At 71.9% G+C, this 55,785-nt stretch carries 57 protein-coding genes; 15 read left to right on the top strand and 42 right to left on the bottom strand.

What is annotated here, in order from left to right; translation table 11 throughout:
- Window positions 1-92: 92 nt before the first annotated feature.
- Window positions 93-1,889, bottom strand: coding sequence for a gamma-glutamyltransferase (ggt, locus tag AB0J55_RS19230; RefSeq protein ID WP_364249719.1), 1,797 nt, complete (start codon window positions 1,887-1,889; stop codon window positions 93-95).
- A 204-nt stretch (window positions 1,890-2,093) separates the two neighbouring features.
- On the opposite strand from ggt, the gene AB0J55_RS19225 reads away from it, so the two are divergent.
- Window positions 2,094-2,894 carry a lysozyme gene (locus tag AB0J55_RS19225; RefSeq protein ID WP_364249716.1) on the top strand — a complete coding sequence of 267 codons (801 nt, stop codon included), beginning with the start codon at window positions 2,094-2,096 and terminating at the stop codon, window positions 2,892-2,894.
- Window positions 2,895-2,939: 45 nt separating this feature from the next.
- Here AB0J55_RS19225 and AB0J55_RS19220 read toward each other — a convergent pair whose 3' ends face one another.
- Window positions 2,940-3,233: a hypothetical protein gene (locus tag AB0J55_RS19220; RefSeq protein WP_364249713.1), complete on the bottom strand. Its 294-nt coding sequence runs from the start codon at window positions 3,231-3,233 to the stop codon at window positions 2,940-2,942.
- Between the two features lie 128 nt (window positions 3,234-3,361).
- On the opposite strand from AB0J55_RS19220, the gene AB0J55_RS19215 reads away from it, so the two are divergent.
- Entirely contained in the window at window positions 3,362-4,837 is a 1,476-nt protein-coding gene (locus tag AB0J55_RS19215; RefSeq protein ID WP_364249710.1) for a helix-turn-helix transcriptional regulator, read from the top strand.
- Between the two features lie 94 nt (window positions 4,838-4,931).
- Entirely contained in the window at window positions 4,932-6,284 is a 1,353-nt protein-coding gene (locus AB0J55_RS19210) for a hypothetical protein (RefSeq protein ID WP_364249707.1), read from the top strand.
- A gap of 180 nt (window positions 6,285-6,464) precedes the next feature.
- Here AB0J55_RS19210 and AB0J55_RS19205 read toward each other — a convergent pair whose 3' ends face one another.
- From AB0J55_RS19205 to pyrR, 13 genes are all read right to left on the bottom strand, one after another.
- On the bottom strand, window positions 6,465-8,558 hold the full coding sequence (locus AB0J55_RS19205) for a primosomal protein N' (RefSeq protein WP_364249704.1): 2,094 nt from the start codon (window positions 8,556-8,558) through the stop codon (window positions 6,465-6,467).
- 160 nt (window positions 8,559-8,718) lie between these two features.
- On the bottom strand, window positions 8,719-9,921 hold the full coding sequence (gene metK, locus AB0J55_RS19200) for a methionine adenosyltransferase (RefSeq protein ID WP_364250767.1): 1,203 nt from the start codon (window positions 9,919-9,921) through the stop codon (window positions 8,719-8,721).
- A gap of 93 nt (window positions 9,922-10,014) precedes the next feature.
- Complete coding sequence (gene coaBC / locus AB0J55_RS19195; protein WP_364249701.1) at window positions 10,015-11,235, bottom strand: bifunctional phosphopantothenoylcysteine decarboxylase/phosphopantothenate--cysteine ligase CoaBC; 1,221 nt, start codon at window positions 11,233-11,235, stop codon at window positions 10,015-10,017.
- Entirely contained in the window at window positions 11,228-11,497 is a 270-nt protein-coding gene (gene rpoZ, locus AB0J55_RS19190; RefSeq protein WP_072480291.1) for a DNA-directed RNA polymerase subunit omega, read from the bottom strand. Before rpoZ ends, coaBC begins: the two co-directional genes overlap by 8 nt.
- Entirely contained in the window at window positions 11,494-12,147 is a 654-nt protein-coding gene (gene gmk / locus AB0J55_RS19185; RefSeq protein WP_364249698.1) for a guanylate kinase, read from the bottom strand. Before gmk ends, rpoZ begins: the two co-directional genes overlap by 4 nt.
- Window positions 12,144-12,461 carry an integration host factor, actinobacterial type gene (gene mihF, locus AB0J55_RS19180; protein ID WP_013224622.1) on the bottom strand — a complete coding sequence of 106 codons (318 nt, stop codon included), beginning with the start codon at window positions 12,459-12,461 and terminating at the stop codon, window positions 12,144-12,146. The genes gmk and mihF overlap by 4 nt, the downstream gene beginning before the upstream one ends.
- 107 nt (window positions 12,462-12,568) lie before the next feature.
- Window positions 12,569-13,417 carry an orotidine-5'-phosphate decarboxylase gene (pyrF, locus tag AB0J55_RS19175; RefSeq protein WP_364249695.1) on the bottom strand — a complete coding sequence of 283 codons (849 nt, stop codon included), beginning with the start codon at window positions 13,415-13,417 and terminating at the stop codon, window positions 12,569-12,571.
- Complete coding sequence (gene carB / locus AB0J55_RS19170) at window positions 13,414-16,728, bottom strand: carbamoyl-phosphate synthase large subunit (protein ID WP_364249692.1); 3,315 nt, start codon at window positions 16,726-16,728, stop codon at window positions 13,414-13,416. Before carB ends, pyrF begins: the two co-directional genes overlap by 4 nt.
- A complete protein-coding gene (gene carA / locus AB0J55_RS19165) occupies window positions 16,728-17,849 on the bottom strand; it encodes a glutamine-hydrolyzing carbamoyl-phosphate synthase small subunit (RefSeq protein ID WP_364249689.1) in 1,122 nt (373 codons plus the stop codon). The genes carB and carA overlap by 1 nt, the downstream gene beginning before the upstream one ends.
- Window positions 17,846-18,340 (bottom strand): transporter, encoded by a 495-nt coding sequence (locus AB0J55_RS19160; protein ID WP_364249686.1) that lies wholly within the window; start codon window positions 18,338-18,340, stop codon window positions 17,846-17,848. The genes carA and AB0J55_RS19160 overlap by 4 nt, the downstream gene beginning before the upstream one ends.
- Entirely contained in the window at window positions 18,340-19,626 is a 1,287-nt protein-coding gene (locus tag AB0J55_RS19155; protein ID WP_364249683.1) for a dihydroorotase, read from the bottom strand. The genes AB0J55_RS19160 and AB0J55_RS19155 overlap by 1 nt, the downstream gene beginning before the upstream one ends.
- Complete coding sequence (locus tag AB0J55_RS19150) at window positions 19,623-20,555, bottom strand: aspartate carbamoyltransferase catalytic subunit (RefSeq protein WP_364249680.1); 933 nt, start codon at window positions 20,553-20,555, stop codon at window positions 19,623-19,625. Before AB0J55_RS19150 ends, AB0J55_RS19155 begins: the two co-directional genes overlap by 4 nt.
- Window positions 20,552-21,151: a bifunctional pyr operon transcriptional regulator/uracil phosphoribosyltransferase PyrR gene (gene pyrR, locus AB0J55_RS19145; RefSeq protein WP_364249677.1), complete on the bottom strand. Its 600-nt coding sequence runs from the start codon at window positions 21,149-21,151 to the stop codon at window positions 20,552-20,554. The genes AB0J55_RS19150 and pyrR overlap by 4 nt, the downstream gene beginning before the upstream one ends.
- 248 nt (window positions 21,152-21,399) lie before the next feature.
- On the opposite strand from pyrR, the gene AB0J55_RS19140 reads away from it, so the two are divergent.
- Window positions 21,400-21,888, top strand: a complete 489-nt coding sequence (locus tag AB0J55_RS19140) for a helix-turn-helix domain-containing protein (RefSeq protein ID WP_003096372.1) — start codon at window positions 21,400-21,402, stop codon at window positions 21,886-21,888.
- 104 nt (window positions 21,889-21,992) lie between these two features.
- On the opposite strand, the gene nusB is transcribed toward AB0J55_RS19140, so the two are convergent.
- Genes nusB through AB0J55_RS19125 form a run of 3 tightly spaced genes read right to left on the bottom strand, consistent with a single transcriptional unit; the run spans window position 21,993 to window position 24,146 of the window.
- Window positions 21,993-22,448 carry a transcription antitermination factor NusB gene (gene nusB, locus AB0J55_RS19135; protein WP_364249674.1) on the bottom strand — a complete coding sequence of 152 codons (456 nt, stop codon included), beginning with the start codon at window positions 22,446-22,448 and terminating at the stop codon, window positions 21,993-21,995.
- Entirely contained in the window at window positions 22,448-23,011 is a 564-nt protein-coding gene (efp, locus tag AB0J55_RS19130; RefSeq protein WP_176176226.1) for an elongation factor P, read from the bottom strand. The genes nusB and efp overlap by 1 nt, the downstream gene beginning before the upstream one ends.
- 46 nt (window positions 23,012-23,057) lie before the next feature.
- Window positions 23,058-24,146, bottom strand: coding sequence for an aminopeptidase P family protein (locus AB0J55_RS19125; RefSeq protein WP_364249671.1), 1,089 nt, complete (start codon window positions 24,144-24,146; stop codon window positions 23,058-23,060).
- A gap of 63 nt (window positions 24,147-24,209) precedes the next feature.
- Between AB0J55_RS19125 and AB0J55_RS19120 the strand changes: the two genes are divergently transcribed.
- The gene (locus AB0J55_RS19120; protein WP_364249668.1) at window positions 24,210-24,629 is read left to right on the top strand and encodes a B-4DMT family transporter; all 420 of its coding nucleotides are present in this window, start codon (window positions 24,210-24,212) and stop codon (window positions 24,627-24,629) included.
- A gap of 178 nt (window positions 24,630-24,807) precedes the next feature.
- Here the strand turns inward: AB0J55_RS19120 and AB0J55_RS19115 are convergent, their stop codons facing one another.
- The 9 genes from AB0J55_RS19115 to AB0J55_RS19075 form a co-directional block, all read right to left on the bottom strand.
- A complete protein-coding gene (locus AB0J55_RS19115) occupies window positions 24,808-26,286 on the bottom strand; it encodes a beta-xylosidase (protein WP_364249665.1) in 1,479 nt (492 codons plus the stop codon).
- 214 nt (window positions 26,287-26,500) lie between these two features.
- Window positions 26,501-27,406, bottom strand: a complete 906-nt coding sequence (locus AB0J55_RS19110) for a GNAT family N-acetyltransferase (protein WP_364249662.1) — start codon at window positions 27,404-27,406, stop codon at window positions 26,501-26,503.
- The gene (gene aroQ, locus AB0J55_RS19105; RefSeq protein ID WP_364249659.1) at window positions 27,403-27,834 is read right to left on the bottom strand and encodes a type II 3-dehydroquinate dehydratase; all 432 of its coding nucleotides are present in this window, start codon (window positions 27,832-27,834) and stop codon (window positions 27,403-27,405) included. Before aroQ ends, AB0J55_RS19110 begins: the two co-directional genes overlap by 4 nt.
- The gene (gene aroB / locus AB0J55_RS19100; protein WP_364249656.1) at window positions 27,831-28,940 is read right to left on the bottom strand and encodes a 3-dehydroquinate synthase; all 1,110 of its coding nucleotides are present in this window, start codon (window positions 28,938-28,940) and stop codon (window positions 27,831-27,833) included. Before aroB ends, aroQ begins: the two co-directional genes overlap by 4 nt.
- Before the next feature lie 8 nt (window positions 28,941-28,948).
- A complete protein-coding gene (locus AB0J55_RS19095; RefSeq protein WP_364249653.1) occupies window positions 28,949-29,473 on the bottom strand; it encodes a shikimate kinase in 525 nt (174 codons plus the stop codon).
- Window positions 29,470-30,657: a chorismate synthase gene (aroC, locus tag AB0J55_RS19090; protein ID WP_364249650.1), complete on the bottom strand. Its 1,188-nt coding sequence runs from the start codon at window positions 30,655-30,657 to the stop codon at window positions 29,470-29,472. Before aroC ends, AB0J55_RS19095 begins: the two co-directional genes overlap by 4 nt.
- Before the next feature lie 728 nt (window positions 30,658-31,385).
- Window positions 31,386-32,027 carry a zf-HC2 domain-containing protein gene (locus AB0J55_RS19085; protein ID WP_364249647.1) on the bottom strand — a complete coding sequence of 214 codons (642 nt, stop codon included), beginning with the start codon at window positions 32,025-32,027 and terminating at the stop codon, window positions 31,386-31,388.
- Window positions 32,024-32,536, bottom strand: coding sequence for a sigma-70 family RNA polymerase sigma factor (locus tag AB0J55_RS19080; protein ID WP_364249644.1), 513 nt, complete (start codon window positions 32,534-32,536; stop codon window positions 32,024-32,026). The genes AB0J55_RS19085 and AB0J55_RS19080 overlap by 4 nt, the downstream gene beginning before the upstream one ends.
- Before the next feature lie 4 nt (window positions 32,537-32,540).
- Complete coding sequence (locus tag AB0J55_RS19075; RefSeq protein WP_364249641.1) at window positions 32,541-32,909, bottom strand: hypothetical protein; 369 nt, start codon at window positions 32,907-32,909, stop codon at window positions 32,541-32,543.
- 105 nt (window positions 32,910-33,014) lie between these two features.
- On the opposite strand from AB0J55_RS19075, the gene AB0J55_RS19070 reads away from it, so the two are divergent.
- A complete protein-coding gene (locus tag AB0J55_RS19070; protein ID WP_364249639.1) occupies window positions 33,015-33,452 on the top strand; it encodes a Rieske (2Fe-2S) protein in 438 nt (145 codons plus the stop codon).
- A gap of 70 nt (window positions 33,453-33,522) precedes the next feature.
- On the opposite strand, the gene AB0J55_RS19065 is transcribed toward AB0J55_RS19070, so the two are convergent.
- Window positions 33,523-33,978 carry a PTS glucose transporter subunit IIA gene (locus AB0J55_RS19065; RefSeq protein WP_364249636.1) on the bottom strand — a complete coding sequence of 152 codons (456 nt, stop codon included), beginning with the start codon at window positions 33,976-33,978 and terminating at the stop codon, window positions 33,523-33,525.
- On the bottom strand, window positions 33,975-34,292 hold the full coding sequence (locus AB0J55_RS19060; RefSeq protein WP_364249633.1) for a PTS glucose/sucrose transporter subunit IIB: 318 nt from the start codon (window positions 34,290-34,292) through the stop codon (window positions 33,975-33,977). Before AB0J55_RS19060 ends, AB0J55_RS19065 begins: the two co-directional genes overlap by 4 nt.
- Window positions 34,293-34,457: 165 nt before the next feature.
- Between AB0J55_RS19060 and AB0J55_RS19055 the strand changes: the two genes are divergently transcribed.
- From AB0J55_RS19055 to AB0J55_RS19040, 4 genes are all read left to right on the top strand, one after another.
- Window positions 34,458-35,246, top strand: a complete 789-nt coding sequence (locus tag AB0J55_RS19055; RefSeq protein WP_364249630.1) for a GntR family transcriptional regulator — start codon at window positions 34,458-34,460, stop codon at window positions 35,244-35,246.
- Window positions 35,243-36,478, top strand: coding sequence for a PTS transporter subunit EIIC (locus AB0J55_RS19050; protein ID WP_364249627.1), 1,236 nt, complete (start codon window positions 35,243-35,245; stop codon window positions 36,476-36,478). The genes AB0J55_RS19055 and AB0J55_RS19050 overlap by 4 nt, the downstream gene beginning before the upstream one ends.
- A 41-nt stretch (window positions 36,479-36,519) precedes the next feature.
- A complete protein-coding gene (locus tag AB0J55_RS19045) occupies window positions 36,520-36,786 on the top strand; it encodes an HPr family phosphocarrier protein (RefSeq protein ID WP_091308360.1) in 267 nt (88 codons plus the stop codon).
- Window positions 36,787-36,856: 70 nt separating this feature from the next.
- Window positions 36,857-37,672 carry a serine hydrolase domain-containing protein gene (locus AB0J55_RS19040; protein WP_364249624.1) on the top strand — a complete coding sequence of 272 codons (816 nt, stop codon included), beginning with the start codon at window positions 36,857-36,859 and terminating at the stop codon, window positions 37,670-37,672.
- 287 nt (window positions 37,673-37,959) lie between these two features.
- Here AB0J55_RS19040 and AB0J55_RS19035 read toward each other — a convergent pair whose 3' ends face one another.
- Window positions 37,960-38,892 carry a D-2-hydroxyacid dehydrogenase family protein gene (locus tag AB0J55_RS19035; RefSeq protein WP_364249621.1) on the bottom strand — a complete coding sequence of 311 codons (933 nt, stop codon included), beginning with the start codon at window positions 38,890-38,892 and terminating at the stop codon, window positions 37,960-37,962.
- Window positions 38,893-39,003: 111 nt separating this feature from the next.
- Here AB0J55_RS19035 and AB0J55_RS19030 point away from each other — a divergent pair, with 111 nt between their 5' ends.
- Both AB0J55_RS19030 and AB0J55_RS19025 read left to right on the top strand, forming a co-directional pair.
- Window positions 39,004-39,423, top strand: a complete 420-nt coding sequence (locus AB0J55_RS19030) for a hypothetical protein (protein WP_364249618.1) — start codon at window positions 39,004-39,006, stop codon at window positions 39,421-39,423.
- Between the two features lie 25 nt (window positions 39,424-39,448).
- Window positions 39,449-40,108 (top strand): TetR family transcriptional regulator, encoded by a 660-nt coding sequence (locus AB0J55_RS19025; protein ID WP_364249615.1) that lies wholly within the window; start codon window positions 39,449-39,451, stop codon window positions 40,106-40,108.
- 7 nt (window positions 40,109-40,115) lie between these two features.
- On the opposite strand, the gene AB0J55_RS19020 is transcribed toward AB0J55_RS19025, so the two are convergent.
- The 11 genes from AB0J55_RS19020 to AB0J55_RS18970 form a co-directional block, all read right to left on the bottom strand.
- On the bottom strand, window positions 40,116-40,328 hold the full coding sequence (locus AB0J55_RS19020) for a hypothetical protein (protein ID WP_364249612.1): 213 nt from the start codon (window positions 40,326-40,328) through the stop codon (window positions 40,116-40,118).
- A 109-nt stretch (window positions 40,329-40,437) separates the two neighbouring features.
- A complete protein-coding gene (locus AB0J55_RS19015; RefSeq protein ID WP_364249609.1) occupies window positions 40,438-41,682 on the bottom strand; it encodes a GrpB family protein in 1,245 nt (414 codons plus the stop codon).
- A gap of 58 nt (window positions 41,683-41,740) precedes the next feature.
- Window positions 41,741-42,571 (bottom strand): shikimate dehydrogenase, encoded by an 831-nt coding sequence (locus AB0J55_RS19010; RefSeq protein WP_364250764.1) that lies wholly within the window; start codon window positions 42,569-42,571, stop codon window positions 41,741-41,743.
- A 16-nt stretch (window positions 42,572-42,587) separates the two neighbouring features.
- Window positions 42,588-44,795 (bottom strand): endolytic transglycosylase MltG, encoded by a 2,208-nt coding sequence (gene mltG / locus AB0J55_RS19005; RefSeq protein WP_364249606.1) that lies wholly within the window; start codon window positions 44,793-44,795, stop codon window positions 42,588-42,590.
- Window positions 44,792-45,253, bottom strand: a complete 462-nt coding sequence (gene ruvX, locus AB0J55_RS19000; RefSeq protein ID WP_103350558.1) for a Holliday junction resolvase RuvX — start codon at window positions 45,251-45,253, stop codon at window positions 44,792-44,794. Before ruvX ends, mltG begins: the two co-directional genes overlap by 4 nt.
- 31 nt (window positions 45,254-45,284) lie before the next feature.
- Window positions 45,285-47,945: an alanine--tRNA ligase gene (gene alaS, locus AB0J55_RS18995; protein ID WP_364249603.1), complete on the bottom strand. Its 2,661-nt coding sequence runs from the start codon at window positions 47,943-47,945 to the stop codon at window positions 45,285-45,287.
- A gap of 72 nt (window positions 47,946-48,017) precedes the next feature.
- On the bottom strand, window positions 48,018-48,320 hold the full coding sequence (locus AB0J55_RS18990) for a hypothetical protein (RefSeq protein WP_191316307.1): 303 nt from the start codon (window positions 48,318-48,320) through the stop codon (window positions 48,018-48,020).
- The gene (locus AB0J55_RS18985) at window positions 48,317-48,703 is read right to left on the bottom strand and encodes a DUF948 domain-containing protein (protein ID WP_086841104.1); all 387 of its coding nucleotides are present in this window, start codon (window positions 48,701-48,703) and stop codon (window positions 48,317-48,319) included. The genes AB0J55_RS18990 and AB0J55_RS18985 overlap by 4 nt, the downstream gene beginning before the upstream one ends.
- Before the next feature lie 181 nt (window positions 48,704-48,884).
- A complete protein-coding gene (locus AB0J55_RS18980) occupies window positions 48,885-49,730 on the bottom strand; it encodes an NAD(P)-dependent oxidoreductase (protein WP_364249598.1) in 846 nt (281 codons plus the stop codon).
- A gap of 37 nt (window positions 49,731-49,767) precedes the next feature.
- On the bottom strand, window positions 49,768-50,145 hold the full coding sequence (locus AB0J55_RS18975) for a VOC family protein (RefSeq protein WP_364249595.1): 378 nt from the start codon (window positions 50,143-50,145) through the stop codon (window positions 49,768-49,770).
- A 205-nt stretch (window positions 50,146-50,350) separates the two neighbouring features.
- The gene (locus tag AB0J55_RS18970; RefSeq protein ID WP_364249593.1) at window positions 50,351-51,724 is read right to left on the bottom strand and encodes a replication-associated recombination protein A; all 1,374 of its coding nucleotides are present in this window, start codon (window positions 51,722-51,724) and stop codon (window positions 50,351-50,353) included.
- Between the two features lie 143 nt (window positions 51,725-51,867).
- Between AB0J55_RS18970 and AB0J55_RS18965 the strand changes: the two genes are divergently transcribed.
- The 3 genes from AB0J55_RS18965 to AB0J55_RS18955 all read left to right on the top strand — a co-directional run bounded on the left by AB0J55_RS18965 (window position 51,868) and on the right by AB0J55_RS18955 (window position 54,597).
- Entirely contained in the window at window positions 51,868-52,563 is a 696-nt protein-coding gene (locus AB0J55_RS18965) for a TetR/AcrR family transcriptional regulator (protein ID WP_364249590.1), read from the top strand.
- Window positions 52,564-52,595: 32 nt separating this feature from the next.
- The gene (locus AB0J55_RS18960) at window positions 52,596-53,807 is read left to right on the top strand and encodes a cytochrome P450 (protein ID WP_364249587.1); all 1,212 of its coding nucleotides are present in this window, start codon (window positions 52,596-52,598) and stop codon (window positions 53,805-53,807) included.
- Window positions 53,808-53,868: 61 nt separating this feature from the next.
- The gene (locus AB0J55_RS18955) at window positions 53,869-54,597 is read left to right on the top strand and encodes a metallophosphoesterase family protein (RefSeq protein ID WP_364249584.1); all 729 of its coding nucleotides are present in this window, start codon (window positions 53,869-53,871) and stop codon (window positions 54,595-54,597) included.
- On the opposite strand, the gene AB0J55_RS18950 is transcribed toward AB0J55_RS18955, so the two are convergent.
- Window positions 54,569-55,429, bottom strand: a complete 861-nt coding sequence (locus AB0J55_RS18950; protein WP_364250761.1) for an SGNH/GDSL hydrolase family protein — start codon at window positions 55,427-55,429, stop codon at window positions 54,569-54,571. The two genes, AB0J55_RS18955 and AB0J55_RS18950, sit on opposite strands and share 29 nt — an antisense overlap.
- Between the last annotated feature and the right edge of the window lie 356 nt (window positions 55,430-55,785).

Below are 55,785 nucleotides of genomic sequence, written 5' to 3'. Positions count from 1 at the left end.
GGGCCGGTTTTCTCCGGCCGGTGCTGGGCCGGTGCTGGGCCGGTGCTGGGCCGGTGCACAGTTCGAGCAGCGTGACCGGCCCTTCCCCGCCCCTACCAGTTCGCCGGCCACACCACCTGCGCCGCACCCTGCCCCCGCCGCACCGGCTCCGCCGCCGCCAGCCACCGGCCGTCGCGCAACCGCTCCACGCCCGTTGCCGCGCCGATCTCCGCCGGGGCCGTCGAGAAGCCCTGGCCCCTCGCCTTCAACTCCGCCGTCTCCGGCTGGTCCAGGAACGCCTGCTCCACCTGCGCCGCCGCCGAGTTGCGCTGTGATGCCCGCGGAGCCGCGATCGCGTCCTCGAGCGACAATCCGCGGTCCAGCCGGCCGAGGATCACCTGCAGCACCGTCGTGATGATCGACGCCCCGCCCGGGGACCCCGTCGCGAAGAACGGGCGGCCGTGGTCGAGGACGATCGTCGGGGCCATCGACGAGCGGGGCCGCTTGGCCGGGCCCGGGAGGTTCGGGTCGGGCACGCCCGGGGTCACCGGCGTGAACGAGAAGTCCGTCAGCTCGTTGTTGAGCAGGAACCCGCGGCCCGGCACGACGATGCCGCTGCCGCCCTCCTGCTCGATCGTCAACGTGTACGCGACGACGTTGCCCCACTTGTCCGCCACTGTCAGGTGCGTCGTGTTCTCGCCCTCGTACGGCGTCGGTGCGGCCGCCGCCCCCGCGGCGCAAGGGGCCGGGTGGCGGGGGTCGGCCGGGGCCACCGGGCTGGTCGCCGCCTTGTCCTTCGAGATCAGGCACGCCCGCGAGTCGGCGAAGCGCTGGCTCAGCAGCTCGCGCGCCGGGACGTCGACGAACGCCGGGTCGCCGATCCAGCGGTTGCGGTCGGCGAAGGCGAAGCGGGTCGACTCCAGGAAGTACTGCAGGTAGTCGGCCTTGCTCGCGTGCTTGAGGTCGAAGTTCTCGAGGATGTTCAGCGCCTCGCCGACCGTCAGCCCGCCCGACGACGGCGCCGGCATGCCGTAGACGTCGAGGCCCTCGTAGCGGGCGTGGGTCGGGTCGCGCTCGATGGCGCGGTAGGCGGCGATGTCGGCCGTGGTGAGCTTGCCGGGCCGGACGTTCAGCGTCGAGGCCGGGTCGACCGGCGGCTGCTGCACCGTCCTGGCGATGTCCGCGCCGATCGGGCCGTGGTACAGCGCGTCGACGCCATGGCGTTCGAGCTGCGCGTACGTCGCGGCCAGGTCCGGGTTCCGGAAGACGGTCCCGGGCGCCGGCGGCGCGCCACCCGGCAGGTACAGCGACCGCGTCGACGGGAAGGCGGCGAACCGCGCCGCGTTGTTCGCGACCTGCGTCTGGAACGTCTGGTCGACGACGAAGCCGTTGCGCGCGAGGTTCTCGGCCGGCCTCAGCGACTTCGCCAGCGACCGCGTCCCCCACTTGCGCAGGGCCTCGGCCCACGTCGCGGGCGTGCCGGGCACGCCGACGCTCAGCCCGCTGGTGACCGCGTCGGCGAAGGGCAGCGGCTTGCCGTTCTCGACGAAGAGGTTCTCGTCGGCGGTCTTCGGCGCGGTCTCGCGGCCGTCCAGGGTGTTCACGCGGTGGGTCTTGGCGTCGTAGTAGACGAAGAACCCGCCGCCGCCGATCCCGGCGGAGAACGGGTCGGTGACGCCGAGCGCGGCGGCGACCGCGACGGCGGCGTCGACGGCGTTCCCGCCGTCGCGCAGCACCTGGGTGCCGATCGCGGTGGCGTCGGCGTCGATGCTGGCGACGGCACCCCCGAAACCGACGGCGACCGGCGACTTCGGGGTCGGTGTCGCGGCGACGGCGGGGGCGGCCACCCCGGCGGTGAGCGCGGCGGCGACGGCCAGGACAAGCGTGGTGCGGCTCCTGTGCGCGGGCATGCGGGCGAGTCTGCCCCTTGGATTGCCCCGCTTCAAGACGCCAACGGGGCCGAAACACCCCTATTGTCAACTTTTCACACACTTTAGGGGTTCGAGAAATTAAATCACATGGAGCAGTGACGTTCCGGCTTGCCCTGTAACAGAATCGTGCGGCGCGGCCTGCACACCGCGCACCACGAGGGCAACCGGAAGGAACCACCGAAGATGACTGCACCAAGACGGACGTGGCGTCGCCTGCTCGGCGCCGCGCTCACGGTCTCGGCCGCCCTGCTGGTCGTGACGGCCGGCAGCGCCGGCGCCGCACCGGAGACGGACAACCACGAGATGGGCGCCTCGATCCGCGCCCACGACGGGGTGGCCCCGGCCGGGCTCGCGCCGGCGTCGGTGGACGCGAGCGTCCCCGGCATCGACGTCAGCTCCTACCAGGGCAACGTCAACTGGGCGTCGTACTGGAGCGCGGGCAAGAAGTTCGCCTACGTCAAGGCGACCGAAGGCACCGGCTACCAGAACGCGTACTTCAGCCAGCAGTACATCGGGTCGTACAACGTCGGCATGATCCGCGGCGCGTACCACTACGGCCGCCCGGACCTCTCGGGCGGCGCGGCGCAGGCGGACTACTTCGTCGCCCACGGCGGCGGCTGGTCCAAGGACGGCAAGACGCTGCCGGGCACGCTCGACATCGAATGGGGCCCGAACAACGCCTGCTACGGCAAGACCGCGGCGCAGATGGTCGCGTGGATCAAGGCGTTCAGCGACGAGTACCACGCGAAAACGACCCGCTGGCCGGTGATCTACACGGCGACGAGCTGGTGGAGCCAATGCACCGGCAACACGGGCGACTTCAGCTCGACGAACCCGCTGTGGGTGGCGCGCTACGCGTCTTCGGTGGGGACGCTGCCGTACAACTGGGGCTTCTACACGTTCTGGCAGTACAGTTCCTCGCCGATCGACCAGGACACGTTCAGCGCGGACATCACGCGGCTGAAGGTGCTGGCCACCGGCTGATTCCGACGGGTCGGGAGCACGCTCAGCGCGTGCTCCCGCCTCCGGTCACTTCGCTGACTCGATCTGCCTGCTCAGGGCCTTCCTGATTTCTCTGAGTTTGCGGTCGTCGAGCGGCGATGGGTATTCCTCCAGGGTTCCGGAAACGACGGTGTAGACATGGTCGAGATCCACCTTCCACTCCGAATTCACCTCCTGCGCACGCGCCACGAGACATTCCTTGTCCGCCTTGCCGAACTTCGCGGCCAGGACCAGTACGACCTCCTTCCCTGTTTGTGAGGTGAATCCGTTGCTTCCGAACGGACAGAGGTAGAAGTGTCCCGACTTCACTGGAGGGGCCATCGTGAGTTTCCTTTCCGGCAGAGACCACCGACGGTAGGTCACTCGGCTGACTCCGACTTCCTTTGCTGCGAAACCGGTGCACCCGATCGGTGGCGTTCCCGGCCCGCCCGGCACGTCAGAATCGATCCATGCCACCGGCTCGGCGTGGACGACCGACCTCGCTCGGCGACGAGGCGGCCGATCCGTGGCCGCGGGTCGAACGAGGGCAGCTCGCGGCCTGGCTGCTCAAAATGTGGCGCCTCTACGGCCACGACGACATCCTGACCATCCGGCAGATGGCGGCCGCGGTGCGGACACCGCCCGTCGACAACGCCACGGTCTCCCGCTGGGAAAACTCCCGGGCCACCGTGCCGGTCTCGGCCCTGCGCCGGTACGAGCGGCTCTTCGGCCTCCCGCCGGGCGAACTGGTGGCCGTCGTGACCGCGCTCGGCCGGGACCGGCCGGTGGGACGCCGGACCGCGCCGCCCGGCGCCGAACTGCTCGGCAAATGCCTCGACCGTGCTCCCGTCTCCGCGGCGGAATGGGCGGACCTGACCGTTTCCCTCACCCAGCCGCGGCGCAGGCTCGCCCGGCCGGTGTGGGACACCCTCGTCCACCGGCTGCTCACCGAAATGTGCCTTTCCGTGGGCTGGCGGTATCTGCTCCGGCTTTCCGCGCTGCAGCGAGTGCACCGGCACCCGGAAGGCGGCGCCGCGCTCGTCGCGGCGACCGAAGAATTCGTCACCGAGCCGGCCTGCCAGCTGATCATCGACCAGATCGCCCTGCTCGCGGCGAATCCCACACCGGCGGCCTCCCGCCGCCTTTTCCGCCTGCTGTGCGAACCGCGCAACGACGCCGAGCAGCTCGGCGCGCTCTTCGCGTGGGCGGCCCGGCCGCCCAGGGCACCTGACATGGTTCGCCGGCTCGAAGCCGTCGTCCGGGAGCTGCGCGCCGGCGCGTCGACGGCACCGCCGGTCCGGGAAGCGGCTTCGGACGTCGTCGCGGCCCTGTTCCGGCACCGCCCGAGCCGGCCCGGCGCCCGTTCGGCGCCGCTGGGGAAAGCGGGCGAGGCCGCCTTCGGCGCGTTGCACGGCGCCTTGACCAGAGCTCAGATCCGGCATCACGACGACGACGTGCTCGGGCCGAGGATCCTCCGTCAGGCGCTGGCCAGCACCGACAGCGATCTGCGCATCCTCACCGTCAACGTCCTGCACGCGTCGCCGTTTCGCGGAATCCTCGCCGACACCGTCGCGTCGCTGCTGAGCAGCGGGCGCACGAGGACCGGCTCACCGATCCACCGGGTCCTGGTGGACCTGCAGGGCAGTCTCGGCGAAGCCCGGCACCGCCCGGTCGTCGAGAACCTCGTGCGGCGAGACACGGCGCGGGACGCGGCAGCCGTGGCCTTGGCCCACCTCCCCGGGCGGACGGACCTGCGTCTCTGGCACCACGTGCTCACCGCGCAACCGACCGGCGCGCGCACCCAGCGGGCCGTCCTCTACGCGGTGGGCATGAAGGGCGACCGCGACGGGCTGCGGCTCCTGCGGGCGCACGCTCCCCTCGTCCGCGCCCGCGCGAACTGGTGGCTGCGGCTTCCGGCCGAAGCCTCGGCGGGGGCGGCGCTCTGACGACCGGGCCGGCCGAACCCGACTTATGCGGGTTCCGCGGGTGACGCGGTCGGCGAAAACTCGACCGCGTCGCCCACGACGTGGAGGGAAACCCGTGCGCCTGTCCGCTCTGCTCCCCCTGCTCGCCGCCGTTCCCCTGTTCGCCTTCCCCACAACCGCCGCCGCCGCGCCCGGGTGCTTCGACCCGGCCGCCGCGCTGACCGTCGAGGAACAACGCCTGACCGCTTCCCTGCCGGCCGGCGGTCCGGCCGTCGGCCCCGAACTCGTCCGGCTGGCCGGGCTCGACCCGTTCGTCGCCGAGGTGAAGCACGACCTGTGCGCGGCCCGCACCCCGCGGCGCGCCGAACGCGTCGTCACGCAGGCCGGGGCCCGGCTGTGGCGGACCGCCGTCGACCGGGCCCAGGGCCGGCGTCCGGATCTGGGCACGCTCGACCGGTTCGACGACCGGCCGCTGTACTGGGCGCGGCTGCAGCTGAGCAGCGCGATCCGGCAATGGCGGCCGTCGTTCGCGCTGCCGGACCGCGGCGCCCTGCTCACGGCGTTCGACCGCGGTTCACGCGGCCTCGACGACGTCCGGTTCCCGCTCGGGAAGACGCGGCGGGTCATGGTGAGCGGCTTCGACCCGTTCCAGCTCGACGGCTCCGGCGTCCGGATCTCGAACCCGGCCGGGGCGTCCGCGCTGCAGCTGGACGGGCGCGTCCTGGACACGCCGTCGGGCCCGGCGGTGGTGCAGGCGGTGAACTTCCCGGTGGTGTGGGGCTACTTCGACGAGGGCATCGTCGAAGCGGCGTACGGCGAGGCGTTGCGCGACCGCGCGCGGCGGCCGGACGTGATCATGACGATCAGCCAGGGCCGCCCGGGCCGGTTCGACATCGAGCGCTGGGCCGGCGCCTGGCGCGGCGGCTTCCCGGACAACAACAACGTTTCCGTGACGGGCGGCGTCCCGCCGGCGGCGGGCTGGCCGCAGCCGGACGTCCAGTTCATCGAGACGACGTTGCCGTACGCGCGGATGCTCGAGGTGACGGGCGCGTATCCGGTCAACTTCAACCAGGCGTTCTGCGTGTGGCCGGACGCTTCGCAGCCGGGCGCGGGAACATCGGTCTGCCGCTCGGACGCCCCGGCACCGGGCGAAATCGCGGCTTCGGGCGGCGGCGGAAATTATCTGTCGAACGAATCCATGTACAGAAGCAACCGATTGCGGCTCGGCTTGGGCCTCACGACCCTGCCGGGCGGCCACCTGCACACCCCGGTGCTGGGCCAGCCGACCGCCCCCGAAGCGTTGACGGACAACGATTTCGAGGCCCGGCGGCAGGCGATCGCGGGCGAGGTGGTCTCCCTGGTGACGGCCGCCGCCGCGGGTGACCGGGCTCCGGCCGCGCCGCCGCGGGCAACGGATTCCCCGCGCGCCGCAATGGAATCCCTGCCGGGCACGGTCCTCCCCGGCTGACGTGTCGTCCCGCCGATCACGCGAGTCGACTCCCCGATCACGCGTGATGACCCTCTGATCACACGAATGCCGACCCCGGCCGGGAAACATCGGTGCGGTAGGGGGAATCGCTCGTGATTGAAGGGGCATCACGCGTGATTGGAGGGGCGACACGCGTGATTGAGGGGTCGACACGAAGTGCTAGATGAGGTCCAGGGGATCGAGCTGGATGCGGATCGGTTCCGTCGCCTTCTTCGCGTCCCGGCGGGCCGCCGCCGCGTGGATCGCCGACGACAACGCCTTGCCGTCGGCGCGGGAGACGCGGACCAGGGCGCGCTCGCGGTCCGCGTTGCCCTCCTCGTCCACGTCGCCGATCGGGACCGGGCCCAGGACCTCGCCGGACTCGGGCAGCGGCAGGTCCGACAGCAGCGCCGCCACCGCGTCCGGGCTGCCCTCCACGCTCGCCATCCGCATCGCCGGGGGGAAGCCCAGCTCGCGGCGTTCCGCCAGCTCCTGGCCCGCGTGCCAGGCCGGGTCCCAGCGGACCAGGGCCTGGACCACCGCCAGGCCCGCCTCGGCGCCCACGATCACCCGGCCGCCCGAGGACGCGGGACGCACCAGCGCAGCCGCCGCCATCCAGCGGCGCAGGGCCTCCTCGCCCGCCCGCAGGTCCTGGCGGCCCAGGAGGGCCCAGCCGTCCAGGAGGAGCGCGGCGCCGTAGCCGCCCTCCGCCACCGGTTCCGCGCCCGGGGTGCACACCACCAGCGCCGGTTTGCCCGGCACCGATTCCAGCACCTCCGCCGCTCCGGACGTGCGGACCGGGATGCCCGGGAACGCCCGGCCCAGCTCCTCCGCCGTCCGCTTCGCGCCGACGATCACCGCGCGCAGCCGGACCGAGCCGCACGCCGTGCAGCGGAACGCCGTTTCCGGGACGCCGCACCAGCGGCACGCCGGGGGTTTCGGCTGCCCGTCGAGCGAGCCGCCGGGCAGGGCGAGGGGGCCCGCGCAGCGGCGGCAGTGGGCCGGTGTCCGGCAGTGGCCGCAGGCCAGGCCCGGCACGTACCCGCGCCGCGGGACCTGGACCAGCGCCGGGAGGTCCGCCGCGAACGCCTGGCGGGCCGCCTCGAACGCGACCGCCGGCAGGCGCGCCACCCGGGCGGCCTCGTCGCGGGCGACGTCGAAGTCCTCGCCCACCGGTGTGACGCGCGGGGCCGCGGACCGCAGCGTCGCGCGGTCGGCCAGGACCGGCGCGGCCCAGCCGGACTCGACCAGCAGCTGCGCCTCGGCCGTCCGGGCGAACCCGCCGACCAGCAGCGACGCCTTCGCCGCGTGCGCGCGATCCATCAGGACGTCCCGGACGTGCGGGTACGGCGCGTGCTGGTCGAGGTGCAGGTCGTCGCCGTCGTCCCAGACCACGAACAGCCCGGGGTCGTGGACCGGCGCGAACATCGCCGCCCGCGTCCCGACGACCACGCGCACCGCGCCGCGCAGCACGGCCAGCCAGCGCCGGTACCGCTCCGCGGGCCCGAGCCCGGCGATCAGCGCCACCACGGCGTCCTCGCCCACGACCGCCGCGCACGCCTCGTGCACGCGGGTCAGGTCGCGGTGGTCCGGCACCACCAGCACCGCGCCGCGCCCGGACGCCGCCACGACCCCGGCCGCCTCGGCGAGCCGGCGCGGCCAGTCCTCGCCCGGCAGGGCCTGCCAGACGGCGTTGGCGGGCTTGCCCTCCCCCAGCGCCTCCAGGAACGCCGGGCCACGCTGGTAGCGCGCCCAGGCCGTCGTGTCGGGGGCGTCCGGAGCAGCCGCGGGCGCCACCGGCGGCTCGCCCTCGGCCTTGGCGTGCCGCGGCGGGATCGCCAGGCGCAGGACGTCAGACAGCGTGCCGCCGTAGCGGTCCGCCACCGCCCGGCAGAGCGCGTGCAGTGACGGCGGCAGCACCGGCTCGGCCGACGTGACGCGGTCCAGGAACGCCAGCTTGCTGCCGTAGTCGCTGGTTTCGCCGCGCTCGATCAGGTAGCCGTCGACCAGCTGCCCGGCGAACCGGACGCGCACCCGGCAGCCCGGCACGGCGGTCTCGTGCAGCTTCTCGGGCACGAGGTAGTCGAAGGTGCGGTCCAGGTGCGCGAGGGGGATGTCGACGACGATCCGCGCGACCGGCCGCTCGGCCGCGGGCGACTGCGCCCCCTTGGTGGTCCGCGCTTTCGCCGGTTTCCGGGCGCGCGAAGGTGCCGCCTTCGGCGAAGGCGGCTGCTCCGGGAGGTCCCAGAGGGCTGCGGGCTCGGAACTGCTCACGCCGTGATCTCTACCAGACCCCACCGACAACGTGACGGGAGAGGCATCTTGCGTGACTGGAGGGGCATCACGCGTGTTCGGAGGGGCATCACGGTGATTGCGGGGACACGAGGAAGGCCACCCCGGGCAGCGCCCGGGGTGGCCTTCACCGGATCGTGCGTCAGGCGCCCGCCGCGGCCTTGAGGGCCTCGGCGCGGGCCGTGCTCTCCCACGGGAGCTCGAGCTCGGGGCGGCCGAAGTGGCCGTACGCCGCCGTCGGGGCGTAGATCGGGCGCAGCAGGTCGAGGTCGCGGATGATCGCCGCCGGCCGGAGGTCGAAGACCTCGGTGATGGCCTGCTGGATCTTCGACGGGTCGACCGTCTCGGTGCCGAACGTCTCGACGAACAGGCCGACCGGGGCCGCCTTGCCGATCGCGTACGCGACCTGCACCTCGGTCCGCTGGGCCAGGCCCGCGGCGACGACGTTCTTGGCCACCCAGCGCATCGCGTACGCGGCCGAACGGTCGACCTTGGACGGGTCCTTGCCGGAGAACGCGCCACCGCCGTGGCGGGCCATGCCGCCGTAGGTGTCGACGATGATCTTGCGGCCGGTCAGGCCCGCGTCGCCCATCGGGCCGCCGATGACGAACCGGCCGGTCGGGTTGACCAGCAGGCGCGCGTTCGACGTGTCGATGCCCAGGCTCTCGATCTCCGGGCCGACGACGTGCTCCTTGACGTCGACGCTGAGCATCCGCTCCAGGTCGATGCCGTCGGCGTGCTGCGAGGAGACGACGACCGTGTCGAGGCGGACCGGCTGGTCGCCGGCGTACTCGATGGTCACCTGGGTCTTGCCGTCCGGGCGCAGGTACGGCAGCACGCCGTCCTTGCGGACCGCGGTCAGCCGCTTGGACAGCCGGTGGGCCAGCGCGATCGGCAGCGGCATCAGCTCGGGGGTGTCCGAGCAGGCGTAGCCGAACATCAGGCCCTGGTCGCCGGCACCCTGGCGGTTGATCTCGTCCTCGTCCGACTCGACCCGCGACTCGTACGCGGTGTCGACGCCCTGCGCGATGTCGGGCGACTGGGAGCCGATGGCGACGTTGACGCCGCAGGAGTTGCCGTCGAAGCCCTTGGCGGAGGAGTCGTAGCCGATCTTGAGGATGACGTCGCGGACGATCGTCGGGATGTCGGCGTAGGCCTCGGTGGTCACCTCGCCGGCCACGTGCACCTGGCCGGTGGTGATCAGGGTCTCGACCGCGACGCGGCTGCGCGGGTCCTTCGACAGCAGGCCGTCGAGGATGGAATCGCTGATGGCGTCGCAAATCTTGTCGGGGTGCCCTTCGGTCACCGACTCCGAGGTGAACAATCTGCTGCTAGACGCGGTCACGGTGGCCGTCACTTCCTCACCTAGACGTCGGATGCCCGGAAACTTAGGCACCCCTTACCTGTGCAAGCGTACTGACTATCGCTCTAGGGACGGTCAACGCTTCATGAAGCTCACAACAGCGTCCCACACCGTGGACGCCAGTTCAGCTTTCTGCGCGAGAGGTAGGGGTTTTTCCGTGGCATCGGCGCCCAGGAGCCAGCCCGAATTGTCCTCGGTGCCGAAGGCCTTGCCGTCGCCGACGGCGTTCACGACCAGCAGATCCGCGCCTTTGCGCTTCAGTTTCGCGCGGGCGTGGTCGAGGACGCTGCCGTGTTCGTCGCCGGTTTCCGCGGCGAATCCCACGACGACCTGCCCGGGACGCCGGTTTTGCACCAGTTCCGCGAGAATGTCGGCGTTGCGGTCGAGGGTGATCACCGGGTCCGGCTGGTCGTCGGACTTCTTGATCTTGTGCTCGGCCCGGTTCGCCGGCCGGAAGTCGGCGACGGCGGCGGCCATCACGACGACGTCCGCGGTCCGGGACGCCGCATGCACCGCCTGCCGGAGCTGCTCGGCCGTCGAGACGTGCTCGACCACCGCGCCCGCCGGGTCCGGCAGCGCGACCGTGTGCGCGGCGACCAGGGTGACGTCGGCGCCGCGCTGGGCGGCGACGCGGGCCAGCGCGTAACCCTGCTTGCCGGACGAGCGGTTGCCCAGGTAGCGGACGGGGTCCAGCGGCTCGCGGGTGCCGCCCGCCGAGATCACCACGCGGACGCCTTCGAGGTCGCGCGGGAGGGCGTCGGGGCGGGCCAGCAGCAGTTTCGCCAGGTCGACGATCTCGGCCGGGTTCGCCAGGCGGCCCTTGCCGGTGTCGGCGCCGGTCAGCCGGCCCGAGTCGGGTTCGGTGACGATCATCCCGCGCGAGCGCAGCAGGGCCACGTTGTCGCGGGTGGCCGGGTGCTCCCACATCTCCGTGTGCATCGCCGGGAAGAAGGCGACCGGGCACCGGGCGGTGAGCAGGGTGTTGGTCAGCAGGTCGTCGGCGAGGCCGTGGGCGGCCTTGGCGAGCAGGTTCGCCGTCGCCGGGACGACCAGGACGAGATCGGCTTCCTTGCCGACGCGGACGTGCTGGACCTCGGGCACCTCGGTGAACACGCCGGTGTGCACCGGGTGGCCGGAGAGGGCTTCGAAGGTGGCCGCGCCGACGAAGTTCAGCGCGGCTTCGGTGGGGACCACGCGGACGTCGTGACCGGACTCGGTCAGCCCGCGCAGCACCTCACAGGCCTTGTAGGCGGCGATGCCGCCGCCCACGCCCAGGACGACGCGGGGTTTACTCACCCTCGGTGTGCTCGAGCAGGCCGCCGTGGATCTCGCGCAGCGCGATCGAGAGCGGCTTCTCGCGCGGACCCGGCTCGACGAGCGGGCCGACGTACTCGAGCAGACCCTCGCCCAGCTGGGCGTAGTAGTCGTTGATCTGGCGGGCACGCTTGGCCGAGTAGATCACCAGCGCGTACTTCGAGCTGACCTTTTCGAGCAGGTCGTCGATGGGGGGGTTGGTGATGCCCTCGAGCTCTTCGGTCAAGGCTACCTGGCTGGTCACTCGTGGTGCTCCACATCTTCGGAAGACTGATCAGTAATCAAGTTTAGCAAGTGCTCGGCCGCCTCCCGCACGTCGGCGTTGACGAGGCGGTGGTCGAACTCCCCCGCCGCCGCCAGCTCGCGCTCCGCTTCGGCCAGCCGGGCCTGCACGGCGGCCTCGTTCTCGGTGCCGCGGCCGGTCAGCCGGCCGACCAGTTCCTCCCACGACGGCGGCATCAGCATCACCAGCCGGGCCTCCGGCATGGCCGCGCGGACCTGGCGGGCGCCCTGCAGCTCGATCTCCAGGACGGCCGGGCGGCCCTCGGCGAGGGCCTTCTCGACCGGCTCGCGCGGGGTGCCGTAGCGGTTGCCCGCGAACTCGGCCCACTCCAGCAGCCTGCCGTCGGCGACCATCGCGTCGAACTCCGCGCGGTCGACGAAGTGGTAGTGCGCCCCGTCGACTTCGCCGGGACGCGGCTTCCGCGTGGTGACCGAAACGCTGAACCAGACGTCGGGCTCCAGCTTCCTCAGCTCACCCACCACACTCGACTTCCCGACTCCCGAAGGCCCCGATACGACGGTGAGCCGGTGCCGGGGGAAGTCCCCCGCCACCGGCTCACCACCGCGGTCGGAACCCGGGTTCACCGGGTAGTCACGACCGGCGCCGTTCACTCGCCGCTGAACTCGGCCAGCAGCGCCTTGCGCTGCCGGTCGCCGAGGCCACGAAGGCGACGGCTGGGGGCGATCTCCAGTCGTTCCATGGTCTGCTGCGCGCGGACCTTGCCGACGCCCGGGAGGGCCTCGAGCAGAGCCGAAACCTTCATCTTGCCGAGGACTTCGTTCTCCTCGGCCTGCTTCAGCACGTCGACCAGAGTGGTACCGCCCCGCTTCAGCCGCTCCTTCAGCTCAGCACGGATCTTGCGAGCGGCGGCGGCCTTCTCCAGCGCCGCAGCGCGCTGTTCCTCTGTCAGCTGGGGAAGTGCCACGTTTTCCTCCGGTAGTTCTCAAAACTGGGTGGGTGACGCGACGGTACCCACCCGTGAGCACCGGCCACAATGCGGGGGTGCCTGGTGGGGGCCAGTTCCGGGCCCTGCTATTGGCCGTTTTCCTGCGGGTCGGCCAGCAGTTCGGCGACCCGTTCGACCGCTTGGCGCAAAGCCCGTTGCTCCGGACCGTGCTTCAGGATGTCCCGGGACGATGCGGGCAGCACACCCGGCAGGGACGGGCCGAAAACCGCTCGCAAATCGGCCACAGTGGCTCCCTGGGCGCCGAAACCGGGGGCCAGCACCGGACCGTTCAGCCGCGAGAGGTCGAGCTCCCCGGGCGGAACGGTGGCCCCGACGACGACACCCACATCGCCGAACGGTTCCGCGCCTGCGTTGAGCGCCGCCGCGGCGTCGACGATCGACTGCGCGACCGTGCGCCCGTCGGGCAGCTTCGCGTTCTGCACCTCGCCCGCTTCCGGGTTCGAAGTCCGGGCAAGCACGAAGATGCCGCGGCCCGCCGAGGCGGCCGTGGCGGCGCAGGCGTCCAGCGAGCCGAAGCCGAGGTACGGCGACACGGTGATGGCGTCGGCCGCGATGGCCGCGCCGTCGCCCACGTACGCGGCGGTGTAGGCCGCCATCGTGGAGCCGATGTCGCCGCGCTTGACGTCCAGCAGCACCAGGGCCCCGGCGTCCCGGGCGGTCTCGACCACCCGTTCCAGCACCGCGACACCGGCGGCTCCGAAACTTTCGAAGAACGCCGACTGCGGCTTCACGACGGCTGCGCGGGCCGCCAGGACCTCCGTGGCGGACAGCGCGAACCGTTCCAGGCCCGAGACGTCCACCGGGAGCCCCCACGCCTCGATCAGGCCCGGGTGGGGGTCGATCCCGGCGCACAGCGGGCCGCGGGCCGCGACGGCCTTGGCCAGCCGCGCCCCGAACCGCTCTCCCCCGCTCACGCCTTCGCCTTCAGGGCCGCTTGGAGCTCCTGCAGCGACCGGACGCCGATGTCCCCGCGGATCAGCGCCTCGATGCCGTGCACGGCCGCCGCGGCGCCCTGCACGGTCGTCACGCACGGGATGTCCCGGGACACGGCCGCGGTGCGGATTTCGTAGCCGTCGACGCGCGGACCGCTGTTCCCGTAGGGCGTGTTGATCACCATGTCGACATCGCCGTTCAGGATGACGTCCACGATGTTCGGCTCGGCTTCGGTGGAACCCTCGTAGTGCTTGCGCACCACGGTGCAGGCGATCCCGTTGCGCCGCAGCACTTCCGCGGTGCCGGAGGTGGCCAGGATTTCGAAGCCGAGGTCCGCCAGCCGCTTCACCGGGAACACCAGCGAACGCTTGTCGCGGTTGGCCACCGAGACGAACACCCGCCCGGACGTCGGCAGCGAGCCGTACGCGCCGCTCTGCGACTTGGCGAACGCCTTGCCGAAGTCGACGTCGACGCCCATGACCTCGCCGGTGGACTTCATCTCCGGGCCCAGCAGCGAGTCGACGCCGTGGCCTTCGGGGGTCCGGAAGCGGTGGAAGGGCAGCACGGCCTCCTTCACCGCGACCGGCGAGTCGGCCGGCATCTGCCCGCCGTCGCCCTCGGCCGGCAGGACGCCGCTCTCGCGCAGGTCCTTGATCGTCGAGCCGGTCATGATCAGCGCCGCGGCCTTGGCCAGCGGCACGGCCGTCGCCTTGGACACGAACGGCACCGTCCGCGACGCGCGCGGGTTGGCCTCCAGGACGTACAGGACGTCGTCCTTGAGCGCGTACTGGACGTTCAGGAGCCCGCGCACGCCCACGCCGCGGGCGATCGCCTCGGTGGAGCGGCGGACGGCCTGCAGGTCGGTGTGGCCGAGCGTGATCGGCGGCAGCGCGCACGAGGAGTCACCGGAGTGGATCCCGGCCTCTTCGATGTGCTCCATGACACCGCCGAGATACAGCTCCTCGCCGTCGAACAGCGCGTCGACGTCGATCTCGATGGCGTCGTCGAGGAACCGGTCGACGAGCACCGGGTGCTCCGGGGTGACCTCGGTGGCGCGGCGGATGTAGCCGGCCAGCGTTTCCTCGTCGTAGACGATCTCCATGCCGCGGCCGCCGAGGACGTAGGACGGCCGGACGAGGACCGGGTAGCCGATCTCGTCGGCGATCCGCTTGGCGCCCTCGAAGGAGGTTGCCGTGCCGTAGCGCGGGGCGGGCAGGCCGGCGTCGGTGAGGACCTCGCCGAACGCGCCGCGGTCCTCGGCCAGGTGGATGGCCTCCGGCGGCGTCCCGACCACCGGGACACCGGCGTCGGCGAGCTTCTTCGCCAGGCCCAGCGGGGTCTGGCCGCCGAGCTGGACGATGACGCCGGCGACCGTGCCGGACGCCTGCTCGGCGTGCACGACCTCGAGGACGTCCTCGAAGGACAGTGGCTCGAAGTACAGCCGGTCGGACGTGTCGTAGTCGGTGGACACGGTTTCCGGGTTGCAGTTGACCATGACGGCCTCGAAACCGGCTTCCCGCAACGCGATCGCCGCGTGCACGCAGGAGTAGTCGAACTCGATGCCCTGCCCGATCCGGTTGGGGCCGGAGCCGAGGATGAGCACCTTCGGCTTGTCGGACTGAACGGTCACTTCGGACTGGGCTTCGGGGTCGGACTCGTAAGCCGAGTAGTGGTAAGGCGTCTTGGCCGCGAACTCGGCCGCGCAGGTGTCGACGGTCTTGAACACCGGCCGCACGCCGAGGCGGTGGCGCAGGGTGCGAACACCGTCCTCGCCGGCCAGTTCCGGCCGCAGGGCGGCGATCTGGCGGTCGGACAGGCCCGTGCGCTTGGCGCGGCGCAACAGGTCACCGTCGAGGACGGGCGCGTCGCGGACCTCGGCGCCGACCTCGCCGATGTAGGCGATCTGGTCGATGAACCACGGGTCGATGCCACTCGCTTCGTGGACCTGCTCGACGCTGGCGCCGAGCCGCAGGGCACGCTCCACTTCGTACAGCCGGCCCTCGTGCGGGTTGCGCAGATCGTCCAAAGTGGACTCCAGCGTGACGCCCTCGGGATCGGGCAGCGTCCAGAAGCCGGTCGCCTTGGTCTCGATCGACCGCATCACCTTGCCGAGCGCCTCGGGGAAGCTGCGGCCGAACGACATGGCCTCGCCGACGCTCTTCATCGTCGTGGTCAGCGTCGGGTCCGCGCCGGGGAACTTCTCGAAGGCGAACCGCGGCATCTTGACGACGACGTAGTCCAAAGTGGGCTCGAACGCGGCCGGCGTCTCGCCGGTGATGTCGTTCTGGATTTCGTCGAGGGTGTAGCCGATGGCGAGCTTCGCGGCGATCTTGGCGATCGGGAAGCCGGTGGCCTTACTGGCCAGCGCAGAGCTGCGGGACACGCGCGGGTTCATCTCGATGACGACCATCCGGCCGTCGGCCGGGTTGATCGCGAACTGGATGTTGCAGCCGCCGGTGTCGACGCCCACCTCACGCAGGACGGCGATGCCGACGTCCCGCATCACCTGGTACTCGCGGTCGGTGAGGGTCATGGTCGGCGCGACGGTGACCGAGTCGCCGGTGTGCACGCCCATCGCGTCGATGTTCTCGATCGAGCAGACGACCACGACGTTGTCGTGCTTGTCGCGCATCAGCTCGAGCTCGTACTCCTTCCAGCCGAGCACGCTCTCCTCGATGAGCACCTCGGTGACCGGCGATTCGGCGAGCCCGGTGGAGGCGAGCCGCTCGAGGTCCTCGGGCGTGTGCGCCATGCCGGAACCGAGCCCGCCCATGGTGAACGACGGCCGGATGACGACCGGCAGGCCGAGTTCCTTGACGGTCTCGCGCACTTCGTCCATGTCGTGGCAGACGCGGGAGCGCGGGACGTCGGCGCCGACCGTGCGGACGATGTCCTTGAACTTCTGCCGGTCCTCACCGCGCTGGATGGCGTCGATGTCGGCGCCGATCAGCTCGACGCCGTACTTGTCGAGCACCCCACGCTCGTGCAGCGCGACGGCGCAGTTGAGCGCGGTCTGCCCGCCGAGGGTCGCCAGCAGCGCGTCGGGGCGCTCTTCGGCGATGACTTTCTCGACGAAGTCGGGGGTGACCGGCTCGATGTAGGTGGCGTCGGCGAACTCGGGGTCGGTCATGATGGTGGCCGGGTTCGAGTTCACCAGGGAGACGCGCAGGCCTTCGCTGCGCAGCACCCGGCAGGCCTGGGTACCGGAGTAGTCGAACTCCGCGGCCTGCCCGATCACGATCGGCCCGGAGCCGATCACCAGCACGTGCTGGATGTCCGTCCTCTTCGGCATCAGGCCTTCTTCTCCATGAGCGAAACGAATTCGTCGAACAGGGGGGCCGCGTCGTGCGGGCCGGCCGCGGCTTCGGGGTGGTACTGGACCGAGAACGCCGGGACGTCCAGCGCCCGCACGCCCTCCACCGTGTCGTCGTTCGGGCAGTAGTGGCTGATCTGCGCCGCCCCGAACGGGGACTCGAAGCGCTGGCCCGGTTCGCCTTCGAGGGCGAAACCGTGGTTCTGGGCCGTGATGGCCACGGATCGAGTCGCCACGTCGATCACCGGGATGTTGATGCCGCGGTGGCCGTAGCGCATCTTGTACGTCCCCAGGCCCAGGGCGCGGCCCAGGACCTGGTTGCCGAAGCAGATGCCGAACAGCGGGATTTCGCGGCCGAGGACCTGCTTGGTCAGCTCGGTCGCGTGCGTCGTCGTCGCCGGGTCGCCCGGGCCGTTGGACAGGAACACGCCGTCCGGCTCGATCGCCAGCACGTCTTCCAGCGAAGCGGACGAGGGCAGCACGTGCACCTCGATGCCGCGCTTGATCATCTGGCGCGGGGTGTTGGACTTGATGCCCAGGTCCAGCGCCGCCACGCGGAAGCGAACCTCACCGTCCGGCGAGACCACGTACGGCTTCGGCGTCGACACCTGGCCCGCCAGGTCCGCGCCCTCCATCTTCGGGCTGTCCAGGACCGAAGCGACCATGTCGTCGACGGTGCCCAGCGCGTCGCCGGAGAACACCCCGGCGCGCATCGCGCCGACCTCGCGCAGGTGCCTGGTCAGCGAGCGGGTGTCGACCTCGGCGATGCCGACGATGCCCTGGCGCACCAGCTCTTCGTCGAGCGAGCGCTTGGAGCGCCAGTTGGACGGCGTGCGCGCGGGGTCGCGCACCACGTAGCCGTTGACCCAGATCTTCGAGGATTCGTCGTCCTCGTCGTTCCAGCCGGTGTTGCCGATCTGCGGCGCGGTCTGCACCACGATCTGCCCGTGGTAGGACGGGTCCGTCAGCGTTTCCTGGTAACCGGTCATGCCGGTGCAGAACACCGCCTCGCCGAGGGTTCGCCCCTGCGCGCCGTAGGCAGCGCCGCGGAACACCCGGCCGTCTTCGAGTACCAGTGCGGCCTGAGCGCGCGCGTTCACTGGGCACCTCCCTTGATCTTGAGCTGTTCGATCCACTGTGGATAGTCATCGAGGTCGTCGCCGCGGAAGCCGGTGTCGAGCTCGGTTTCGCCGAGCCGCCAGGTGACGACCAGCAGCGCGTCCGTGCCCATCACCTTCCCGGCGATCTTCGTGTCGCGCCGGACACCGGTGACGGCGTCCCGCGGGATCCAGAAGTCCGGCGCTCCCCCGCGTTCGACGGCGATACCCTCACCGTGCAGGCGCCAAACCGCGCCGGTGCGCAGCCCCGCGCCGCGGGTGACGACCCGGTTCTGCCACTCCCCCGCGAACGTCGTGGCGAGGTAGACGCCGGTGGACTCCAGCAGCACCTCGCCGGCGTCGCCGGGGATGGCGGGGAACGGCGGCACCTGGACGCTCTGCGAGCGGGACTTGCGGCGCCAGCCGACGTACATGCCCCAGACGCAGAGCAGGAAGAAGGCGAAGATCGCCAGCACGAGCCAGAAGCGCTCCATCAGCAGATCTTCCCGTCCCGCGCGGTGAGCCGCCCGCGCAGCAGCGTCGCGGTCACCACGCCGGGCAGCCGCATTCCCTCGTACGGGGTGTTGGCCGCGATGCTGGCCAGCTCGGCGCCCCGGACGGTCCACTCGGCGTCCGGGTCCACCAGGGTCAGGTTCGCCGGCTCGCCCACCTCGATCGGCCGGCCCTGGTCGGCCAGGTTCCCGATTTCGGCGGGCCGCTCGCTCATGACGCGGGCGACGCCGCGCCAGTCGAGCAGGCCGGTGCGGACCATGGTTTCGGCCACGATGGACAGCGCCGTCTGCAGCCCGAGCATGCCCGGCCGCGCGGCGGACCACTCGGTGTCCTTGTCCTGCACCGCGTGCGGCGCGTGGTCGGTGGCGACGCAGTCGATGGTGCCGTCAGCCAAGGCGGCCCGCAGCTTTTCGGCGTCGGACTCGGTGCGCAGCGGCGGGTTCACCTTGTTGACCGGGTCGTAGGTGGCCAGGCGCTCGTCGGTGAGGAGCAGGTGGTGCGGCGTGACCTCCGCCGACACCTTCGTGCCGCGGTCCTTCGCCCAGCGCAGCACGTCCGCCGTGCCCGACGTCGAGACGTGGCAGACGTGCAGCCGGGCGTTCGCGTGCAGCGCGAGGAGGCAGTCGCGGGCCACGATGGACTCTTCCGCGGCGGCCGGCCAGCCGGTGTAGCCGAGCCGGGCCGCGCGCTCGCCCTCGTGGGCCTGCGCGCCGACGGTCAGCCGCGGCTCCTCGGCGTGCTGCGCGATGACGACGTCGAGCGCGGTCGAGTACTCCAGCGCGCGGCGCATCAGCAGCGGGTCGGCGACGCAGAGGCCGTCGTCGGAGAACACCTTCACCCGCGCCTGCGAGTTCGCCATCGTGCCCAGCTCGGCGAGCTTCTCGCCCTTGAGCCCGACGGTGACCGCGCCAACCGGGTGGACGTCGACCAGGCCGACCTCCTGGCCGCGCCGCCAGACGTGGTCGACGATCACGGCGTTGTCGGCGACCGGGTCGGTGTTGGCCATGGCGAACACCGCGGTGTACCCGCCGAGCGCCGCCGCGGCCGAGCCGGTGTCGATGGTCTCGGTGTCCTCGCGGCCGGGTTCGCGCAGGTGGGTGTGCAGGTCGACGAAGCCCGGCAGCAACACCTGACCGGCGGCTTCGACGACCGAAGCGTCTTCCGGGACGTCGAAGGCGCCGATCGCGGTGATCACGCCGTCCTCGATCAGGACGTCGACCGGGTCACCCTCGCCGTAGGGGCGGGCGCCCTGGATCACGGTGCTCACGCGGCGGCTCCTTCGCTGGCCAGGAGGTGGTAGAGGACCGCCATCCGGACGTGGACGCCGTTGCGGACCTGTTCGGTGATGGCCGAGGCCGGGGAGTCGGCGACCGCGGACGCGATCTCCATCCCGCGCAGCATCGGGCCGGGGTGCAGCACGACCGCGTGGTCCGGCAGCAGCTTCTGCCGCCGTTCCGAGAGGCCGTACGCGATGGAGTACTCCCGGGCGGAGGGGAAGAAACCTCCGTGCATCCGTTCGGCTTGGACGCGCAGCATCATCACGGCGTCGACCGCGGGCAGCTCGGCGTCCAGGTCGTGCGAAACGGTCACCGGAAGGCTTTCCACGCCGTAAGGCAGCAACGTCGGCGGCGCGACCAGCACCAACTCCGCGCCGAGGGCCGAGAGCAGGTGGATGTTCGAGCGGGCGACCCGGCTGTGCAGGACGTCCCCGACGATGGCGATCCGGCGGTCCTTGAGGGACCCGAGGCGCTCCCGCAGCGTGGCCGCGTCGAGCAGGGCCTGCGTCGGGTGCTCGTGGGTGCCGTCGCCGGCGTTGACCACCGAGGTGCCCGGCCCGGCCAGCCAGCCGGCGAGGCGCTGGGCGGCGCCGCTGGCCGGGTGCCGGACGATCACGCAGTCGGCGCCCGCGGCGGCCAGCGTCAGGGCCGTGTCCCGCAGCGACTCCCCCTTGTTCACCGAGGAACTGGAGGCCGAGACGTTGATCACGTCCGCGCTCATCCACTTGCCGGCGATCTCGAACGACACCCGGGTGCGGGTCGAGTTCTCGTAGAACAGGGTGATCACCGTGCGGCCGCGCAGCGTCGGCAGCTTCTTGACCTCGCGGCCGAGCAGCGTGTGCTTGAGCTCGTCGGCGGTGTCGAGCACGGCCGTGGCGACCGCCGGGTCCAGGCCGTCGGTGGCGAGCAGGTGCTTCACGAGTCCTCTCCAGGGGCTTCCGCGGGTCGCAGCAGGACGGCGTCGCGGCCGTCGATCTCGGCCAGCAGGACGGACACGCCCTCGGCGCGCGCGGTCGGCACGTTCTTGCCCACGTAGTCGGCGCGGATCGGCAGCTCGCGGTGACCGCGGTCGACCAGGACGGCCAGCTGCACCGCGCGGGGACGGCCGTGATCACGCAGGGCATCGAGCGCGGCCCGGATGGTCCGGCCGGAGAAGAGGACGTCGTCCACCAGGATCACGACGCGGTCGTCGATGCCGTCGGGCGGCAGCTGCGTCTGTTCGAGCGCGCGCGGCGGGCGGCGGCGGAGGTCGTCCCGGTAGAGGGTGACGTCGAGGGCGCCGGTGGGCGGGCGGACCCCGGAGAACTCGCCGATCTTGTCGGCCAGGCGGACGGCCAGGGGCGTGCCGCGGCTGGGGATCCCGAGCAACACGGGCGGGGTAGTGCTCTCCGCACCGTTCGCGGTCTTTTCGATGACCTGATGGGCCATTCGGGCGATCGTGCGCGCGACATCGCCGGCCGTCAGGAGCTCGCGCTCCCCGGCCGAACCAGCCGCGTCACGCGGGCGTGACGACAAACCGGACTCCTTCCCCGCCTCACCGGACGGGTCCTTAAAGGACGTCTGTTCCCCTGCTGGTCGGGGCTTTCGCACCGACAGTAGCAGGCACTTTGCTCAGTCTTCCGGGTGGTGTGGCGTGATTCGCGGCAAGCTTCTGCTTGACCTGGTGACAACAATGCGTAACCATTACTCTGAGTATTCGACTCAGCGAGTCCCCCGGCCCGGTCACCCCGACCGGGAGGGGGTGAAGAACGGAGAACGACCAGATGGGCGATTACGCCAAGGCGCTCGGGGCCAAGCTCCGCGGGATCCGCCAGCAGCAGGGCCTGTCCCTGCACGGGGTCGAGCAGAAGTCCGGTGGGCGCTGGAAGGCCGTCGTCGTCGGCTCGTACGAGCGTGGCGACCGCGCCGTCACCGTCCAGAAGCTGGCCGAGCTGGCCGACTTCTACGGTGTGCCGGTGGTCGAGCTGCTGCCCGAGGGCCGGGTCCCCTCCGGTGCCGAGCCCGCCACCAAGATCGTGATCAACCTGGAGCGCCTGCAGCAGCTGCCGGCCGAAAAGGTGGGCCCGCTGGCCCGCTACGCGGCGACGATCCAGAGCCAGCGCGGCGACTACAACGGCAAGGTGCTCTCGATCCGCACCGAGGACCTGCGGTCCCTGGCGATCATCTACGACATGACCCCGGGCGAGCTGACCGAGCAGCTCATCGACTGGGGTGTGCTCCCCCCGGAGGCGCGTCCTTCCAAGGAGGACTGATCGCCCGATGTGCTGCACCGACGAGGTGAGCGTTCCCCGGTGGGGCACCGGAGACGCTCACTGACTCGTCGGGGGGCCTCGCAGCACCCGGGTGGATCTTCGTTCTACAGCACCGCGCGGAGGCGGTCGGCGATCGTGCCGATCCGGCCCAGGACGCCGTTGACGAACCGCGGCGAGTCGTCCGTGGACAGTTCCTTCGCCAGGCCGACGGCCTCGTCGATCGCGACCGGGTCCGGCACGTCCTCGGCCCAGAGCAGCTCGTAGACCCCGACCCGCAGCACCGCGAGGTCGACCTTCGGCATCCGCTCCAGGGTCCAGCCCTGCGCGTGCTCGGCCAGCAGCTCGTCGATCTGCGCCTTCCGGGCCGTCACGCCCTCGACCAGGCTGATCGTGTAGTCCGCGATCGGGTCGACCTCGGTCGCGCCGACGCGGTCGGCCAGCAGCGTCACCGCGTCGGTGTCGCGCTGCACAGCCTCGTACAGCATTTCCACCGCGCGACGGCGCGCCTGCCTGCGGCTGATCGCGCCGCCGCGGTTCGGGTGGGGTTTCGACGTCGGCATCAGCTGGAGACGCGGCCCAGGTAACGGCCGTCGCGGGTGTCGACCTTGATCTTCTCGCCGGTGGACAGGAACAGCGGGACCTGGATCTCCGCGCCGGTCTCCAGCGTCGCCGGCTTGGTGCCGCCGGTGGACCGGTCGCCCTGCAGGCCCGGGTCGGTGTGCTGGACGACCAGCTCGACCGACGTCGGCAGCTCGACGTACAGCGGCTCGTTCTCGTGCACCGCGACCTGGACCTCGGTGTTCTCGAGCATGTAGTTGGCGTTGTCGCCGACGACCTCGGCCGGGACGGTGATCTGGTCGTAGGTGTCACCGTCCATGAACACGAAGTCCTGACCCTCCTTGTAGAGGTAGGTCATGTTCCGGCGGTCCACCGTGGCCGTGTCGACCTTCGTGCCCGCGTTGAACGTCTTGTCGACCACCTTGCCGGTGAGCACGTGCTTGAGCGTGGTGCGCACGAAGGCGCCGCCCTTGCCCGGCTTGACGTGCTGGAACGCGGTGACGGTCCAGAGCTGGCCGTCCAGGTTGAGGACGAGCCCGTTCTTCAGGTCGTTGGTCGTGGCCACGAGCTTGCAGTCTCCTGTGTCGATCTTCCGGTGTTCGGGGCCGCCGTCAGACGACCACGAGGTTCTTGGTGCTCAGGGTGAGGAGTTCGGGCTCCCCAGCCCGCACGACGAGCGTGTCCTCGATGCGCACGCCACCGCGCCCCGCGAGGTACACGCCGGGCTCGACGGTGACCGCCATACCGGCGGCCAGTGTACCGACGCCCGTCGCGGCGAAGCTGGGCGCCTCGTGGATCTGCAGGCCGACGCCGTGCCCGAGACCGTGCGCGAAGTGCTCGCCGTGCCCGGCGCCCTTGATCACGTCCCGCGCGGCGGCGTCCACATCGGACACTTCGGCGCCGGGCACGACGGCGTCGACGCCCGCCGCCTGTGCGGTGTGCACGAGGTCGTACACCTCGCGCTGCCAGTCCGCGGGCTCACCGAGGACGAAGGTGCGGGTCATGTCGGAGTGGTAGCCGTCGACGGTGGCGCCGAAGTCCATCTTGACGAAGTCGCCCCGCTTGAGTTCGGCGTGCGTCGGCTGGTGGTGCGGGATGGCGGAGTGCGCACCGGCGGCGACGATGGAGGCGAAACTGGGCGCGGACGAGCCGTGCTCCAGCATCCGGTTCTCCAGGTCACGGGCGATTTCCAGCTCGGTCCGCCCGGGCCGCAGCCCCCCGGCGGCGAGCAGGTCGTCCAGCGCCCGGTCGGCGGCGGCGCACGCCTGGCGCAGGGCCTCGATCTCGGCCTCGTCCTTGACCTCGCGCAGCTGCTCGACCAGGCCCGGGGTGCGCTCGAGGGGCACCTGCCGCTTCAGGGCTTCGTAGGTCTCGACGCTGACGTGCTGGCTTTCGAACCCGACGCGCCCGTAGGTCCTGCGGTCGCCGGCGGCCTTGGCGACGAGGGCGGCGGCACTGGCCCGGTCGACGACGGTTTCGAGGTCGGGCACCTCGGCGGCCGACTGGGTGGTGTAGCGGCCGTCGGTGCAGAAGAGCGTCTTGGCGTCGCCGTCGGCGTGGAGGAGAACGGCGGCGTTCGAGCCGGTGAAGCCGGTCAGGTAGCGGATGTTGAGCAGATCGGTGACCAGCAGCGCGTCGACACCGGCTCCGGTCAGGAGCCGGCGCAGCGCACCGCGGCGTCGTCCATGGGTCTCGGGCACGGGGTTCACCTTAGTTCCCCGGGGGCCGGGTGACTGGCCAGTAGGCCGCCTACACTCCGCAGGATGAGCGCCTGGGTGATTCGCGGACTGGTGATGGCGGTGCTGCACGGCGCGGCGATCACGTTGCTGGCCAAGTACGCGGTCTACCACCCGACGGACCAGACGCTGGTGATCTCACTGGCCCTGGCGGTCCTGGTCGGCGCGGCGGCGCTGTGGAGCGCGGTGGACGCGTGGCGCGGCCTCCCGGACCGCGGGCGGGTGTGGTTCATCGCGGCGCTGATCGCGGGCCCGGTGGCGGGGATCCTGTACGTGATCGGCCGGGCGGTGTTCGTGGACCAGACGGGCGTGTCCGAGCTCGGGGGCGCGTTGACCGGCGGGGCGGCGTTCTCGGCGCTGCTGGTCCTGATCCCCGCGGGGCTCGGGTTGTTCGTCGGCGGCCGGCTGGGGCGGTCGGAGGGATCGGGCGAGGAACCGCGGGGGTAGTTCGCGGCGCTCACCGCGGCGGGCCTTTGCGATGCTCGCGGGCTTCGGGCCGCCTCCGCGTGGTCCTGCATGCCGCGCGGGCACTTCCCCGGCCGCGCCTGCCCGCTCCGCGGGCATTGCCTGCCGCATTCGTCGATCCCCAGGCGCGCTCACCTGCTCGGCCGAGCCGCGTCCTCACTCAGCCGACCAGCGAGGCGCCCTTCGGGTAGCCGTCCCACTGGGCCGCGCTGAGCGGGCGGGCCGTCGAGGCGTTGTTGCCCACGATGCCGCCGTCGGGGATGCGCCAGCGCTTCCGGTCGTCGAGCACGAACGCGAACCCGCGGTCCGGGGCCTCCACCGCCTCCGCGCCCGATCGCAGGCGGGCCGCCAGCGGGAGCGTCTCCAGGGCCGGGGGTGCCTTCTCCAGCACTTCGCCGGCCAGGGCCACCGCCACCGTGCGCCGGTCCACCCGCACGCGCGCGCCCGCCCGGACCAGGTCCATCGTGCGCTCCGGCGAGGGGGCCGTCACGCCGTCGAACGTCGCGGCCACCCGGCCGGGGTTCGCGCACGCCTGGCTGCCCAGCAGGTCCAGCCCGAAGTGCCGCAGGTCGCTCGGCGCGTTCGCCCCGCCCAGCGTGGTCGCGCGCACGACGTCGAACGGCACCCGGTCGCACGGGTCGGCCGACGACAGCGGCGCGTGCCCGTCCGCGCGGCGCACCAGCCCCGGCCCCTCCTTCCACGGTCCCGGGATCACCACCGGCTGGAACGGGTGCTCGGTGAAGTCCGCCGTCCAGAAGGTGAGCGTCGTCCCGCCGTCGGTCTCGTGCGCGACGACGAACGCGGCGAGCGCCCCCACCCACATCAGGTCGGCGCTGAAGCCGTCGACGATCGACCGGGCCCGCGGCGCCGACGTCGACGCGACCGGCACGAACCCGCCGACGTCCAGGGCCTGCACCCCGGACCCGAACGCCGGGTCGCGCGAGCGGAGCAGGAACTGCCCGGCGCCGTTGGCGCCCGCGGCGCGGCCGGTGGTGTCGGTGAACATCAGGTAGAACCAGCCGTCGAGGTAGACGACGGAGGGCTGGCCGGCCCCGTAGACGTTCGCGCGGTGCACGTCGTGCGACGGCCCGAGGATCGGCCGCCCGCCCGCGGCCCGCGTCCAGTGGAGACCGTCGGTGCTGGTGGCGAGCCCGATCGCGTTGCCGAGCGCGTGGTCCCCGGCGGCGCCGGTGTAGTACAGGTAGTACGTCGAGCCGACGCGCAGCACGGACGGGTCGCAGGTGTGCATGCCGTCGAACTGCCCGGGCGCACCGGAGAAGACGGCCGCGGGGATCCCGCCGCCGGGTCCGGCGAACGGCCCGTCCATCGACTGCGCCTGGGCGTAGAGGATGTCGTCGCCGGCGGGTCCGGCGCCGCCGTACTGGCTGCACCACCACATCCGGGTCTGCCCGCGGTCGAGCATGACGGAGGGGCCGTAGTTGTAGACGGCATCAGCTCCACCGGCGGCGATCACGCCACCACTCTGCCGGGGGTCACCCGAAGCGAGCTTGACATCGGTGGGCCGCGGCGCGCTGGTTTTCCCGCCGGCGATGGCGGGCTGGTTTCCCGCCGCCTGTGGCTGGGCGTAACCCTGGGTGCAGCCTGCGAGGAGGAGGCCCGCCAGAACGCTGGCGAACAAGGCACGAGCGGGTCGCCGACCCCCACGACGAAACGGGTGCACGACACCGGAGTGTAGCGAGAGACCACCCGTCCGGGCGGCGGCGCTCCTGTTCGAGGGACGCCCGATCGAGCGCGGCGTGCCGCCACACAGCCCGGCAACCTCCTCCACCCAGCTCTACCGGGCGCCGGGTCTTTCCGCCGCGCTCTAGCGGGCGCCGGGTCTTTCCGCCGCTCTATCGGATGCCGGGTTTTTCCGCCGCGACCAGCTCGACCTCGAACCCGGCCTCGTTCTCCAGGTACGCCGCGTAGTGGGCGGCGCCGCCCGCGTGCGGGTACCGGTCCGCGAACAGCGGGCGCCAGCCGTGCTTCTCCGCCCTGGCCGCCAGGTCGTCCACCTCCGCCCGGGTCGCCACGTGCAGCGCCAGGTGGTTCAGGCCCGGCCGGGTGCGGTCGTGCTCTGGCGCGCTCAGCTCGGGCGACTCCTCGACCACCAGGTACGTTCCGCCGAGCCGCCAGCTGATGCCCGCCGGCCAGCGCTGGAACTCGCGCCAGCCCAGCTCGCCGAGGAGCCAGCCCCAGCTGCGCTCCGCCTCCGCGAGGTCCGGCACCCACAGCTCGATGTGGTGCGGCCGCCCGTGCACCGCCGGCAGCGCCACCAGCACCCGGTGCAGGTCGCCGTAGTGGACGCCGCTGCCGACGTCCAGGAAGCCCAGGCGGGCGGCCACCTTGCGGCTCGCCGCGTTCCGCTCGTGGACCAGCGCCCAGACCGCCGGCAGCCCGAGCGTGCCGAGCCCGTGGTCCAGCAGCGCGCGGGCGGCCTCGGTCGCGAATCCCCGGCCGGCGTGCGTGCTCGCGACGTAGTAGCCCAGCTCGGGCACCTCGCCCGGCAGCTCCCACGACGGCCGCAGGTGCGCGACGCCGATCACCTCGCCGTCGTGCTCGATCACCCAGTGGCCCTGGCCCGCCGGGCCGCGGTAGGCGAGGCGGCGGTCCACCATCGCGCCCGCGGTGGCCGGGTCGGAGAAGTCCGCCGCGAAGAACCGGCTCATCTCCGGGTCGGCGAAGACCTTCACCACGGCTTCGCGGTCCGGCTCGGTCAGCGGCCGCAACGTCAGCCGCGGCGTCGCCAGCAGGGTCATCCCGCGTGGGTGGCGAGCCAGCGCAGGGCGAGCGGGTAGCCGTCCACGCCGAGACCCGCGATCACCGCGGTCGCGATGTCCGACAGCACGCTGTGGTGCCGGAACGCCTCCCGCTTGTGCACGTTCGAGATGTGCAGCTCGATCAGCGGCGCGGTCAGCTGCGCCGCGGCGTCGCGCACCGCGATCGAATAGTGCGTCCACGCGCCGGCGTTGAGGACCACCGGGTTCCCGCCGTCGGCGGCCTCGTGCAGCCAGCCGACCAGCTCGCCCTCGAAGTCGGTCTGCCGGACCTCGACCTCGATCCCCAGCTCCTCGCCGGCCTTGACGCACAGCGCCGCGAGGTCGTCGTGGGTGGTCGAACCGTAGACCGACGGCTCGCGCTTGCCGAGCCGGCCGAGGTTGGGGCCGTTGAACACGAACGCCTTCACAGCAGCACGCTCCCGCCGCTGCGGGACGGCTCCGCCGCGATCGCCGAGTACGCAGCCGCCAGCAGCGCCGGGTCCGGCCCTTCGAGCCGGCCGGGCTTGCCGACGCCGTCCAGGACGACGAACCGCAGCGCCCCCGAGCGGGTCTTCTTGTCGCCCTTCATGGTTTCCAGCAGCTGCGGCAGCGCGTCGGCGTCGTAGGTCGTCGGCAGGCCGAGCAGCTTCAGCACGGACGCGTGCCGTTCGGCCGTGGCGTCGTCGAGCCGGCCGGCCAGCCGCGCCAGCTCGGCGGCGAACACCAGGCCGACGCTGACCGCGGCGCCGTGGCGCCACCGGTACCGCTCGCGGCGCTCGATGGCGTGCCCGAGGGTGTGGCCGTAGTTGAGGATCTCCCGCAGGTCGGATTCGCGCAGGTCGGCGGCCACCACGCCGGCTTTCACCCGGATCGACCGCTCGACCAGCTCGGCCAGGACGTCACCGGTCGCGTCGAGCGCCGCGGCCGGGTCGGCCTCGATCAGCTCGAGGATCCGCGGGTCGGCGATGAAGCCGGCCTTCACGACCTCGGCCATCCCGGCGACGAGCTCGTTCGGCGGGAGCGTCTCCAGCGTCGCGAGGTCGACGAACACCGCGCTCGGCTCGTGGAACACCCCGACGAGGTTCTTGCCGGCCTCGGTGTTGATGCCGGTCTTGCCGCCGACCGAGGCGTCGACCATGCCGAGCAGCGTGGTCGGCACGTTGACCAGCCGGACCCCGCGCATCCAGGTGCCCGCGACGAACCCGGCGAGGTCGGTGACCGCGCCGCCGCCGAGGCCGACCACGACACCGCGGCGGTCCAGCCCGATCCGGCCGAGCACCTCCCAGCAGAAGCCGGCGACGGTCAGCGACTTGCCGTCCTCGGCGTCCGGGATCTCGACCCGGTGCGCGTCCAGGCCCGCCGCGTTCAGCTCGTCGCGGATGGCCTCGGCCGTGGCGGTCAGCGTCGGCGGGTGGATCAGCGCGACCTTCGAGGCGCCGGCCAGGTGCTCGGTGAGGTCGCCGAGCAGGCCGCGCCCGACCACGACGTCGTAGGGCTGGGCGGTGGCGACCGGGATCCGCACCGGATCAGACACGGGGAAACTCACTCCTTGGCTTCGGCGGGAGCGGCGAGCTCCGCCACGAGGTGCGCGACGATCTCGGCGGGCGACCGGTCGTCGGTGACGATCTCGACGGTGGCGACCTCGCGGTAGACGGGCACCCGCTCGTCGAGCAGTTTCTTGAAGGTGGCGCGGGGGTTCACCCCGGCCAGCAACGGCCGCGCGGAGGACAGCCCGGTGCGCTGCACCCCCGCCGCCAGGCCGACGTTGAGGAAGACCACGGTGTGCCGGGCCAGCCGGGCCCGGGTGCCCGGGGTGAGCGGGGCGCCGCCGCCGAGGGAGAGCACGCCGTCGTGCTCGGCCAGCGCGGTGGCGACCGCCGCTTCTTCCAGTGCGCGGAAGGCGGGTTCGCCGTCCTCGGCGAAGATGTCGGAGATGCTGCGCCCGGTGCGCGCGACGATGTCGTCGTCACTGTCCCGGAACGCGACGCCGAGTGAAGCCGCCAGCAGCGGCCCGACCGTGCTCTTGCCCGAGCCGGGCGGGCCGACGATCACCGCGCGAGGGCTCACCAGCGCTCCTCGAGGGCCTTGAGGTACGCCTCGGCGTTGCGCTTGCTCTCGGCGAGCGAGTCGCCGCCGAACTTCTCCAGCGCGGCGTCGGCCAGGACGAGCGCCACCACCGACTCCAGCACGACCCCGGCGCGCGGCACCGCGCAGACGTCGGACCGCTGGTGGATGGCCACCGCGGGCTCCCCGGTCTTGACGTCCACTGTGGACAGTGCTTTGGGGACGGTCGAGATCGGCTTCATGGCCACGCGCACGCGCAGCGGCTCGCCGTTGGTGATGCCGCCCTCCAGCCCGCCCGCGCGGTTGGACCGGCGGGTGACGCCGACCGGGCCGGTGCCGCGGTCGATCTCGTCGTGCGCCTGGCTGCCCCAGCGGCGGGCGGTGGTGAAGCCGTCACCGACCTCGACGCCCTTCATCGCCTGCACGCCCATCAGGGCGCCGGCCAGCCGCGCGTCGAGGCGGCGGTCCCAGTGGACGTGGGAGCCGAGGCCCGGCGGGAGGCCGTAGGCCAGGACCTCGATCACGCCGCCGACGGTGTCGCCCGCCTTCCGCACGGCGTCGACCTCCGCGACCATCGCGTCGGTGCCCTCCTGGCTGAACGCGCGCACCGGGCTTTCGTCGATCGCCGCGAGGTCTTCCGCGGTCGGCAGCGGGCCTTCGGGCGCGTCCGCGCCGCCGATCGAGACGACGTGGCTGAGGATCTCGACGCCGAGCAGCTGCTTCAGGAAGTTCCGGGCGACGGTGCCGAGCGCGGTCCGCGACGCCGTCTCGCGGGCGCTGGCGCGCTCCAGGACGGGACGGGCCTCGTCGAAGCCGTACTTCTGCATGCCGGGCAGGTCCGCGTGGCCCGGGCGGGGCCGGGTGAGCGGTTCGTTGCGCGCGAGACCTTCGAGCACCTGCGGGTCGACCGGGTCGGCCGCCATGACCTGCTCCCACTTGGGCCACTCGGCGTTCTCGATCTGCACGGCGACCGGGCCGCCCTGGGTAAGGCCGTGGCGAACGCCGCCGAGGAACTCGATGTGATCGGTCTCGAACCCCATCCGCGGGCTCCGGCCGAAGCCCAGACGGCGCCGGGCCAGCTGCTCGGTGACGTCGGCGGTGGTGACGGCAACCCCGGCGGGCATGCCTTCGAGCACGGCGGCCAGCGCGGGTCCGTGCGATTCACCTGCGGTGATCCAGCGCAACATGGGCTCAATCCTGTCACGGGCGGGGTGCGGGGCATGCCTCCGGTCATGCCGAGCCGGGGAAGAGGGCGCACAGCCGGGCGGCGGTGAGCGGCGCGGGCCTGACGGCGGCCGGCGGGATCGGGGATCGGGGCGCACTTCGGCAAGCCTGCGGTGGCTGCCGCGGTGGTGGTCGCGAGGAGCGGGAAGGTCATGAATCCAGCGTGCTGCGGCCGGGGCGGGCGAGGCAATCACCGGTTTCCGCGAACGGAGGGTTCGCGACGTTTTCGGGCCGGAATCACTCCTGTGGGCGACGTCCGCGGCGGGATTTCGGGGTGCGGACGCGCGGGGTGGAGTGGCGGAGGGCTGGAGGCACCGCTGGCTCGGGGCGGGATCGCGGAGCCCGCCGGTCGGTTCGCGTACCTGGAGGGTCGGCTCGCGTACCCGGACGGTCGGCTCGCGTACCTGGAGGGTCGGCTCGCGTGCCCGGACGGTCGATTCGCGTGCCCGGACGGTCGGCTCGCGTACCTAAAGGGTCGGCTCGCGTGCCCGGACGGTCGATTCGCGTGCCCGGACGGTCGGCTCGCGTACCTAAAGGGTCGGTTCGCGTGATCGAGGAGTCGACTCGCGTGATTGGAGGGGCGACTCGCGTGATTGGAGGGGCGACTCGCGTGATTGGAGGGGCATCTCGCGGGTGGGGTGCGGGAGGGAGGGATTCGGGGCCCCCTGCGGCCCGGATCCCTCCCTCCCTTTCAGAGGGTCAGGCGGAGGAGGGCGAGGCCGTTTCCGGCGCGGACTTCGAGGGCCGTCAGGTCCGAGGTCTTGAGGGCCGTGCCGATCACGATGCGAGCCGTGTTGTCCGGGACCGCCTTCCACGTCGCCAGCTGCGTTTCCGCCCCGGAACGGGAAATCGCCACCAGGATGTACTCGCCGCTGCTGCGGTCCCCCGTGTAGCTGCACGACATGTCCACCTGCGTGCCCCACGAGAAGGCGTCGAGGCGGGCGTCCGCGCGGACCGGGAACGCGCCCAGCGCCGTCATCGCCACCGAAGGCGGCGGAGCCGGCACGGAAGACGACGCCACCACCGCCAGCGCGACGCACGCCGACACCGCCAGGGCCGCCGACGCGGACGTCACCGCCGTCCGGATCCGGCGGCCGCGCCGGACGCGGCGCAGGACCGACGGCAGCAGGTCCGGCGGGGGCGGCGCGAGGTCCGGTGGCACCGCGGGCGCGTCGACCCTGGCCAGCAGCCCCGGCAGCCCCGCCAGGTCGCGCACCGAAGCCGCGCAGCGGTCGCACGTGCGCAGGTGCTCCTCGAAACGCTGCCGGTCCTCGGGGGAAAGCGCTCCCAGCACGTAGGCGGCGTCGAACGTCGCGAACGGGTCTTCGCTCACTGGGTCACCCCCCTCTCCTCGAGCACCAGCCGCAACGCGCGCAACGCGTAGTGCGTGCGCGACTTGACCGTCCCTTCGGCGACGCCCAGCCGCAGCGCCGCATCCGCCACTGAATAGCCCTGGAAGTAACACAGGACCAGCACCTCGCGGTGCCGTTCCGACAGCTCGGCCAGCGCCTCCGCGACCAGCCACCCCTGCACCGCGCGGTCGGTGCCGTCGGCGACCGCGCCCTCCGGCGGCCGGTCGGTGACCACCTCCGACCGGGCCGACGCCGAGCGCCAGCCGTCGATGGCGATCCGCCGGGCCACCGTGAACAGCCACGCCCGCGCCGAACCCTGTGACTGGTCCAGCACCGACGGCGACCGCCAGGCCCGCAGCAGCGTCTCCTGGAGGACGTCCTCGGCCCGGATCCGGTCACCGGAGGTCAGGTGCAGGGCGTAGGACCACAGCGCGGCCGCGTGCTCTTCGTGCAGCGCGCGCATCAACGCCTCTTCGGCGACTTCTCCCACGAACTCAGGCCGTCACCCGGCGCCGGTCCTTCACGAACAGCAGCGCCAGGCCGCCCACGATGCAGACCGCCTCCGTGATGACGCCCCAGTACTCCGGCTGGCTGTTGAACTGGTCGTGGTTGCCCATGAACCCGACCGTCGCGGCCAGCACGTACGCGCCGAGCGTCAGCGCCCCGAAGCCGAACGCGCCCAGCGCCGGCAGCCAGTGCCGCCAGGCCAGGACCGCTACGGCCAGCACCAGCCCGGCGATCGCGTCGAGCAGGAACAGGGTGCCGGTGATGCCCGGGTAGTCCTGTGTCCACAAGAAGTAGTGCACGCCCGCCGAGCCCAGCAGCGCGGCCGCCACGACGATGCGCAGAACCCAACTCACCATGATCGTTCCTCCACTCCACACCCACTCCGGTACATACACGGAGCAGGGGGCGATCCGGTTCACCGGGAATTGAACCGAACCGGGGGTGATCTCGTTCATAAGGGCATGACAGCCGAACTGCACTCCCGCCGCACCGTCCTGTCCACCGGTGCCGCCGTCGCCGGTGCCGCCGTCGGCGCCGTCGCGCTCTCCGCCTGCTCGGCCGAGCCGGGCGCCAAGTCGGGCACCGCGCAGGCGCCGATCGCCGCCGGGACGCCGCTGGTCGCGCTTTCCGACGTCCCGGTCGGTCAGGCGAAGGCCGCCAAGGCCCCGGACGGTTCCGACGTCATCGTGGCCCGGACGTCCGAGTCGGCCGCCGCCGCGTTCAGCGCCGTGTGCACCCACCAGGGCTGCACGGTCGCGCCGAAGGGTGCCGACCTGGTCTGCCCGTGCCACGGTTCGGTGTTCAACGCGCTCACCGGCGAGGTCAAGCAGGGCCCGGCCAACAAGCCGCTGCCGTCCGTGCCGGTCAAGGTCGAGAACGGGAAGGTCGTGACCGGCTGACGAGCCGGGCGCACGCGAAGGGCCCTTGCGGACGAACGTCCCCAAGGGCCCGACGCGGGACAGCGGCGGTTCAGGCGTCCCAGGTGAACAGCGGGCCGGCCGCCGCGACGTCGCGCTCGGCGTCCAAACCGGACAGGACGTCCGCCGAGGCGTCCAGCGCGACGACCGGGACGATGGCCGAGTAGCCCGCCGCCGTCACCGCTTCCGGGTCCCAGCTGACGATCGGCTGGCCGGCCCGCACCTGCTCGCCCTTGACGACGTGCAGTGTGAAGCCCTCGCCCTTCTCCTTCACCGTGTCGATGCCCAGGTGGACCAGCACGGCCTTGCCGTCCTCGGTCGCCACGACGTAGGCGTGCGGGTGCAGCGTCGCGACCGTGCCGTCGACCGGCGCGACGGCGTCCGACCGGCCGCCCGAAGGCTGCACGGCGATGCCCGGGCCCACCATGGCCTGCGCGAACACCGGGTCCGGGACCTCGGTGATCGGCACCACGCGCCCGGCGACCGGGCTGAGGATCTCCAGGCTCACAGCAGGTCCTCGATGTCGCTGGCGATCGTGTCCGCCTCCGGCCCGACGATCACCTGCAGGGCCGTCGACCCCATCTTCACCACGCCCATCGCGCCGGCCTTCTTCAGCGCCGCTTCGTCGACGAGGCTCATGTCCTCGACCTCGCAGCGCAGCCGCGTGATGCAGCCCTCGACCTCGGTGAGATTGCCCGCGCCGCCGAGTGCCGCGAGGATCTTTTCGGGCCTGTCATCCGCCATCGCGGTCTCCTTGTTCACTGTTTGTTCCCAACCTGACGCGAACCGCGTGTCCACCTGTACTACGCCGATCGTCGGCATGCACCCCGCCGCGGGCCACGAACGGATAACGGTGGTTGACACCCGTCCGCACGGCGGAGCATCCTGCCCCATCAGATCATTGGTCTAGACCGGAACGTACCAATGTTCCGGGCCGGACGCGAGCACCGGTCCCCCGGTGCCGCGAGAACGAGGAGGGTGACGCCGATGAGCGCGGCCGCGCACGTCCCGCCGCCCGACAAGGTTGTCAACGGGCCCACGCCCAAGCACGCCCAGCTGCGGGAAATCCTCCGCCGCACGGTGGAGCGCGAGCTCCCCCCGGGTGCGCCGATCCCGTCGGAACGCGAGCTGGCCCAGCGCTACGGCGTGTCGCGGCTCACGGTCCGGTCGGCGATCGGCAAGCTGGTCGAGGAGGGCCTGCTCGCCCGGGTCCGCGGCAAGGGTACGTTCACCGCGGCCCGGCGGATGGAGCTGCAGCTCTACCTGATGTCGTTCACCGACGACATGCGGAGGCGGGGGCTGACCCCGACGACCGAGGTGGTCTCCGCGGCCACCGAGGTGCCGCCCACCGCCTCGGCACACGCCCTCGGCCTGGCCGAGGGCGCTCCGGCGCACCACCTGGTCCGGTTGCGGCACGCCGACGGCGTGCCACTGGCCGTCGAACGCGGCTGGTACCACGCGGGCCGGGCACCCGGCCTGCTCGAACTGGACCTGACCCAGTCCATTTACGCACAGCTGGCCGAGACGTACGGTGTGCGTCCCGACCGGGCGTGGCAGACGGTCTGGGCGGAGGGCGCGGACCGCGAGACGGCCCGGCTGCTCGGCATGCGTGCCGGCAGCCCGCTGCTCGTGTTCCGGCGGGTCTCCAGCGCCGGGGGCGACCCCATCGAAGACATCACGTCCTGGTACCGGGGAGATCACTACCAGGTGACCATGCAGTTGGACCGGAACACCCCGGAACCCGGTCAACCACCCCACTATGGAGGATCCAGATGAGTTCGACCACCGCGGAGGGGGCGAAGAAGAGCGGCAGCGGTCTTGCCGGTCTTCAGCGCTTCGGCCGTAGCCTCATGCTCCCGATCGCCGTGCTCCCGGCGGCGGGCATCCTGCTCCGGTTCGGCCAGGACGACATGCTCGGCAAGGACGGCCTGGGCTGGAACAAGGTCGCTTCGGTGCTGGGCGCCGCGGGCGGCACGCTGTTCAACTGGCTGCCGCTGCTGTTCGCGGTCGGCATCGCCGTCGGCTTCGCCAAGAAGGGCGACGGCTCGACCGCCGTCGCGGCGGTCGTGGGCTTCTTCGTGTTCAGCTCCGTCGTCCAGGTGTTCGCCCCGCTGGCCGACCTGCCCGGCTACAAGGCGGGCGCGACCGAGCTGGCGCCGATCAAGTGGCCGTACTCGGTGCTCGCCGGTGTCGTGGTCGGCATCGTGGCGGCGCTGCTGTGGCAGAAGTACCACCGCATCAAGCTGCCCGCCTACCTGGCGTTCTTCGGCGGCCGCCGGTTCGTCCCGATCATCACCGCCGGTGTCATGGTGCTGCTCGGCGTGATCTTCGGCCTGGTCTTCCACTGGGTCGACCAGGGCATCCAGGCCGCCGGTGACGCGGTCACCGCCGCCCCGGTCGTCGGTGGCGGCATCTACGGCGCGCTGAACCGCCTGCTCATCCCGGTCGGTCTGCACCAGCTGCTGAACGTCCCGGTCTGGTTCATCTTCGACGGCGGTGACATCAACAACTTCGTCGCGGGCAAGATGTCGGCGGGTGCCTTCACCACGGGCTTCTTCCCGATCTTCATGTTCGCGCTGCCCGCCGCCGCGCTCGCCATCTGGCAGACGGCCCGCCCGGCGCAGAAGAAGGTCGTCGGCGGTGTGATGATCGCCGGCGCGCTGACCTCGTTCCTGACCGGTGTCACCGAGCCGATCGAGTTCTCGTTCATGTTCGTCGCGTGGCCGCTGTACCTGTTCCACGCGATCATGACCGGCACCTCGCTGGCGATCTGCAACGCGCTGGGCATCCACCAGAGCTTCAACTTCTCGGCCGGCGCGATCGACTACCTGCTCAACCTCGGCGCCCCGGCGGCGCAGAAGCCGTGGCTGCTGATCCCGATCGGGCTCGTCTACGCGGTGATCTACTACGTGGTCTTCCGCTTCGCGATCGTCAAGTTCAACCTGCGGACCCCGGGCCGCGAGGACGACTCGATCGAGGCCGACCTCGAGCGCACCGCCGCCGCGTAACATCCGTACCGACGTAGCACCTGTTTAGCGAGAGGACGAACATGCCGGAGAAACGCGTCGCCGTGGCCAGCAAGGTGGGCCTGCACGCCCGGCCGGCCGCGCTGGTGGCGAAGGCGGCCGCGGCGCAGCCCGTCGCGGTGCAGATCGCCAAGGCCGGCGGGAACCCGGTGGCCGCCGGCAGCGTGCTCAACCTGATGACGCTGGCCGCCGGTTACGGCGACGAGGTGATCATCAGCGCCGAGGGCGAGGGCGCCGAGGAGGCCGTGGAAGCGGTCGCCCAGCTCGTCGCCACCGACCTCGACGCCTGACGGATCCACGAAGGCCCCCGCACCGGTCCCCGACACCGGTGCGGGGGCCTTCGTTTCGTAGGGTGGGCGCATGGAGAGCCTGCGCCTGATCGACGAGTGGCCGGTGGACAACGCCGCGACGGCCGTGGTGACGGCGGACGGCAGCGTCGCCGGCCGCCACGGCGACACCGCGCGGAAGTTCCGGCTGGCGTCGGTTTCCAAGCCGCTGACCGCCTACGCCGCGCTGATCGCGATCGAGGAGGGTGTCGTCGAGCTCGACACCCCGGCCGGGCCCGAGGGCTCGACCGTGCGGCACCTGCTCGCCCACACCTCCGGGCTCGCCTTCGACGCGCACAAGGCGATGGCCGCGCCGGGCACCCGGCGCCTGTACTCCAACGCCGGGTTCGAGCAGCTGGCCGACGCGCTGGCCGAGCACTCCGGCATCCCGTTCGCGCAGTACCAGGCCGAGGCGCTGTTCGCTCCCCTCGGCATGACGTCGACCGCGCTGGAGGGGTCGCCCGCGTCCGGCGCGGTGTCCACTGTGGACGACCTGGCCGCGTTCGCCGCCGAGCTGCAGGCCCCGAAGCTGCTGGCCCCGGCCACCGTGGCCGAAGCGACGAACGTGGTGTTCCCCGGGCTGTCCGGCGTGCTGCCCGGGTTCGGGCACCAGAAGCCCAACGACTGGGGCCTCGGCTTCGAGATCCGCGACCACAAGAGCCCGCACTGGACGGGCGCGGCGAGCTCGCCGCGGACGTTCGGCCACTTCGGCCAGTCGGGGACGTTCCTCTGGGTCGACCCGGACGCGGGCGCGGCCTGCGTGGCGCTGACCGACCGCGCGTTCGGGCCGTGGGCCGCCGAGGTCTGGCCGCGCTACACCGACGCCGTGCTGGCGGAACTGGGCGCGTGAAGCCGGGTCCTCCTCGCCGCCTCTCCTGTGCTCGCCGCCTGCAGCGCACCCCGGCGAACCCGGTGGACGCCGTCCCCTTCCCCTGACCCGCTCGTGAGTGGGAAACAGTGTTCCAACCCTGTTTCTCACTCACGACCAGCCGCGGCCGGGCGTTCAGCCGAACGGACCCCACCGGCAGGGTCCAAAGACCCTGCCGCCCACCCGGCACGAGTGGTGTCCTGTACAGGTGCAGGCCCGCCGCAGGGCCGGTGCGGGGACCTCGGGCCCCGGCGGGCCGCACACCTTCTTCACTCCATGACGCGGATCGGTTCCCCCGCCTGGTAGGCGGCGATGTCCTCGACCGCGTCGCCGTAGAAGATCTCGTAGACCTCCCGCGTGACGAAGCCGATGTGCGGCGTCAGGACCGCGTTGTCGAGTGTCCTCAGTGGATGGTCGGCGGGGAACGGCTCGGTGTCGTAGACGTCCAGCGCGGCGGCGCGGATCTCCTTGCGCCGCAACGCCTCCACCAGCGCGGCTTCGTCGACGATCGGGCCGCGGGAGGTGTTCACCAGCAGCGCGGTCGGCTTCATCGCGGCGAGCTCGGGCGCCCCGACCAGGCCGCGGGTGCGCTCCCCGAGCACCAGGTGGATGGACAGCACGTCCGACCGTGCGAACAGCTCGTCCTTGCTCACCGCCGTGACGCCGTGCGGATCGGCCTTCTCCTGCGTGAGGTTCTGGCTCCAGGCGATGGTCTCCATGCCGAAGACCTGCCCGATCCTGGCCGCGCCGGCGCCGAGCCGGCCCAGGCCGAGCAGGCCGAGGGTCTTGCCGTGCAGCATGGTGCCGACGGACGTCTGCCAGCCGCCCTCGCGCATGGACCGGAACTCCTGCGGCAGGTTCCGCGACGCGGCCAGGATCAGCGCCCAGGTGTGCTCGGCCGTCGGTTCCCCGATGTAGCCGGTGGCGGACACGACGACGCCGTTGCGCCGCGCGGCCGCGACGTCGATGGCCGCGTTCCGCTTGCCCGTGCTGACCAGCAGCTTCAGGTCGGGCAGGGCGTCGAGCACCTCGGCCGGGAAGCGGGTGCGCTCCCGCATCGCGACCACCGCCTCGAAGCCCTGCAGCTGCTTGACGACGTCGGTCAGGGGTTCGGTGAAGACCGTGATGTCGGCCTGCAGCGAGTCCCAGTCACCGAAGGTAAGGGCGACGTTCTGGTAGTCGTCGAGAATCGCGATCCGCATGGCCTCACCGTAGCCCGGCGAAGACGTCCACCCGACGTGACCCAGCCCTCTTGAACACGTTCAAAAAGCGGGCTACCGTCCTTCTTGAACACGTTCAAAACTGGAGGAACCATGGACCCGATAGTCCTCGCCTACGCGCTCTACCTGCTGATCAGCATCCCGCTGACCGTCCTCGTCGCCCGGACGCTGAGCAAGCACGGCCGCACCTTCCTCGCCGAGGTCTTCGCCGACAGCCCGGGCCTGGCCAACGCCGTCAACCAGCTGCTGGTCGTCGGCTTCTACCTGATCAGCCTCGGGTTCGTGACGCTCTTCCTGACCAGCGGCGCCGACATCACGACGGCCCGGGAGGTGTTCGAGATGCTGTCGGTCAAGATCGGCACGGTCGCGCTCGTCCTCGGCGTCATGCACCTGTTCAACGTGCTGGTCTTCAACGGCATCCGGCGCCGCCACCTGGCCCCGAAGCCCGCGCCGGCGCCGCTGCCGCTCCCCTACCCCGGCGTGCCGCAGGCCCCGCCCTACCCCGCGCCCTGACGGCGGCGGCGCTACCGTGCAGCGCGTGGCCAAGAGCGAGGAAACGCGGTCCCTGATCGTCACGACCGCGATGCGGCTGTTCACCGAGAACGGCTACGACCGCACGACGATGCGGGCGATCGCCGCCGAGGCGGGCGTCTCGGTCGGGAACGCCTACTACTACTTCTCGTCCAAGGAACAGCTGATCCAGGGCTTCTACGACGAGATGGCCGGGCAGCACCTGGCGGCGGCCCGGGCCCTGCTGGACGGGCGGCCCGGCTTCGCGGACCGGCTCAAGGCCGTGCTGCTGTGCTGGCTCGACGTCGCCGAGCCCTACCACCGCTTCGGCACCCAGTTCTTCGTCAACGCGGCCGACCCGGAGTCGCCGCTGAGCCCGTTCAGCGACGACTCCTCGGCCGCCCGCGAGGCGTCGATCGGCCTCATGCGCGAGGTCGTCGACGGCTCCGACGTCAAACTCGACCCGGAACTGCGGGACCGGCTGCCGGAGCTGCTGTGGCTCTACCAGATGGGCGTGGTGCTGTTCTGGGTGCACGACCGCTCGGCCGGCACGAAACGCACCCGGATGCTGGTCGAGCGCAGCGTGCCGCTGCTGGCCCGGCTGGCCTCCCTCTCCCGGCTGCGGGTGTTCCGCCCGGTCAGCCGGGAGATCGTCGACCTGATCCAGGAGCTGGGCAAGCGCGACTGACGGCGCTTCACTCCTTGCGGGAGATCACCTCGGTGGCCCCGTTCTTGCTGAACGCGGCCCACAGGTTGAAGCCGATGATCGCCACGCCGGCGATCAGCCACAACCAGATGAACCCCCCGGACTTGTTCGCGTTGACGAACCCGAAGACGAGAAGGGCGGCACCGAAGATCGCGCCGAAGACCGCCACGGGTTTCGAGGGTTTGACGTTGAAGGACGACATTCACCCACCCCAGTTCAGTGAAATCAACGACCGTTGACCAGGTGCCCGCGATCATCCGGCGCCAAACCCCGTCCCGGACAGCTCGATCATTTCCGCGGCCGAGCCGGCCCTAGCCGGGATTGACCGCCCGGAAGTACAGGAACCGCGGCTTGGTCCGCAGGTTGGCCGCCCACTGCGGATCGGCGGCCTCGGCCTCCGGGACCGGCATCGGCTCCACCAGGCGGTCCACCGCGAAGCCAGCGTCGCGGATCGCCTGGAACGTCCAGCTCAGCGGGCGCCGGTGGAAGCGGACCACGGTGCCCGGCGGGAACTCGTCCTCCAGCAGCTCGAGCTCGAAGTAGTTCTCCTTCCCGAACCAGCGCCAGTCCTCGCCCGGGTGGTGCACCGAGAACACCAGCACCCCACCGGGCTTGAGGACCCGGCGGAACTCGGCCAGCGCGGGCCCCCAGTCGGCCAGGTAGTGCAGCACGAGCGACGCCGTGACGACGTCGATCGAGGCGTCCGGCAGGTCCAGGGGCCGGGTGATGTCCGCGACCTCGAACCGGGCGGCGGCACCGAACTTCCGCCGCGCGACGGCGATCATGCCCGCGCTGGAGTCGATGCCGAGGACGTCGGCGCCGCGCTCGGCCAGCAGTGCGCTCAGGTGGCCGGCCGCGCAGCCGACGTCGAGCACGCTCAGCCCGTCGACGTCGCCGGCCAGGTCGAGGATCGCCGGCCGGTCGTAGAGGGCGTTGGTGACGGACTTCTCCGCGTGCTCGGCGTAGGCCTCGCTGTGGGCGTCGTACTGCGCGGCGCGCGCCCGGCCGAGGATCTCCTCGACCACCTCCGTCTTGGCGTCGGCGTAGTTTTGGATGTACTTCCACGTCCTCGCGGCCAGCTCACGCTTCTTCGCCGCGTACAGCTCACGTTCCTCCGGGTGCGAGCGCAGGCGATCGCGGAACAGGCGGTAGCGCGGCGTCTGGCCGTTGCCCGGCGAATGGACGTGCAGGTTGATGTTCGTGTCCGGGCCCTTGAAGCAGCGGTGCTTCTCCCAGTCCGGCTCGCGGATGACGAGCCGGTAGCCGGCCGCCTCCAGCGCCGGGACGTAGCTTTCCTCGTCGCCGGAATCCGGGACTTCCAGGAGGATGTCGACGATCGGCTTGGCACACAGCCCCGGCACCGACGTCGAGCCGACGTGCTCGAGCACGAGCACCCGCTCCCCCAGGACGCCGCGGATCCGCTCGGCTTCACGTTCGAAGAGCCGCGGCCACTCCGGGTCGTAGTCCGCGAGCGTGACGGTCGAGTTCAGCTTCGGTGCTTCGCCGACCCACACACTTCGGACCTTTTCGTCGCTCAACGCGTCTTGACTGGTCATTCCGGTAGACCCCCTTCAGCAAGGCAGTCGACCAGATTATCAACACGCGCAACTGGTTTCAGCCGATCGGCAGCGGCAGCAGGTTCCCGGTCGCTTCGCGCAGGGCGTCCCGCATCGCCGCCCGCGGGGCCGGGCGGCCGGTGAAGTGCTCGGCCTGGCCGAACGCCTGGTGCAGCAGCATGTCCAGGCCGGTGGCGAGCCGGCCGCCGCGGGCCGCGACCGCTTCGGCGAGCGGCGTCGGCCACGGGTGGTAGATGACGTCGAGAACGTGCGCGACCACGGCCAGCTCGGCCACGTGCGCGACGACCGCGTCCGGCGGCACGGTGTTCACCAGCACTGCCGCCCCCGCCGCCAGTGCCGCGAAGTCGGTCTCGGACCAGCGCAGGACGTCGACGTCGAGCGAAGCCCGCTTCGCCGCGTCGAGGGTTTCGCCGGCCCGCGCCGGTTCGCGCACGACCAGGCGCACCTGCCGCACGCCGAGGTCCGCGAGCCCGACGACCGCGGCCGCCGCGGTGCCGCCCGCGCCGAGCACGATCGCGGTGTCCCCGGGCGACGGCTCGTAGCCGCCCGCGACCCGCAGCGCGCCGGTGACGCCCTCGACGTCGGTGCAGTCCGCGAGCCAGCCTCCCGGGGTGCGGACGAGCGTGTTGGCCGCACCGACGGCAGCCGCGCGCGGCGTCACCTCGTCCGCGTGGTCCAGCGCCGCGCGCTTGCCCGGCATGGTGACCGAAAACCCGGCCCACTCGGGACCGAAGCCGTCGACCAGCGCCGGCAGCTCCGCGGCGCCGGTCTCGATCCGCTCGTACGTCCAGCCGGTCAGGCCGAGTGCGGCGAACGCGGCGCCGTGCAGCACCGGGGACAGCGAGTGCGCCACCGGCTTGCCCAGCACCGCGGCCTTGCGTGGCTCAGAAGACACCGCGTTCCTTGGCGAGGGCGACGTTCTTCTTGTGGTCGTCGAAGCTGACCGCGAAGCAGGACAGGCCGTTCTGTTCGCACTTGACGAAGTACACCCACTCGCCGTCCGGCGGCTTGACCGCCGCCTTGATGGCGTCCGGGCTCGGCACCGCGATGGGCGTCGGGGTCAGCCCGGTGTTCAAGTAGGTGTTGTACGCCCCGGGGCGATCCCGCTCGTTGTCGTTGGTCGCCAGCGTCGGCCGGTCCAGCACGTAGTTGACGGTGGAGTCCATCTGCAGCCGCATGTTCTTCTTCAGCCGGTTGTAGATGACCCGCGAGAGCTTGCCGAAGTCGGCCTTCACCGCCTCGCGCTCGATGATCGAGGCGACGATCAGCGTCTGGTACGGCGTCATCCCCGGACCGGTCGACTGCGGGCTCAGCCCGGCGTTCTGGATCGCCTCGGCCGAGGTGTGCACCAGCTGCCCGAGGATCTCCTGCGCGGTCGACCCGGGCTTGACGTCGTAGACACCGGGCGCGATCAGGCCTTCCAGCCTGCGGTCCTTGCGGTCGGCCTTGTTCGCCGGCTCGATCGCCCAGTCCGGCACGCCGAGCTGCTTCAGGTCCGCCGCGTCGACGGCCTTGCGCAGGTCGTCCGCCGAGACGCAGGTGCTCTTGCCGTTGAGCTGCGCGCACGACGCCTTCGCCATCAGGCTGTACACGCCGGGCGTGACCTTGCCGTCGGGCTGGGTGATGTCGTCGAACTGCGTGTACGGCCGGATTTCCAGCTGCCCGACGCGCGAATCCGGGGTGGTGATCCGCTCGACCGCGCTGGCCCCGGACATGTGCGACTTCATCACGTAGAAGCCGTGCTGGACCCGGGCGAGCTTCGGGTTGCCCTCGCCGGCCTTCACGAACGCCTTGCTGCTGGCGACGATGCCCGCCGTGGCGAGCTTGGTGCCGATCGCGGAGGTCGTGTCGCCGTCGTCCACCTGGAACACGACGTCGTCGGTGCCGGCGCCCTCGAAGTCGTCGTAGCCGAAGATCCTGTTGAAGCCGTAATAGGCGCCGCCCGCGAGCAGGGCGATCACCGCGATCGCGGCGACCCAGCCGAGGGCGCGCTTGCCCTTCTTCTTCCGCGGCTTTTCCGGCTCTTCGTCGTAGTCGTCGTAGTCCTCGTCGTACGCCGCCTCGTCGTACTCCTCGTAGTCGTCGTACTCGTCGTAGTCCGCGTACTCGTCGTCCTCGGCCACCGGCTCCTCGCGCGGCGGCTCGGCCGGCGGCAGCGGGGCGAGCGCGGGCAGGACGTCGGTGACCGGTTCCTCGCGCACCGGCGGGGCCGGCGGACGGCGGCGCCGCGGATCGGCGGCGGGTTCCGGCCCGCCTGCGGCCCGGTCACCCGGCTGGGCGGGCCGCCGGGCGGGCGGTTCGGCTTCGGCCTCCAGCGCCGCGCGGCGCCGCCGCGAATCGGCCTCGGCCGGCTCGGGAGCGGGACGGCGACGGCCGGGCGGCGGCCCGGCGGCCTCGACCGGTTCGGGTGCCGGGCGCCGCCGGCCGGGCAGGGGCTCGGCCGCGTCGGGCTCGGCCCGGCGCCGCCGCGGGGACGCCGGTTCGATGCGCTCGGGCAGGGCACGCCGCCGGCCGTCGGCCTCGTCGGGATCCGCCGCGAGCCGCCGGGGCGCGCGGCCCTCGGCCTCGTCGAAATCCGGAGTGCCACGCCGCCGGGGTGAGCGTCCGTCGGGTTCGTCGAGATTCGGTGCGCCACGCCGCCGGGGTGACCGGTCCTCGGCTTCGTCCGGGGCGGCTCGGCGCCGGCGCGGGGCCGGCGGCTCGATCTCCGAACCCTCGTCGAGGCCGTGGCGGGCGCGGGCGGCGCGGGCCGGGGCGGCCCGCCGCTCCTGGGGGTCGACGTCCTCGTCGGCCGGGGGCAGGGTGCCCGGCGGCTCGAGGCGGCGGCGCCGGCCGGACGGCGGTGCGTCCCGGCGCGGGTCGTAGGCCGGCGGCTCCGCGGGCCGGGACCGGCGGGAGGGTTGCGGCAGGTCGTACTCGCCGCTGGGGGCCTGCCCGCGCCGGGGCGGCAGCTCGTGCTGACCGCTCGGGGTGCGGCGCGGGTCACGCGGGTCGGCTCGGCGCGGTGCGGGCCGGGACGGCGGCGGGGTGGCCGCTTCCGGCTCGCGCAGTCGCCGGCGCCCGCGTGGGGGCTCTGGTGGCTGCTCGTTCATCGGTCTCCCTCCCGGGCGCGGTGCGCAGCGGCGGCGTCGATCCAGGCCTGCAGGATCTCGACGGCGGCGGCCTGGTCGACCACCGCGCGCTGCTTGCGGCCTTTGACCCCGCGCTGGGAGAGGATGCGGGATGCGGTGACCGTGGTCAGCCGCTCGTCGCCCAGCCGGACCGGCACGGGCGCTATCCGCCCGGCCAGACGCTCAGAATACGCGATGGCCAGCTCGGCCGCCGGTCCCTGGCGGTTGGCCAGCGTTCTCGGCAGGCCCACGATCACCTCGACCACCTCGTGTTCGGTGACGAGGGCGGCCAGCTGGTCCAGATCACTGTCGTCGGTCGCATCGCGGGAGAGGGTAACCAATGGCGACGCCAGCATCGGGGCCGGATCGCTCAGCGCCACCCCGACCCGGACGGATCCGACATCCACGCCGAGCCGGCGGCCCCGGCCCGGATCGCCCACACCGGGACGGTCCGGGCCGCGGTTTCCGCGGTTAACCAATGCCGGCAATCGCCGAGCGCAGGGCCGTGACCGCCTCGGCCGCACCGGCCGGGTTGGTGCCGCCACCCTGGGCCATGTCGGGCTTGCCGCCGCCCCGGCCGCCGATCTTCTCGGCGAACGACGGCACGAGCTTGCCCGCGGCGATGCCCTTGTCCTGGGCCGCCTTGGTCGTCGCGACGACGAAGCTCAGCTTCTCGCCGGCCGGCGAGAACAGCGCCACCACGCCGGGCCGCGAGCCGAGCCGGCCGCGGATGTCGGAGGCGAGCGCGCGCAGGCCGTTGCCGTCGACGTCCGGGACGACCTCGGCCACCACGGTCACGCCGCCGATCTCCTGCGCCTTGTCGACCAGCGCGCCCGCCGAGCCCAGCACCTGCTGGGTCTTGAGCTGCGCGATCTCCTTCTCGGCGTTCTTCAGCCGGGTCAGGACGTCGTCGATGCGGCCGGGCAGCTGGTCCGACGGCACCTTGAAGGTGTTCGCCAGCTGCGAGACCAGCAGCTGCTCCTTGCGGACGTACTTGAGCGCGTCCGTGCCGACCAGCGCCTCGACGCGGTGCACGCCCGAGCCGATGGAGGCGTCGGAGACCAGCTTGACCAGGCCGAGCTGGCCGATCCGGTCGACGTGCGTGCCGCCGCAGAGCTCGCGGGAGTAGTCGCCCATGTCGACCACACGGACGTCGTTGCCGTACTTCTCGCCGAACAGCGCGACCGCGCCCAGCTCGAGGGCCTTGTCCTTGGTCGTGGTGTAGCTCTGCACCTCGACGTTGGTCTGGAGGTAGTCGTTGACCTCCTCCTCGACCTCGGTCAGCACGTCGGACGACACCGAGCCGGGCGTGGTGAAGTCGAACCGCATGCGGCCCGGCGAGTTCAGCGAGCCCGCCTGCGCCGCGCGCTTGCCGTACGCGCCGCGGACGGCCGCGTGGACCAGGTGCGTCGCGGAGTGCGAGCGCTCGATCGAGAGCCGGCGGTGGGCGTCGACCGAGCCGGTGAGCTTGGTGTCCAGGCCGACCTCGCCCTGCTCCACCTCCACGCGGTGCACGTACAGGCCGGGGACGATCTTCTGGACGTCGAGGACCTTCAGCTCGACGCCGTCGCCGACCAGCACGCCGGTGTCGGCGACCTGACCGCCGCTCTCGGCGTAGAACGGCGTCCGGTCGAGCACCAGCTCGGCCTTCTTGCCCGCCGGGACGCTGCGGACCGGCCGGCCGTCTTCGAGCAGCGCGACGACCTTCGCCTCGGCCTGCAGGTCGGTGTAGCCGAGGAACTCGGTCTCGCCGTGCTGCTCCAGGACCTTGCGGTACTCCGAGAGGTCGCCGTGGCCGGTCTTGCGGGCCGCCGCGTCCGCCTTCGCGCGGGTCCGCTGCTCGTTCATGAGCGTGCGGAAGCCCTCTTCGTCGACGGTGAGGCCCTGCTCGGCTGCCATTTCGAGGGTGAGGTCGATCGGGAAGCCGTAGGTGTCGTGGAGCTGGAACGCCTTGTCGCCGGCCAGCACGTCACCGCCGCCGCGCTTGGTCTCCTCGGCCGCGAGGTCGAAGATGCGCGAACCACTCGTGAGGGTCGAGAGGAAGGCTTCCTCTTCGATCCGGACGACCTCGCTGATCCGGTCGAAGCCGTCGACCAGCTCGGGGTAGGTCGGGCGCATCGTGTCGCGGACGACCTTCGCGAACTCCTGCAGCACCGGCTCCTGCACGCCCAGCAGCCGCGTGGAGCGGACGATGCGGCGCAGGAGGCGGCGCAGCACGTAGCCGCGGCCGTCGTTGCCCGGGGTGACGCCGTCGCCGATCAGCAGGACGCCGGTGCGGGCGTGGTCGGCGATGACGCGGAAGCGGACGTCGTCGGCGTGGTTGCTGCCGTAGCGGCGGCCCGAGAACTCCTCCGCGCGGCCGATCACCGGGCGCACGAGGTCCGTCTCGTAGACGTTCTCGACACCCTGCAGGATCGTCGCGACGCGCTCGACGCCCATGCCGGTGTCGATGTTCTTCGCGGGCAGCTCGCCCAGGATCGGGAAGTCCTTCTTGCCGCTGCCCTCGCCCCGGATGTTCTGCATGAACACCAGGTTCCAGATCTCGATGTAGCGGTCCTCGTCGACGACCGGGCCGCCCTCGCGGCCGTACTCCGGGCCGCGGTCGTAGTAGATCTCCGAGCACGGCCCGCACGGGCCGGGGATGCCCATCGACCAGAAGTTGTCGACCATGTCGCGCGCCTGGATGCGCTCGCCGGGCAGGCCGGTGATCTTCTTCCACAGCCCCGCCGCTTCGGCGTCGTCTTCGTAGACGGTCGCCCACAGGCGATCGGGGTCGAGGCCGTAGCCGCCTTCGCTCTGGGGCTTGGTGATCAGCTCCCAGGCGTACTCGATGGCGCCTTCCTTGAAGTAGTCGCCGAAGGAGAAGTTGCCGGCCATCTGGAAGAAGGTGTTGTGCCGGGTGGTCTTGCCGACCTCGTCGATGTCCGGCGTGCGCACGCACTTCTGCACGGAGGTCGCGCGCGGGTACGGCGGCGGCGCCTCACCGAGGAAGTACGGCTTGAACTGCACCATGCCGGCGTTGACGAACAGCAGGTTCGGGTCGTCGAGGATCAGCGGCGCGCTGGGCACGCGCGTGTGGCCCTTGCCCTCGAAATGGCGCAGGAAACGATCGGTGATTTCGTGTGTGTCCACGGGTCAGTCCTTGTAGCTGTGGTTCGGCAGCGGGTCGGCGGCGACGGCGAAGGGGCTCCGGGCAGGCCCGGATCAGCCCTCCGCCCGGCGAGCTCGCCGGACCGGGCGCCGGGCGGCCGCGTGCCGTCCCTCGGCGCGGGGCGCGGTCACGCCCGTCCGCTCCTCGACCATGTCGTGCAGCTCCTGTTCCCGCTCGTTCATGCCCGCACGCACCTCGGCGCCGAACGAACCCACGGCACCCGCCAGCTCGCGCACGGCGTCCCCCAGGTTCGATGCTAACCCGGCCGGAGTGGCCTGACGAGCGGTTTCGGCGGCCTTGCGGGAGAGCACGACCCCGGTGACGACGCCGACGCCGAGCCAGAACAGCCGCTTCATTTCCCGGCCTTCCTGGCGGCCTTCAGCGCGCTCTTCTTCTTGCGCGCCTTGATCGCCTTGGACAGCCCGTAGGACAGCGCCGCGGTCTTGACCAGCGGGCCGCCCAGGGTCGCGGTGAACACCGACGTCAGCGCGGAGACGTTGCCGGTGACCGCCTGCGCGTTCGCGGTGATCCCGTCGACTCGCTCGAGCTGGGTGTTGACGTGCGTGATCGTCTCGTTCGCGCCGATCAGCAGCGGGTCGGTGTTGCTGTTGGTGCGCTCGATCGCCTCGGTGGCCGCGTCCAGCGTCTTGCCGAGCTTGATCAGCGGGATCGCCAGCAGGACGACCAGCACCACGAATGCTCCTGCGGCGATCAACGCGGCGATCTGCCCTGCCGACACGGGCCCTCCTCGGTTCAGGGGTCGGGATGCCGCCTGAGGTTACCGCCTGGGCCGGTCCCCGACCGTGTCACCCCGCCGCGGCCCGTCCGGGGATCTCCGGGGACGTCCGACCGGCGGAAACTGTCGGTGCCCACCGGTAGAGTCGAAAACGGGGGGCGCCCCGGCGGCCGGGGCGGATTTGCTACCGCTCCTTGACCACAGCCCGGTACAGCGCCGCCATGTCCTCGTCTCCGTGGCCGGCCTCGACCGCCGCCTCCAGGTGGGCCAGCACCGCCTTCGCCCCCGCCAGGTCGACCTGCTCGCCCGCGGCCTCCACCACCAGGCGGGCGTCCTTCGCCGCCAAGCCCGCCGGGAACGCCGGTGGGTACTCGCCCGCCAGCATCGCGCCGCCCTTCACGTGCGCGTAGCCCACGTCCAGGCCGCCGCCCTCGATCGTCTGCAGGAACAGGTTCGGGTCCAGGCCCAGGGCGCGGGCCAGGCCCAGGCTCTCCGCCGTCGCGTTCGTCAGGGCCAGCACCCAGGCGTTCATCACCAGCTTCAGCCGGCTGCCGCCGCCCGCCGGGCCGAGCCAGATCGTGCGCATGCCGACCGCGTCGAACACCGGGGTGGCCGCCGGGCGGGCCTCCTCCGGGCCCGAGCCCAGGACCAGGAGCTGCGCCTGCTCCGCGGGCTGCCGGGTGCCGAGCACCGGGGCGTCGACGAACACCACGCCCGCCTGCTCCGCCATCGCGGCGAGGCGGTCGGTCCAGTCGAGGCCGACCGTGCTCATCTGCAGCCACAACGTCCCCGAAGCGGGCGAAGCGGCTTCGAATGCTTCAGCGACGGCGGGGCCGTCGGCGAGCATCGTCACGAGGATGTCCGCGCCTTCGGCCGCGGCGGACGGCGAATCCGCGACCGTGGCGACGCCGGCGAGCGGTTCGGCCTTCTCCCGGGTCCGGTTCCAGACGCGGACGTCGAGGCCGGCCTCGGCGATGTTGGCCGCCATCGGGGCACCCATGATCCCGGTTCCGAGAAACGCGACAGTCATGCTGCCATCGTGGCGGAGCCGCGGCGCGGCCGCGCGCTCAGTAGTCGCCGAGCAGGCAGAAGGGGTGGCCCGCCGGGTCGGCGTAGACGCGCCAGCCCCGGCCGCCGAGGTCGGGGTCGAGCAGGCGGCCGCCGTTGGCCAGCACCACGTGGTGCGACTCCCGGAAGTCGTCGACCTCGAAGTCGAGGTGGAACTGCTGCGGCAGGGCGGGATCGGGCCAGCTCGGCGGCCGGTGGTCCGGCGCGCGCTGGAAGCCCAGCACCATCCCGTCCACGTGCAGGGTCGACCAGTCCTCGTCCACGCGCCACCGCGGATCGGGCAGATCCACCTCGCCGCCGAGCAGGGCCTGGTAGAAGCGGGCGAGCACCGCCGGTTCCGGACAGTCCAGGACGATGCACTGCAGCGTCGCGGGCACGGGCACGCCTCCTGCCGTCGTGGGGCCTCCCCGGACGGGGCCGCCTGGAGGGGAAGAGTTTACGAACCCCGATGATCTTGACCACCCCGGCCCACTCCGGGCGAACGGCGTTCAACGGGCGGTGCCACAGATTGATGTCCGGGTGGCCGGCGCGAGGGCTGGCTTGCGGGCGCGACGCGACGGTCCCCGCTGCCCGAAGGGGCCTTCACTGCCCGCGGATGGTCCTCCGCAGCTTGGGCACGCGCTCGGCCAGCGTCCGCTCGGCACCGCGCTGGGTGGGCTCGTAGTAGTCCCGGCCGACCAGCTCGTCCGGCGGGTACTGCTGCGCCAGCACCCCCTCCGGCACGTTGTGCGGATACCGGTACCCCTGCGCATTGCCCAGTTTCTTCGCGCCCGCGTAGTGCCCGTCGCGCAGGTGCGGCGGGACCGTGCCGGCCAGCCCGGCGCGGACGTCCGCGAGCGCGGCGTCGATGCCCTTGATCACCGCGTTGGACTTCGGCGCGGTGGCCAGGTGCACGGTCGCCTGCGCGAGCGCCAGCCTGCCCTCCGGCATGCCGATGAACTGCACCGCGTGCGCGGCCGCGACCGCCGACTGCAGCGCCGTCGGGTCGGCCATGCCGATGTCCTCGCTCGCGTGCACCACCAGCCGCCGCGCGAGGAACCGCGGGTCCTCCCCCGCCTCGATCATCCGGGCCAGGTAGTGCAGCGCGGCGTCCACATCGGACCCGCGGATCGACTTGATGAACGCGCTGATCACGTCGTAGTGCTGGTCGCCGTCGCGGTCGTAGCGCACCGCCGCCTTGTCCACAGTGGACTCGACGATGGGCAGGTCGATCGTCTTCGCCTCGGTGGCCGACGCCGCGTCGGCCGCCGCCTCCAGCGCGGTGAGCGCGCGGCGCGCGTCCCCGCCCGCGAGCCGGACGAGGTGGGCGCGCGCGTCCTCGGTCAGGGTCAGCTCGCCGCCCAGGCCGCGCTCGTCGGCCAGGGCCCGCTCGAGCAGCGCCGTGATGTCCTCGTCGGTGAGCGGACGCAACTGCAGCACCAGTGACCGCGACAGCAGCGGCGAGACGACGGAGAAGGACGGGTTCTCCGTGGTCGCCGCGACCAGCAGCACCGTGCGGTCCTCGACCGCGCCGAGCAGCGCGTCCTGCTGGGTCTTGGAGAACCGGTGCACCTCGTCGATGAACAGCACGGTGTTCTCGGTGTTGTACTGGCGGCGCCGCCGCGCCTCCTCGATGACCCCGCGGACCTCCTTGACCCCCGCCGAAAGCGCCGACATCGCGACGAACCGGCGGCCGGTGGCGATCGAGACGAGGTTGGCCAGCGTCGTCTTGCCCGTGCCCGGCGGGCCGTAGAGCAGCACCGACGCCGGCGCGGCGCCCTCGACCAGCCGCCGCAGCGGAGCCCCTTCGCGCAGCAGGTGCTGCTGGCCGACGACCTCGTCGAGCGAGCGCGGCCGCATCCGCACGGCCAGGGGCGAGCTCGCCGGGTCGGCCTGCGGTTCGGCCGCGTTCGACTCCGTGCGCTCCGGCGGAGGCGCGATGTCGGCGTTCACGGTGAAGAGCTCGTCCTGTGCCACACCGATGACGTTAACCGACCCCACCGACAGAACCGCTTGCCCCGGTCCCCGGATCGGCGCTACCGTCGTGATGACCGATTGACCGAAAGTGCGAATCCGGTCAACAGGTCAAACACTCAACGAACCCGCAGGTGGAAGAACGCATGAGCCATCCCAACCGCGAGCGCGCCGACCGGATCCTGGACGCGGCGGGCGAGCTGCTGCTGCGCATGGGCTACCGCAAGGTGGCGGTGGACGACATCGCGCGCGCGGTCGGCATCGGCAAGGGCACCGTCTACCTGCACTGGCGCAACAAGGAGCTGCTGTTCCAGGCGCTGATGATGCGCGAGTCGGCCGACCTGACCGACGAGGTCCTGCAGGCGATCAGGGCCGACCCGGCGATGATCCTGCCGCACCGGATGATCCCGGGGTCGTTCCTGATCACGCACCGCCGTCCGCTGGTGATGGCGATGCTGCGCGGCAACGCCGAGATGTTCGGCTCCCTCGGCGACCTCGCCCTGCACAAGCAGCAGGACGCGCTGCGCGCGCAGTTCGAGGAAACCATGGTGCGGCACGGGCTGATCCGGGCCGACGTGCCGAACCTGAGCTACGCGCTCAGCGCCTCGACGCTCGGCTTCTACCTGGGCGACACGCTTTCGCACGAGTTCGAGGACGTGCCCCTCGAAGAGAAGGCGGCCGTTCTCGCGCACCTGATCCGCACCGCGTTCGAGCCGCCCGGGGAGCCCGATCCCGGCGTGGTCGCGGAGGTGTCGGCCGTACTGAGCTCGGCGCTCGAGGAGCTCGTCTCGAGCTACCGCAACGGGATCTACGCACACGATCCCACCAGGGCACCCGGGTAAGCCCCGGGGCCACACAGGGGAAAGGGGCGGAAATGACCACCACACTCGCCGACACCTGGGGACTCCACGAATCCCAGTTCTGGCTGCGGGGGAAGCAGCCGGAGAAGCAGGTCGAGTTCGCCGCGGAACTGGGGATGTGGAACGTCTACGGGCACCCGGAGACCGAGGAGATCCTCCGCGACCCGGCGACGTTCTCCTCCGACACGTCCCGCCTGGTGCCGAAGGAGATGATGCCGGAGCTGGACGAGGACGCGCTGGCCGCGGGCAGCATCCTGCAGCTGGATCCGCCGCTGCACAACAAGATGCGCAAGCTCATCAGCCGGGCCTTCACGCCGAAGGTGGTGGCGGACCTCGAGCCGCGGATCGCCGCGATCACCCACGAGCTGCTCGACGCCGCCCCCGGCGGCGGCCGGCTGGAGCTGGTGGCCGACCTGGCCTACCCGCTGCCGGTGATCGTGATCGCCGAGCTGCTGGGCGTCCCGGCCAGCGACCGGTACCTGTTCAAGGGCTGGGTGGACCGCATGTTCGAGTCCGCCGACCAGGTTTCGCTGGTGAAGACGGACGAGAAGCAGGACGAAGCGATCAAGAAGTCCCTGGAAGGCCAGAAAGCGCTCATCGAGTACCTGGGCGGGCACGTCGACGAGCGGCGCAAGCAGCCGCGCGAGGACCTGCTGACGAAGCTGGTCGAGGCCGAGCTGGACGGAGAACGGCTGTCCCGCGCCGAGGTCGTCAACTTCGCGAACATCCTGCTGCTGGCCGGCCACATCACCACCACGATGCTGCTCGGCAACGTGGTGCTGTGCCTGGACACCTACCCGGAGTGGGACGAACGGGCGCGCGCGGACCGGTCGCTCGTGCCCCCGGTGATCGAGGAGTCGCTGCGGTTCCTGACGCCGTTCGCGGCGGTGGGCCGCACGACGATGCGGGAGGCGGAAGTCGGGGGCGTCACGGTGCCGGCGGACCAGATGCTGCTGGTGTGGGTGGCCGCGGCCAACCGGGACGAGCGGGTGTTCGCCGACCCCGGGCGGTTCGACCCGCTGCGCGAGGAGAACCCCCACCTGGCGTTCGGCCGCGGCATCCACTTCTGCATCGGCGCGCCGCTCGCGCGGCTGGAAGGCCGGGTGGCGCTGAACATCCTGTTCGACCGCTACCCGGCGTTGCGCACGATCCCGGGTGAGCCGCCGAAGTTCCAGGTCAACCCGAACATGACGGGCGTGCGCGAGCTGCCGCTCACGGTGGGGTGAATGGTTGCGCCCTGGGCGAAATCCCTCGCCCGGGGCGCTGCCCGTGCCCGATGGTGGGGCGGTGAACGTGGCCGTGCTGTCCGACATCCACGGGGTGCTGCCGGCGCTGGAGGCGGTGCTGGCGGAGCCGGACGTCCGGGCGGCGGACCGGATCGTGCTCCTGGGTGACATGCTCGCCGGGCCGATGCCGGTCGAGACCCTCGAACGGCTGCAGGCGCTCGGCGACCGTGCGGTGTGGGTCCGCGGCAACGCCGACCGCGAACTGGCGGAGTCGGCGCGCACCGGCGGCTCGTTCGTCCCGGACCCGATCTTCCCGTGGGCGGCGCGGCAGCTGCGTCCGGCCGACCTGCCGGTGCTGGACGCGCTGCCGCTGACCGTCACGCTGGGCGAGGTGCTGTTCTGCCACGCCACCCCGCGGAACGACACCGAAATCGTGCTGGTGGACTCTTCCCCGGAGCGCTGGGCGGAAGTGCTGGCGGGCGTTTCCGCGCCGACGGTGGTGTGCGGGCACACGCACATGCAGTTCGCCCGGTTCGCCGACCGGCGGCTGGTCGTGAACCCCGGCAGCGTCGGGATGCCGTACGGGGCAAGGGGTGCGCACTGGGCCCTGCTCGGCGACGGCGTCCAGCTGCGGCGCACGGAGTACGACACCGAGGCGGCGTGCCGGTTCCTCGCCTCGCGGTCGGGTTATCCGGACATCGAGGAGTGGGCGGACTACTTCGTCCGCAACCCGGCTTCGGACGTCGAGGCGTTGCGGGTGTTCAGCGGGCGCGGAACGAGTTCCACATGATCACCGCGGCGTAGGGCAGGAATTCGCGGCCGCGGCGCCACAGCCACGGGATGCCCTTGAGCACCAGCCACCCCACGTGCCCCGCGGTGCTCGGCTCGACCCCGCCGCTGCAGGTGAGGCTCACCGGTTCCGGCACGGCGAACCCGGCTTCGGAGAGCAGCCCGGTGAAGCCGTTCGCGAGCATGCGGTGGCCCAGTTCCGAGGGGTGCAGCCGGTCGACGCTCCACGACGCCAGGTCGTAGGCACCGGGCAGCCGCGCGAGGTCCAGGCAGGGCACGCCTTCCCGGGCGACGACCTCGTCGATGGCCGCGTTGAGCTCGGCGACGCGGGCGCTCAGGGCGCGTTTCAGCGACTGCGGGAGGCGGAAGACCTTGCTGTGGTCGTGGAACCGGACGGGCACGACGGTGGTGCCGCTTTCCCGCAGCCGCCGGATCACCTCGGTGAGATCGGCGGCGATGCGGCCGGCGTCGAAGTCGGGCCGCAGGGTGTCGTTCATGCCGGCGACGACCAGCGCCACATCGGGCCGGTGCGCGACGGCGGCGGGCACCTGTTCGGTGAGCACGCACCGCATCCGGGCACCGGCGAAGGAGGGGTTGAGGTAGCCGTCGGGCTCCACCCCGAGCGCGGCGGCGACCAGCGGGCCAACCCCCCGCCAGCCGGCCCGCCGCGGCAGCGGATCCCCGAGGCCGACGGCGGTGGAGTCGCCGAGCACTACCAGCCGCCGCGCGGGCCTGGACGCCAGCGGCGGCACGGCGGCGAGCTGGGGCCGGCGGCCGGGTTCGGGGAGTTCGGAAGTGACATCGACGCTCATCACGGTCACGCTGACGACCATCGGCCACGCAGGCTCACAGGCGGTGAGGACGAGGTAACGCGGTCGCGACACCGGGCCTAATTCTTGACGCGGACCTCACGGGAGCCGGAAATGTCCTGTTGACGGCGCGGTTCGGCAGGGCGGCGTGGCGGGGGAGGGGGGCGGTGTGCCCACGGGGTGAACGGAGCGGCGTAGCCGGATGCGGCTGCGGCCGCGGCCGCAGCGGTGACGCACCTGTGGCCCACAGCTCCCCCGGAGCCCCTCCGGCCACACCCCCCTGCCGACCCGATACGCAGCCGCATCAGCGGTCGGGGGGGGGGGGGTTGGGCGCGGGTTACGGCCGGTGAAAACCCGGCCCGCCCGGGAAAAAAAAACGC

The sequence above is a fragment of the Amycolatopsis sp. NPDC049688 genome, assembly GCF_040674975.1.
Classification (GTDB): domain Bacteria; phylum Actinomycetota; class Actinomycetes; order Mycobacteriales; family Pseudonocardiaceae; genus Amycolatopsis.
The sequence above is the reverse complement of the archived record's forward strand: the minus strand, read 5'-3'. Positions and strand labels throughout refer to the sequence as shown.

What these genes read in the sequence shown, in the direction of transcription:
- AB0J55_RS19015 (WP_364249609.1), bottom strand. Translation starts at nt 41,682, where the DNA reads ATGACCAGTCAAGACGCGTTGAGCGACGAAAAGGTCCGAAGTGTGTGG.
- AB0J55_RS18990 (WP_191316307.1), bottom strand. Translation starts at nt 48,320, where the DNA reads ATGAAGCGGCTGTTCTGGCTCGGCGTCGGCGTCGTCACCGGGGTCGTG.
- AB0J55_RS19045 (WP_091308360.1), top strand. Translation starts at nt 36,520, where the DNA reads ATGCCGGAGAAACGCGTCGCCGTGGCCAGCAAGGTGGGCCTGCACGCC.
- mltG (WP_364249606.1), bottom strand. Translation starts at nt 44,795, where the DNA reads ATGAACGAGCAGCCACCAGAGCCCCCACGCGGGCGCCGGCGACTGCGC.
- ggt (WP_364249719.1), bottom strand. Translation starts at nt 1,889, where the DNA reads ATGCCCGCGCACAGGAGCCGCACCACGCTTGTCCTGGCCGTCGCCGCC.
- AB0J55_RS19050 (WP_364249627.1), top strand. Translation starts at nt 35,243, where the DNA reads ATGAGTTCGACCACCGCGGAGGGGGCGAAGAAGAGCGGCAGCGGTCTT.
- AB0J55_RS19020 (WP_364249612.1), bottom strand. Translation starts at nt 40,328, where the DNA reads ATGTCGTCCTTCAACGTCAAACCCTCGAAACCCGTGGCGGTCTTCGGC.
- AB0J55_RS18950 (WP_364250761.1), bottom strand. Translation starts at nt 55,429, where the DNA reads ATGGTCGTCAGCGTGACCGTGATGAGCGTCGATGTCACTTCCGAACTC.
- AB0J55_RS19055 (WP_364249630.1), top strand. Translation starts at nt 34,458, where the DNA reads ATGAGCGCGGCCGCGCACGTCCCGCCGCCCGACAAGGTTGTCAACGGG.
- nusB (WP_364249674.1), bottom strand. Translation starts at nt 22,448, where the DNA reads ATGCCGACGTCGAAACCCCACCCGAACCGCGGCGGCGCGATCAGCCGC.
- AB0J55_RS19075 (WP_364249641.1), bottom strand. Translation starts at nt 32,909, where the DNA reads ATGGTGAGTTGGGTTCTGCGCATCGTCGTGGCGGCCGCGCTGCTGGGC.
- AB0J55_RS19060 (WP_364249633.1), bottom strand. Translation starts at nt 34,292, where the DNA reads ATGCCGACGATCGGCGTAGTACAGGTGGACACGCGGTTCGCGTCAGGT.
- AB0J55_RS19110 (WP_364249662.1), bottom strand. Translation starts at nt 27,406, where the DNA reads ATGACCCTGCTGGCGACGCCGCGGCTGACGTTGCGGCCGCTGACCGAG.
- AB0J55_RS19040 (WP_364249624.1), top strand. Translation starts at nt 36,857, where the DNA reads ATGGAGAGCCTGCGCCTGATCGACGAGTGGCCGGTGGACAACGCCGCG.
- AB0J55_RS19215 (WP_364249710.1), top strand. Translation starts at nt 3,362, where the DNA reads ATGCCACCGGCTCGGCGTGGACGACCGACCTCGCTCGGCGACGAGGCG.
- AB0J55_RS18965 (WP_364249590.1), top strand. Translation starts at nt 51,868, where the DNA reads ATGAGCCATCCCAACCGCGAGCGCGCCGACCGGATCCTGGACGCGGCG.
- carB (WP_364249692.1), bottom strand. Translation starts at nt 16,728, where the DNA reads ATGCCGAAGAGGACGGACATCCAGCACGTGCTGGTGATCGGCTCCGGG.
- AB0J55_RS19220 (WP_364249713.1), bottom strand. Translation starts at nt 3,233, where the DNA reads ATGGCCCCTCCAGTGAAGTCGGGACACTTCTACCTCTGTCCGTTCGGA.
- aroC (WP_364249650.1), bottom strand. Translation starts at nt 30,657, where the DNA reads ATGTTGCGCTGGATCACCGCAGGTGAATCGCACGGACCCGCGCTGGCC.
- AB0J55_RS18980 (WP_364249598.1), bottom strand. Translation starts at nt 49,730, where the DNA reads ATGACTGTCGCGTTTCTCGGAACCGGGATCATGGGTGCCCCGATGGCG.
- AB0J55_RS19035 (WP_364249621.1), bottom strand. Translation starts at nt 38,892, where the DNA reads ATGCGGATCGCGATTCTCGACGACTACCAGAACGTCGCCCTTACCTTC.
- AB0J55_RS19225 (WP_364249716.1), top strand. Translation starts at nt 2,094, where the DNA reads ATGACTGCACCAAGACGGACGTGGCGTCGCCTGCTCGGCGCCGCGCTC.
- AB0J55_RS19140 (WP_003096372.1), top strand. Translation starts at nt 21,400, where the DNA reads ATGGGCGATTACGCCAAGGCGCTCGGGGCCAAGCTCCGCGGGATCCGC.
- AB0J55_RS19030 (WP_364249618.1), top strand. Translation starts at nt 39,004, where the DNA reads ATGGACCCGATAGTCCTCGCCTACGCGCTCTACCTGCTGATCAGCATC.
- AB0J55_RS19160 (WP_364249686.1), bottom strand. Translation starts at nt 18,340, where the DNA reads ATGGAGCGCTTCTGGCTCGTGCTGGCGATCTTCGCCTTCTTCCTGCTC.
- AB0J55_RS19120 (WP_364249668.1), top strand. Translation starts at nt 24,210, where the DNA reads ATGAGCGCCTGGGTGATTCGCGGACTGGTGATGGCGGTGCTGCACGGC.
- AB0J55_RS18960 (WP_364249587.1), top strand. Translation starts at nt 52,596, where the DNA reads ATGACCACCACACTCGCCGACACCTGGGGACTCCACGAATCCCAGTTC.
- AB0J55_RS19070 (WP_364249639.1), top strand. Translation starts at nt 33,015, where the DNA reads ATGACAGCCGAACTGCACTCCCGCCGCACCGTCCTGTCCACCGGTGCC.